Origin of the sequence: Enterococcus sp. DIV2385 (genome assembly GCF_051711925.1) — a bacterium.
In the GTDB taxonomy this organism is placed as follows: domain Bacteria; phylum Bacillota; class Bacilli; order Lactobacillales; family Enterococcaceae; genus Enterococcus; species Enterococcus faecalis.
In genome coordinates, this window is the sequence record NZ_JBIONV010000001.1 from 797707 (window position 1) to 855377 (window position 57671).

56 protein-coding genes, 1 tRNA gene and 1 rRNA gene (2 of these 58 only partly in view) are annotated in these 57671 nt (G+C 37.2%); 52 read left to right on the plus strand and 6 right to left on the minus strand.

The window, feature by feature from the left end; all coding sequences use genetic code 11:
* From terL to IGM04_RS04090, 30 genes are all read left to right on the plus strand, one after another.
* A protein-coding gene (gene terL / locus IGM04_RS03945) for a phage terminase large subunit (protein WP_179189104.1) crosses the window boundary here: on the plus strand, window positions 1-137 show its 3' portion. It extends 1252 nt beyond the left edge of the window; 137 of the gene's 1389 nt are visible here — the last part of the coding sequence; the start codon falls outside the window, past its left edge; the stop codon is at window positions 135-137.
* Window positions 138-149: 12 nt separating this feature from the next.
* Window positions 150-1625, plus strand: a complete 1476-nt coding sequence (locus tag IGM04_RS03950) for a phage portal protein (protein WP_086317739.1) — start codon at window positions 150-152, stop codon at window positions 1623-1625.
* Window positions 1600-2646 carry a phage head morphogenesis protein gene (locus IGM04_RS03955; RefSeq protein WP_086317740.1) on the plus strand — a complete coding sequence of 349 codons (1047 nt, stop codon included), beginning with the start codon at window positions 1600-1602 and terminating at the stop codon, window positions 2644-2646. The genes IGM04_RS03950 and IGM04_RS03955 overlap by 26 nt, the downstream gene beginning before the upstream one ends.
* Window positions 2647-2648: 2 nt before the next feature.
* On the plus strand, window positions 2649-2969 hold the full coding sequence (locus IGM04_RS03960; RefSeq protein ID WP_086317741.1) for a hypothetical protein: 321 nt from the start codon (window positions 2649-2651) through the stop codon (window positions 2967-2969).
* Window positions 2970-2973: 4 nt separating this feature from the next.
* The gene (locus IGM04_RS03965; protein ID WP_002407276.1) at window positions 2974-3198 is read left to right on the plus strand and encodes a hypothetical protein; all 225 of its coding nucleotides are present in this window, start codon (window positions 2974-2976) and stop codon (window positions 3196-3198) included.
* 66 nt (window positions 3199-3264) lie between these two features.
* Complete coding sequence (locus IGM04_RS03970) at window positions 3265-3402, plus strand: hypothetical protein (RefSeq protein WP_179189081.1); 138 nt, start codon at window positions 3265-3267, stop codon at window positions 3400-3402.
* Window positions 3403-3532: 130 nt separating this feature from the next.
* Complete coding sequence (locus tag IGM04_RS03975) at window positions 3533-4162, plus strand: capsid assembly scaffolding protein Gp46 family protein (protein ID WP_064687111.1); 630 nt, start codon at window positions 3533-3535, stop codon at window positions 4160-4162.
* Window positions 4163-4175: 13 nt separating this feature from the next.
* Window positions 4176-5078, plus strand: coding sequence for an SU10 major capsid protein (locus IGM04_RS03980; protein ID WP_016634610.1), 903 nt, complete (start codon window positions 4176-4178; stop codon window positions 5076-5078).
* A 23-nt stretch (window positions 5079-5101) separates the two neighbouring features.
* Entirely contained in the window at window positions 5102-5338 is a 237-nt protein-coding gene (locus tag IGM04_RS03985) for a hypothetical protein (RefSeq protein ID WP_016634611.1), read from the plus strand.
* Window positions 5339-5346: 8 nt separating this feature from the next.
* Window positions 5347-5691: a hypothetical protein gene (locus IGM04_RS03990; RefSeq protein ID WP_086317742.1), complete on the plus strand. Its 345-nt coding sequence runs from the start codon at window positions 5347-5349 to the stop codon at window positions 5689-5691.
* The gene (locus tag IGM04_RS03995; RefSeq protein ID WP_002404932.1) at window positions 5688-6065 is read left to right on the plus strand and encodes a hypothetical protein; all 378 of its coding nucleotides are present in this window, start codon (window positions 5688-5690) and stop codon (window positions 6063-6065) included. The genes IGM04_RS03990 and IGM04_RS03995 overlap by 4 nt, the downstream gene beginning before the upstream one ends.
* Window positions 6058-6456 carry an HK97 gp10 family phage protein gene (locus tag IGM04_RS04000; RefSeq protein WP_002402415.1) on the plus strand — a complete coding sequence of 133 codons (399 nt, stop codon included), beginning with the start codon at window positions 6058-6060 and terminating at the stop codon, window positions 6454-6456. The genes IGM04_RS03995 and IGM04_RS04000 overlap by 8 nt, the downstream gene beginning before the upstream one ends.
* A 3-nt stretch (window positions 6457-6459) precedes the next feature.
* Complete coding sequence (locus IGM04_RS04005; protein WP_086317743.1) at window positions 6460-6834, plus strand: phage tail terminator family protein; 375 nt, start codon at window positions 6460-6462, stop codon at window positions 6832-6834.
* Window positions 6835-7677, plus strand: a complete 843-nt coding sequence (locus tag IGM04_RS04010) for a major tail protein (RefSeq protein WP_086317744.1) — start codon at window positions 6835-6837, stop codon at window positions 7675-7677.
* 52 nt (window positions 7678-7729) lie between these two features.
* A complete protein-coding gene (gene gpG / locus IGM04_RS04015; RefSeq protein ID WP_002364485.1) occupies window positions 7730-8083 on the plus strand; it encodes a phage tail assembly chaperone G in 354 nt (117 codons plus the stop codon).
* 248 nt (window positions 8084-8331) lie between these two features.
* Window positions 8332-11229 (plus strand): tape measure protein, encoded by a 2898-nt coding sequence (locus IGM04_RS04020; RefSeq protein ID WP_162780804.1) that lies wholly within the window; start codon window positions 8332-8334, stop codon window positions 11227-11229.
* Entirely contained in the window at window positions 11219-11953 is a 735-nt protein-coding gene (locus tag IGM04_RS04025; protein ID WP_002402410.1) for a tail protein, read from the plus strand. Before IGM04_RS04020 ends, IGM04_RS04025 begins: the two co-directional genes overlap by 11 nt.
* Window positions 11935-14649 carry a phage tail spike protein gene (locus IGM04_RS04030; protein WP_162780802.1) on the plus strand — a complete coding sequence of 905 codons (2715 nt, stop codon included), beginning with the start codon at window positions 11935-11937 and terminating at the stop codon, window positions 14647-14649. The genes IGM04_RS04025 and IGM04_RS04030 overlap by 19 nt, the downstream gene beginning before the upstream one ends.
* Window positions 14650-14664: 15 nt before the next feature.
* The gene (locus IGM04_RS04035; RefSeq protein ID WP_086317747.1) at window positions 14665-15573 is read left to right on the plus strand and encodes a phage baseplate upper protein; all 909 of its coding nucleotides are present in this window, start codon (window positions 14665-14667) and stop codon (window positions 15571-15573) included.
* Window positions 15566-15883, plus strand: a complete 318-nt coding sequence (locus IGM04_RS04040; RefSeq protein WP_086317748.1) for a hypothetical protein — start codon at window positions 15566-15568, stop codon at window positions 15881-15883. Before IGM04_RS04035 ends, IGM04_RS04040 begins: the two co-directional genes overlap by 8 nt.
* On the plus strand, window positions 15876-16193 hold the full coding sequence (locus IGM04_RS04045; protein WP_086317749.1) for a hypothetical protein: 318 nt from the start codon (window positions 15876-15878) through the stop codon (window positions 16191-16193). Before IGM04_RS04040 ends, IGM04_RS04045 begins: the two co-directional genes overlap by 8 nt.
* On the plus strand, window positions 16193-16705 hold the full coding sequence (locus IGM04_RS04050) for a hypothetical protein (RefSeq protein WP_086317750.1): 513 nt from the start codon (window positions 16193-16195) through the stop codon (window positions 16703-16705). The genes IGM04_RS04045 and IGM04_RS04050 overlap by 1 nt, the downstream gene beginning before the upstream one ends.
* A 14-nt stretch (window positions 16706-16719) precedes the next feature.
* Window positions 16720-17094, plus strand: a complete 375-nt coding sequence (locus tag IGM04_RS04055) for a hypothetical protein (protein WP_010815471.1) — start codon at window positions 16720-16722, stop codon at window positions 17092-17094.
* Window positions 17094-17231, plus strand: coding sequence for an XkdX family protein (locus IGM04_RS04060; protein ID WP_086317751.1), 138 nt, complete (start codon window positions 17094-17096; stop codon window positions 17229-17231). The genes IGM04_RS04055 and IGM04_RS04060 overlap by 1 nt, the downstream gene beginning before the upstream one ends.
* 34 nt (window positions 17232-17265) lie before the next feature.
* Complete coding sequence (locus IGM04_RS04065; protein ID WP_002374005.1) at window positions 17266-17487, plus strand: hypothetical protein; 222 nt, start codon at window positions 17266-17268, stop codon at window positions 17485-17487.
* Window positions 17480-17713: a phage holin gene (locus IGM04_RS04070; protein WP_002417568.1), complete on the plus strand. Its 234-nt coding sequence runs from the start codon at window positions 17480-17482 to the stop codon at window positions 17711-17713. The genes IGM04_RS04065 and IGM04_RS04070 overlap by 8 nt, the downstream gene beginning before the upstream one ends.
* Entirely contained in the window at window positions 17714-18976 is a 1263-nt protein-coding gene (locus tag IGM04_RS04075) for a LysM peptidoglycan-binding domain-containing protein (protein WP_086317752.1), read from the plus strand.
* Window positions 18977-19049: 73 nt separating this feature from the next.
* A tRNA-Ile gene (locus IGM04_RS04080) sits at window positions 19050-19123 on the plus strand.
* A gap of 120 nt (window positions 19124-19243) precedes the next feature.
* Window positions 19244-19747 (plus strand): hypothetical protein, encoded by a 504-nt coding sequence (locus tag IGM04_RS04085; RefSeq protein WP_010783721.1) that lies wholly within the window; start codon window positions 19244-19246, stop codon window positions 19745-19747.
* A 173-nt stretch (window positions 19748-19920) separates the two neighbouring features.
* The gene (locus IGM04_RS04090) at window positions 19921-20253 is read left to right on the plus strand and encodes a putative quinol monooxygenase (protein ID WP_010823162.1); all 333 of its coding nucleotides are present in this window, start codon (window positions 19921-19923) and stop codon (window positions 20251-20253) included.
* Between the two features lie 113 nt (window positions 20254-20366).
* Here the strand turns inward: IGM04_RS04090 and ppdK are convergent, their stop codons facing one another.
* The gene (gene ppdK / locus IGM04_RS04095) at window positions 20367-23012 is read right to left on the minus strand and encodes a pyruvate, phosphate dikinase (protein ID WP_002361422.1); all 2646 of its coding nucleotides are present in this window, start codon (window positions 23010-23012) and stop codon (window positions 20367-20369) included.
* A 169-nt stretch (window positions 23013-23181) separates the two neighbouring features.
* Here ppdK and IGM04_RS04100 point away from each other — a divergent pair, with 169 nt between their 5' ends.
* A complete protein-coding gene (locus IGM04_RS04100; protein WP_002355926.1) occupies window positions 23182-23811 on the plus strand; it encodes a helix-turn-helix transcriptional regulator in 630 nt (209 codons plus the stop codon).
* Between the two features lie 12 nt (window positions 23812-23823).
* Window positions 23824-24636, plus strand: coding sequence for a pyruvate, water dikinase regulatory protein (locus tag IGM04_RS04105; protein WP_002355927.1), 813 nt, complete (start codon window positions 23824-23826; stop codon window positions 24634-24636).
* A 70-nt stretch (window positions 24637-24706) separates the two neighbouring features.
* Here the strand turns inward: IGM04_RS04105 and mprF are convergent, their stop codons facing one another.
* The gene (mprF, locus tag IGM04_RS04110; protein ID WP_002358907.1) at window positions 24707-27238 is read right to left on the minus strand and encodes a bifunctional lysylphosphatidylglycerol flippase/synthetase MprF; all 2532 of its coding nucleotides are present in this window, start codon (window positions 27236-27238) and stop codon (window positions 24707-24709) included.
* A complete protein-coding gene (locus IGM04_RS04115) occupies window positions 27235-27969 on the minus strand; it encodes an alpha/beta fold hydrolase (RefSeq protein WP_002358908.1) in 735 nt (244 codons plus the stop codon). Before IGM04_RS04115 ends, mprF begins: the two co-directional genes overlap by 4 nt.
* 176 nt (window positions 27970-28145) lie before the next feature.
* Here IGM04_RS04115 and IGM04_RS04120 point away from each other — a divergent pair, with 176 nt between their 5' ends.
* Together IGM04_RS04120 and IGM04_RS04125 are read left to right on the plus strand one after the other, a co-directional pair.
* On the plus strand, window positions 28146-28730 hold the full coding sequence (locus IGM04_RS04120; RefSeq protein WP_010823532.1) for a hypothetical protein: 585 nt from the start codon (window positions 28146-28148) through the stop codon (window positions 28728-28730).
* Window positions 28731-28752: 22 nt separating this feature from the next.
* A complete protein-coding gene (locus IGM04_RS04125; protein WP_086317753.1) occupies window positions 28753-29808 on the plus strand; it encodes an endonuclease in 1056 nt (351 codons plus the stop codon).
* 48 nt (window positions 29809-29856) lie between these two features.
* Here the strand turns inward: IGM04_RS04125 and IGM04_RS04130 are convergent, their stop codons facing one another.
* Window positions 29857-32094, minus strand: coding sequence for an ATP-binding cassette domain-containing protein (locus IGM04_RS04130; RefSeq protein ID WP_086317754.1), 2238 nt, complete (start codon window positions 32092-32094; stop codon window positions 29857-29859).
* A gap of 161 nt (window positions 32095-32255) precedes the next feature.
* Here IGM04_RS04130 and IGM04_RS04135 point away from each other — a divergent pair, with 161 nt between their 5' ends.
* From IGM04_RS04135 to IGM04_RS04160, 6 genes are all read left to right on the plus strand, one after another.
* Entirely contained in the window at window positions 32256-34490 is a 2235-nt protein-coding gene (locus IGM04_RS04135) for an amidase family protein (protein WP_179189105.1), read from the plus strand.
* A 76-nt stretch (window positions 34491-34566) separates the two neighbouring features.
* Window positions 34567-35511, plus strand: a complete 945-nt coding sequence (locus IGM04_RS04140) for an aminoglycoside phosphotransferase family protein (protein ID WP_025190437.1) — start codon at window positions 34567-34569, stop codon at window positions 35509-35511.
* A gap of 42 nt (window positions 35512-35553) precedes the next feature.
* Window positions 35554-36207 (plus strand): DUF4767 domain-containing protein, encoded by a 654-nt coding sequence (locus IGM04_RS04145; protein WP_010823156.1) that lies wholly within the window; start codon window positions 35554-35556, stop codon window positions 36205-36207.
* A gap of 118 nt (window positions 36208-36325) precedes the next feature.
* Window positions 36326-36727 (plus strand): nucleoside-diphosphate kinase, encoded by a 402-nt coding sequence (gene ndk, locus IGM04_RS04150; protein WP_010706871.1) that lies wholly within the window; start codon window positions 36326-36328, stop codon window positions 36725-36727.
* A gap of 159 nt (window positions 36728-36886) precedes the next feature.
* Window positions 36887-38497, plus strand: coding sequence for an aspartate 4-decarboxylase (aspD, locus tag IGM04_RS04155; RefSeq protein ID WP_010712264.1), 1611 nt, complete (start codon window positions 36887-36889; stop codon window positions 38495-38497).
* A gap of 142 nt (window positions 38498-38639) precedes the next feature.
* A complete protein-coding gene (locus IGM04_RS04160) occupies window positions 38640-39725 on the plus strand; it encodes a hypothetical protein (protein WP_086317755.1) in 1086 nt (361 codons plus the stop codon).
* A gap of 114 nt (window positions 39726-39839) precedes the next feature.
* On the opposite strand, the gene IGM04_RS04165 is transcribed toward IGM04_RS04160, so the two are convergent.
* On the minus strand, window positions 39840-40643 hold the full coding sequence (locus IGM04_RS04165; RefSeq protein ID WP_002355941.1) for a Cof-type HAD-IIB family hydrolase: 804 nt from the start codon (window positions 40641-40643) through the stop codon (window positions 39840-39842).
* Between the two features lie 205 nt (window positions 40644-40848).
* Between IGM04_RS04165 and IGM04_RS04170 the strand changes: the two genes are divergently transcribed.
* The 3 genes from IGM04_RS04170 (at window position 40849) to IGM04_RS04180 (ending at window position 44387) form a co-directional block, all read left to right on the plus strand.
* The gene (locus tag IGM04_RS04170) at window positions 40849-41424 is read left to right on the plus strand and encodes a DUF1361 domain-containing protein (protein WP_002386206.1); all 576 of its coding nucleotides are present in this window, start codon (window positions 40849-40851) and stop codon (window positions 41422-41424) included.
* Between the two features lie 151 nt (window positions 41425-41575).
* Window positions 41576-42982: an NCS2 family permease gene (locus IGM04_RS04175; protein ID WP_002355943.1), complete on the plus strand. Its 1407-nt coding sequence runs from the start codon at window positions 41576-41578 to the stop codon at window positions 42980-42982.
* Window positions 42983-43190: 208 nt separating this feature from the next.
* Window positions 43191-44387, plus strand: coding sequence for a multidrug efflux MFS transporter (locus tag IGM04_RS04180; protein ID WP_002381323.1), 1197 nt, complete (start codon window positions 43191-43193; stop codon window positions 44385-44387).
* Between the two features lie 54 nt (window positions 44388-44441).
* Here IGM04_RS04180 and IGM04_RS04185 read toward each other — a convergent pair whose 3' ends face one another.
* On the minus strand, window positions 44442-44627 hold the full coding sequence (locus IGM04_RS04185) for a YjzD family protein (RefSeq protein ID WP_002355945.1): 186 nt from the start codon (window positions 44625-44627) through the stop codon (window positions 44442-44444).
* Between the two features lie 117 nt (window positions 44628-44744).
* Here IGM04_RS04185 and dnaE point away from each other — a divergent pair, with 117 nt between their 5' ends.
* From dnaE to IGM04_RS04230, 9 genes are all read left to right on the plus strand, one after another.
* Window positions 44745-48074, plus strand: coding sequence for a DNA polymerase III subunit alpha (gene dnaE, locus IGM04_RS04190; protein ID WP_033626693.1), 3330 nt, complete (start codon window positions 44745-44747; stop codon window positions 48072-48074).
* Window positions 48075-48246: 172 nt separating this feature from the next.
* Entirely contained in the window at window positions 48247-49209 is a 963-nt protein-coding gene (gene pfkA, locus IGM04_RS04195) for a 6-phosphofructokinase (protein WP_002355947.1), read from the plus strand.
* A gap of 64 nt (window positions 49210-49273) precedes the next feature.
* Window positions 49274-51031, plus strand: a complete 1758-nt coding sequence (gene pyk, locus IGM04_RS04200; protein ID WP_002355949.1) for a pyruvate kinase — start codon at window positions 49274-49276, stop codon at window positions 51029-51031.
* A gap of 373 nt (window positions 51032-51404) precedes the next feature.
* Window positions 51405-51974, plus strand: coding sequence for a YceD family protein (locus IGM04_RS04205; RefSeq protein WP_086317756.1), 570 nt, complete (start codon window positions 51405-51407; stop codon window positions 51972-51974).
* 56 nt (window positions 51975-52030) lie between these two features.
* Window positions 52031-52210 (plus strand): 50S ribosomal protein L32, encoded by a 180-nt coding sequence (rpmF, locus tag IGM04_RS04210; protein WP_002355952.1) that lies wholly within the window; start codon window positions 52031-52033, stop codon window positions 52208-52210.
* 204 nt (window positions 52211-52414) lie between these two features.
* A complete protein-coding gene (gndA, locus tag IGM04_RS04215; protein WP_002355953.1) occupies window positions 52415-53836 on the plus strand; it encodes an NADP-dependent phosphogluconate dehydrogenase in 1422 nt (473 codons plus the stop codon).
* Window positions 53837-53993: 157 nt separating this feature from the next.
* Window positions 53994-54680 carry a response regulator transcription factor gene (locus IGM04_RS04220; protein WP_002355954.1) on the plus strand — a complete coding sequence of 229 codons (687 nt, stop codon included), beginning with the start codon at window positions 53994-53996 and terminating at the stop codon, window positions 54678-54680.
* A 10-nt stretch (window positions 54681-54690) separates the two neighbouring features.
* Window positions 54691-56199 (plus strand): HAMP domain-containing sensor histidine kinase, encoded by a 1509-nt coding sequence (locus tag IGM04_RS04225; RefSeq protein ID WP_002376241.1) that lies wholly within the window; start codon window positions 54691-54693, stop codon window positions 56197-56199.
* A gap of 646 nt (window positions 56200-56845) precedes the next feature.
* A 16S ribosomal RNA gene (locus IGM04_RS04230) occupies window positions 56846-57671 on the plus strand (it continues 735 nt past the right edge of the window).

Consider the following 57671-nt stretch of genomic DNA (forward strand, 5'->3'; position numbering starts at 1 on the left):
GATGGCCAGATTTTTATGAAGCTATGACGACCTACCAAAGAGAGGGAAAAAATAAACATGATGATGCACCAGATGCAGTTACAGGAATTGTAGAAACGTTAGCAAATGATAATAAAGTTCAATTTATTCAATTTTAGGAGGCGGAATGATTGTTTCAAAGTGATTTAACATTGAGTCGATATAAAAGATTACGAACGAAATATTCTACGCAAATAAACGAAGAGCTGTTTGATCCAAATGACTTCATAACAGAGATGAAGCCATTTTTTGATGACAGAGAGCGTAAATACAAAGCTTATACAAGTGAAGAAAATGAGATTGATAGCAGACCTAAACCAAACACGAAAATTATAAAAGTGAATAATAAACTTCACGCTGGCTTATACAACACCATTGTTGATCAAGCAGCTGATCATTTCACAGGTATCCCAGTTAAATGGGATTATGATATTACAGAACAAAGAAAGTCCTTAATTCAAAAAACAAAGGATTTATTTTTAGGTAACGTCAGCGCGAAAATTAAAACGCCTAAAGAATTCGATAGACTAGCAGAATTAGTTAAAGAAATGCGATTCGCAATGTTGGATTCGGACACGGCACGATATCAAGGCGCTTGTGGGGTGGCTTTTCGTTTGTTAGAACCCGTTAAAACTGAGGGCGAGTGGCAATTGTGGGCATGTAATGTTGAGCCGTGGAGAGCCGAAAAATATGAGAATGCAGATATTTTCATTCGAGAGAAATATGACACACACCAAAAGAAATTTTTCGAAGAAATGAAAGTTGTTACTAAGAAAAAAATCTTAACGTATGACAGATACGTGGAAACGAATTTAATGAATGCGGCTGAAACATTTAAATTGACAGCAGAAACTGATAACCCTTTAGAAACGTTCTACCTATCAGAATTTAAAAACAACACAAACCGTTATTGTGATTTTGAAGTAGCAGAGGAACTTTCTGATGCATTTGATAGAAGCCTGTCAGACCAGCAAAACGAGTTAGAGCAATTTAAATTAGCGTATATGATGATTAGCGGGTCTCGTTTAGGTGAAGAAGAAGCACAGAGGATGATGGAACAGCTAGGTATCATTAATTTGCCAGATCCACAAGCAAAGGTTGGCTATGTAACGAAAGATATTAACAAAGATTTCAACGAGTATCATCTTAATCAGTTGAAAAAGCTTTACTACACAGTCACTAAGTCAATCGACTTCAACGATGAAGTATTTAAATCCAATAGCTCTGGTGAAGCTCGCAAGTGGCAAATAATAGCACTAGAAGCCAAAACAAACACGAAAGAACAGTACTTCAAAGAAGGATTAAAAGAAGTTGCAGAGACGATGGCAGCTTTTATAAAATTTAACGATAAATTAGAAGTAGATGTTTCTAAAATTGTGTTTACATTTAGTCGTAGTTTACCAACCGATATTGGATATCTTGCTGAGGCGTTGCCTAAATTAGCACCTTATGTATCAAAACGTACTATCATTAATCAAATTCCATTCGTTAAAGATCCAGATTACGAGGCGGACATGATGAATTTAGAACAAGGGCAAAACTATCCAAGCGGGGAATACGGCAAGCTAGGCGGTGCGGATAATGACGAAGAAGAAAATAACGGCTAGTGAACGTTATTGGGAAAAACGCCGAGAATTAGAAGACAAAGCACGTTTGAAACTAGAGAAGAAAACTCTTAGTGAGCTAGAATCTGTTTTTGAACGTGCTTTAGTTAAAATTCAACGACAGCTATTGTCACAAGCGGATTTACATGACATCACACAAAGTGAAATGCTAGAAGACTTTAGCAAACGAGACCAAGAAAAGTACCGCAAGTATATCGAAAAAAACTATAAAAAGTTGATGGAATCAGATGAAGCTTATAAGCAATTCATTGATGAATATTTTCCGTCCTATGACTATGCGAAAGTTAATCGTTTGTTACAATTACGAGCAGATATCTTTTCAACGCTAGCTGATGAAGCAATCGCAAGCGACGTTAACGGTAAATTTAATAACGACTTAGAAAACATTACAAAACGAATCTACAATTCTAATTCTAATGCGTTGATGCAATTATTAGGCGGCTCTGCTTCTGGTTTATCAAAAAAAGAGCTGGAAAACATTCTGAATTATCCATGGAGCGGCAAAACTTTTTCATCTCGCTTGTGGGGCAATATTTCAAGTTTAGAGCAACGTCTAAGTAATTCTATTATTAATTCTTTAGCAAGCGGCGAAGGTGTTTTAGAAGCTCTTAGAACGATGAAAAACGATGGTGTTATTAGCGGTATGTTTAAATTGGAACAAGGAAAGTTTAATCGATCGATTGAAAATCTTGTTAGAACGGAATATTCACATTTTGCTGTAGAGGGTGTAAGAAAATCGCTAAAGGATGTAAGTGTTAAGCAAACACAAAGCTGGTCAGCAGAAGATGAGCGTGTTTGCTCTATTTGTGGTGGACGTCACGGAAAAGAGATTAAAGACGATTGGCATCCACCTTATCATGGACGTTGTCGTTGTACTGAAATACCAATTATCCCTGAAATTAGTGATGATATAGATAAATTGTATGAAGAAATGTTCGGTGATTTATTGGATGAATTCGCTAATAATAATTGGGGAATAAAATTAAATAGGAGAGGACGATAGCAATGAAAGGATTATTCGAAGCAGTATTAAATCTAGAAGTTACGAATGGTACAGAAAAAGCCTATAAAAAAGCTTTTGAACAAGAAAACGAACGATACTTAACCAAACACACTTTGAGAGACGGCAACGGTAATGTCATCAAAGATGAGCTTAAATCAGTTTGGGGCGGTAATTATTGTCACGTCGATATTTTGTATTCTTTACCAGGTAAAAAAAGTAAATTAACTATTTCGATTGTGTCTAGGACTGTGCAAAATGTAAAAGATGCTGTCATTGATTATCAAATGTTAGGTGCTGAATTGGTTCACAAGAATTGGGAGTGATTAGATGAATAACGGTTTTGATACAACAGAAAACGATGTTTCCATAGTTATTTATTTTAATGATGCTAAGACAGCGTTATTTCAAAGAGTAACTAATTTTAAAGTTGAAGAAGATAGTTATGGTAAAACAATGGTTATTTTTGACTATTTAGGGCAATCTACTCAGACTGCAAGACATGCAGTATTTAATTTAGGAAATATAGCAGGCTATGCGAGGTCGATTGATTAAATGGATGAAGATGAATTAGACGAGTTGTGGGAATTAGAAGATTTAGAAATCTTATGAGGTGATTAAATGGATCCCTATGATTATTTAGATAGTGATTATGAAGAATTTTTGAGGAAGGAGGATAAAAAGATGGATTCACAAAAATTTATTTTGATGCATACAAAAAATGGGAAAACAAGGCAATTAAAGTCTAGCGAAAGTTAGGCTTTTTCTTTTGTCCGAAATGACACTAAACTAGCGCAATGCTGGGCTTAATTGAATGGTGGGGCGCAATAAATAAATCTAAAGCAATGCGGGGCGTGCAAACGAATCGTGGGGCGAAAGGAGAAACAAAATGAAAACAAAAAAATTATTACCAATGAATTTGCAGATGTTTGCTGATGGTGGGGGAAATGAACCAGAGTTCACTATTGATGATTTTAAAGCATTTGTCGAGTCGAATGAAGATGCACAGAAATTCATTCAATCTCAATCACAAAGTGCTGCAGATAAGCAGTTGGAAGCGTGGAAACAGAACAATCTAGACAAGTTAAAACAGGAAGCTGTGAAGCAATATGAAGAAGCTAAAAAGAATAAAACACCAGAACAGCTAGAACTTGAGAAATTAAAAGCTGAGTTTGAAGCAGAGAAAGCTAAGAGCCGTTCGAATGAAAATAAAGCTTTTGTAGCTGAACAAATTGCAGGATTAGAGCTTGATAAAGAGTTGAAAGATTCAGTTTCCCAGTTCATGTTGAACACTTTAGTTAGTTCAGATACAGAATTCACACAGAAAGCTGTAGAAGCGTTCACAGGCGTTTTAGGAACAATCAACGAGAAGCATGCAGAAGCCATCAAAAACATGGAAATGGGTAAAGCTTTTGGTAATAAGCAGCAACAAACTAATGCGGCTAATGGTAATCAGTCAACGCAACCGATTGAAAATCCTAAAGAAGCATTAGGGCAAAAATTACAAGCATTCAATTAGGAGGAATTTATAAATGAAAAAAACTACACTTAATAACCTTGAATATTTAGACATTTCACAAGAAATCAATGCGTTACAACGTCCGTCAACACCTTTTTTAAGCTGGCTATTAGGAGCTGGTAAAACTAGTCCAGCAACTTCTACGGAGATCAAATGGCGTGAATCAGAACTTGATGGAGAAGATTCATCTGCACAATTAGAAGGCGGAGAATACAAAGATGCAGATTCAGGGCGTAAATGGTTCAATAATTACACTGAAATTTTCCGTAAATCTACTTCTGTTTCAGGTACATTAGATGCTATCAATGTAAATGGGGTAGGTAGTGAATTAGCTAATCAAGTATCTCAACGTGCATTAGAAATGAAGTTAGATTTGAACAAAAAGCTATTAATTGGTGTAAAAGCTAATGAAAATGGTACTAAAGGTCGTCAAATGGCTGGTGTAATTAACTTAATTAACTCTGATAACTTAGTTAAAACGTCTGCAGCTGATGCAGTAACACGTAAAGATGTAGATAAAATGTTTAAAACTATGTTTGACAAAGGTTATGCAGGCGAAAAGCTATGTCTAGTTTCGACTGATATGGTTGATTTAATGACCGATGAAGTTGATAAATCAGGTACTAAAGTGTTTAATTTTGGAGATCAAGTCGCTTTTGGATTGCAACTAGGGAAAATTGTTTCAAATTATGGATCGGGTACAGCTTTAATTGAGCCGTCATTACCAAGTGGAACAATGATTGCTTTAGATACAAACTATGTGGAGCTACGTCCGTTGCGCGAATGGCGCGCAGAGGAATTGGCTAAAACAACTGATTCAAAACGTATTGGTTTAGTTGGTGAGTACACGATTGAATACAACGCTTCGAATTCAGGGGCAATCTTAAACCTTGCAACTGCAGCACCAGGTGAATAATTAAAAAGTAAAGGAGAATAATTATGGTTAAAAAGTCAGAGGTCAAAGAAGAAGTAATCGAAGAGACAAAAGAAGTAACTGAAGAAGTGAAACCTGAAATAAAAACATTCAAAGTTTTAAAAAATAAAAATTTCGTTGGTTTTGTTCATCCTGAAACACGTAAATTTATTACAGCAGTTGACGGAAAAATCGAAGTGAGTGTTTCTGATAAAAAAGCTATTGCAATTTTAGAAGAAGCTGCAGATTTAACAGAAATTTAGGTGATTATATGACAGACGAACAAAAAAAAGTAATTATAGAAAAAGTTTCAAAAATGCTACCTAATGTTTCAAAAGAGCGTATTTCGTCTGTCTTAGACCTAGTTCTTTTGGAAATCGGATCTTACAATACATGTAAGATTGAAATTGATTGGGATTTACTTACCTCGCTTGTAATTGAAATTCTATATCAGTCACTTAAAAGTGAAACGGAACAAGCTGTAACTAGCATTAAGCGCGGTGATACATCTATTAGCTATGCAACTACGAAGCAGAGTATAACAGCGTTGCTTGGCAATTACAGCGACACTATTAAACGTTTAATTGGCTGTGATAGTGGGGTGTTTTTCTATTGAATGAAGCGGATATTTTGGCAATGACCTATCTTGACACTTGTGTCATTGAAAGAATGAACGATATTGAAAATTCTGAAACAGGCATCACTGAGCAAGGGTATTCACCGATCCACGGAGGTAAATTAAAGTGTGCTCTTTCCCAAAGTGGACTGGGTAGCGCTGGAAGCTTACCAGTTGTTGAAAACAAAGGTACCTTTAATATCACTTACGAAGATCAAAAATTGTTTTTAATGCCTGATGTAGATGTGAAAAAGGCCGACAGAATCACGGTCATTCAAAGTACAGGTCAAAAGCATATTTTATTTGCAAAGAAACCCTTTAACTATCCAAGTCACATCGAAGTGACATTGACAGGAAGTGCAATCGATGAGTAAAAGTGATTTTAGAATGACCTCGAATGCTGACAAAGTTATTGCTAATTTAAAGAAAATGACACCAATTGCCGAAAAAGAAGGTATTGCGATGGTCAATGATTCGTTAGCGAAGATTTATCAGTTAATTGTACCTATTACGCCGATTAAAACAGGTGATTTAAGACGTGGATACAGAATCATTAAAGCTAGAAAAACATCAAGTGGTAGAATTGTTGGCGCCTTAATTAACAATGAAAAATATTTTAAATATGTAAACGATGGGCACCGAACTAAGAATGGTGGATTTGTTAAAGGCCGATTCATGTTACAAAAGTCTTATAAATTAGCTCATGCAACTTATATTCCAAAACGGTTTAAACAAATGGCGATTGTCATTGCTAAGAAAGGATAGAGTATGTACGATAAAATTTTAAAAATGCTTACTAGCAAAATAAAACAGTTCTCGGATGCACCTATCTATCTTGATGATGTGATGCAATCGTCAGAACCGTTTTATTTTGTTTTAAGCGTAGAAGAAAGCATGACTGATAATGTTGGCCAAAACGTTCAGAATAAAGCATATAACGTTGATATTGCGTTAGTTGATAGCAAGAAAAATAAACAATTAGTAACAAGCCTAACAGAAAGCTGTGGGGCTTTTTTTAATGTCTTAAATCTAGATGGGAACGAATTGTTTTCGGAAGATTATCAGACATTTAAAACAGACGGAATTCAACATGTTAATTTTAATGTTGCTTTTCCTCAATTAATCGAATGGAGTGAAGAATAGATGGCAGTTAAAAAAAATGTAAGTGTCATTTCTGTGGAGAAACCAACCTGGTTCCCACTAACAGATGACACAGGTACTTTCCCAATCTACGGAGAGCCAACAACAATCGGGACTGCAGTAAGTATTAAACCAGATGTTACAACAGAAACAACGCCTGACTATGGCGATAGTGTAGTTCAAGATCAGTACGTTGCATTTGGCGGTGCAGAAGTTACTTTGGAAACAAATGGATACCAGAATGAAGTTTTAGCTGAAATTACGGGTGGTGAAAAATTGAAAGGCGGTGTTTTACGATCCGCAGATGATATTGCACCAGATGGAGCATTTGCTTATCGCCGTCGTAAATCAAATGGTAAATATCGCTATACAATTTTTTATAAAGGAAAATTTGCATTGACTTCTGATGAATCATCAACTCTAGAAGGTAGTTCAGTATCTTACACTCATCCAGAGTGGACAGGTTCATTTGTTGATGTTCCTGGTGTCGGATACATGTATTCAGTCGATGAAGACGATGAAGGTGTTGACTTAGATATGATCAAAAATTGGTTTACTACGGTTACTAATCCACATGAAGAGTCTACAAATCCTGTCAGTGGTGTAACTTTAGATAAAACGGAATTAGTTCTAACGGTTGGTGAAACTGCAACTCTAACGCCAACAATTGCACCTGAAAACGCAACAAACAAAAACTATTCATTCAAATCAAATGATACTTCAATTGCAACAGTAACACCTGTGCAAGGAAAAGTTACAGCAGTAACAGCAGGAACTACAACTGTTGTTGTCACTACTGAAGATGGCAACCATACAGCTGAATGCAGCGTAACAGTTAACGCATAATAAAATTTAAGGACGGCCAAGTGTCGTCCTATTTATATGGAGGAATAAAAAAATGGCAAGCAAATTACAAACGACAATTAAACTTTACTTGAAAGATGAAGAAGGCAATTTCACCACTAAACAATTCAAATCCGCTGAAATGTTACCAGGATCTGTTATGGAAGATGCAACAGAATTACAAGTAGAACTAGAAGAAATCGTCAAAACAAACGACATGGAGGAAATTCGGCCTGTCTTGCGTAAGTGTTATGACTTTATCGCAAAAGTTATTTTTGAAGGTCAATTTACGGGCCAAGAATTTCTTGACGGAATGGATGCACGTGAAATCTTAAAAATTACGGGGCAACTATTAGGGTCTGTTTCTAGCGGTTATGATGCAGTTTATTCTGATCAGAAAAAAAAGTAACAGATCTCCTTTATCATCCTCATTTTAAATTTAGCCCTCAGTACCGAGAAGCAGAATTAAAAATTGCGTTGCTTGAAAATGGGTGGACACTAAACGAAATTGAGAATACAGACTTGAACGAACTTATGAAGCTTTATGCGTTCAGAGATGCTGTTAAAGAATTTGAAGAGCTTAAATTCCTTGATGAACACACAATGTTCTAAGAAGGGAGGGGGTACTTATTGAACAATGAAGACTTAGTCTTAAAAATGATACTAGATGAATCAGGATTCTCCCAAGGTCTAAATTCGGCAGTAAAAAAGTTGCAAGGTTTTGATGGAGAGGTTGACAGAACAGGACAAAAAGGCGGCCGCTCTCTTGGATCTATTTGGACGTCATTTGTTGGTAACTTTTTAGCCAGCGGAGCAACTAAAATTATTTCAAAAGGAATTGGGCTGATTACCAGCAACATCGATGGGGCCATTAATCGCGTGGATACGTTAAATAACGCAAATCGTGTATTTGAAAATATGGGTTTTTCAGCTGGTGAAACATCAAAGACAATGGATAGCTTAAAGAAGAGTATCCAAGGGTTACCTACACCTTTAGACAGCGCAATTAAAGGTGTTCAATTAATTGCTTCGTCTACAAATGACTTAGGAAAATCAGAACAGATTTTCGCAGCTTTAAATAATGGTATCCTCGGCTTTGGTGGGTCTGCAGAGATGGTAGACAATGCTATTATCCAGCTGTCCCAATCGTTCTCAAATGGTAAAGTAGATGCGCAAACTTGGAACTCAATGATTAACAGTGGTTTGGGTCCAGCGTTGAATGCTTTAGCGAAACAAATGGGGTTAACTGCTGGTCAGATGAAAGAAGGTCTCTCTGATGGTTCAATTTCAGTTGAAGAATTTCAAGACTCTCTAATTAAATTGAATAAAGAGGGCGGTGGAGGCCTTAAATCATTGGAACAAATCGCTAAAGATTCTACCGCGGGTATTAAAACTGGTTTAGCTAACATGAAAACTGCGATCGTTCGTGGCGTAGCCAATGTTGTAACTAAAATTGACGAAGGCTTAAAAAGTGCGGGCTTTGGAAGTATTAGTGAAATCATCGCTGATAAAGGGGCAAAGATGGAAGCGGCTTTATCTAAATTTGCTGAAATGATACCGCCAATGATAAAAACAGTTAAAACATTGTATGATACGTTAAAGCCTTACGCACCGCTGCTTGCGGGTTTAGCGGGTAGCATCGGGACGTTAATGCTTGCTAAAAAAGTAAGTGCAGCATTTACAGCTTGGCAAAAAGCAACGGAAGGACTATCAATTGCGCAAGCGATACTTAATTCAACAATGTTAGCAAATCCTTTTGTCGCTATTCTAGCTGCGGTTGTAGGGTTAGTCACAGGATTTATTTATCTTTGGAAAACCAATGAAGGTTTTAGAGATGCTGTTAAAAACATTTGGAAAAATATCCAGGAGGTCATTTCAAGCGCTGCTGATGTAGTTGTAAAAGCTTGGGATTCGACAATGGAATTCTTCAGCAATATGTGGGATGGCACAAAAGAAGCTTTTTCAAATGCTGGTACATGGATGAAAGAAGCACCTGGAAATGCAGCCGACTGGGTTAAAAATAAATGGAATGGTACTAAAGAATTCTTTAGTGGACTTTGGGATTCAACAAAAGAAGGCTCAAAAAACACATGGGAAAATATCAAGCAGGGTGCTGCTGATAGTGCTAAAAGCGTTGGCGAAAGTTTTAAAAATGGCTTTGATAATGCAAAAGACTGGTTTAAGGGTGTTGGAAAATCAATATCAGATGTTTTCACAACAGCATTTGATTTTGTTTGGAAATATATTGGTCCGTATGCAACAGGAATCAAAAATGCGTTTAAAATGGTTGTTAACGCTATGAAAGCGAACATTGAAAATGTCAAAATGATCGCTGAAAATGTCGTTACCATTCTAAAAAATGTTCTGTTAGCTCCGATACTTTTCATTACATCAATGATTACCGGCGGATGGGAAGAAGCAAAAGAGAACATGATTGCCGTTTGGGATAATATTGCTGAAGCAGCTCAAACAATATGGTTTGGCATTAAAAATATCTTTTATAACACTGTCACAGCTATTTCCTATTCAGTCACTTCTATTTTTAATGGATTGATGTTGACAATTAAAAAGATTTGGATTGATGTGAAGTTATTTTTCACCTTACTTTGGATTGATATCAAGTATGGAGCAATCAATATCTGGATTGAAGTTAAGTATTCCATAATTGAAATTTGGATAAATATTAAATTTGAAGCAATTAGAATATGGGAAAGTTTGAAAACTTGGTTCTTCGAAACAGTAGAAAACATTAAAAATGGTATGATCGATGGCTGGAACAACCTAAAACAAGGAACCATTGATACATTTAATGCAACTGTTCAATGGTCAAAAGATACATGGTCCAATTTCAAACAGTGGATTGTTGATACGGCGGTTGGAATAAAAGATGGTGTTGTTCAAACCTGGTATAGAATTAGAAATGGCACAATAGATACCTTCAACAACATGGTGCAAGGTGCTAAAAACGCATGGAATAATCTCACAAGAAGTGTCAGTGATACAGTGTCAAATGTAAAACAAACTTTTGAAGATTTAAAACATGTTGATTTATTTGAAATTGGTCAGAATATTATTCAAGGGCTTATTAATGGCATAACAGACAAGTTTAATAAATTAAAAGAAACAATGTTTAATATGGCTGATAATATTAAAAAATGGACTCAAAAGCAATTAAGAATATTTTCTCCTTCGAGATGGATGCGGGATATGATTGGTAAAAATATCGTGTTGGGTGTCGTTGCTGGTATTGACCAAGAAAAAGGAACTTTGGATAAATCGGTTAAAAAAATGACTGATTTGCCAACGGAATTACCGGATTTTTCTGTCACAGGTAGATATATTAGTAAACAGGAATCTCAAGCATCTAAATCGGATAAGAACAACAGCAATGCAACGACTACCTTTGGTGGTGATACCTTTAACATTAATTTACAAGCAATGGGTGAATTAGATGATAAGCAATTAATGAGCATGGCTCAAAAATTAGTTAAATACATTCAAGTCGTCAAAAATAGAGATAGCGATGCAGTAGGAGGTGCTTTTGGTGGAATTTAAAAGAGGTCAGTTTTTTCTTAATGGAAAACATAGCTCTGAATTTAATGTGTTTATGAGAGAAAGACCTGAACGACTTTCTGCTGGACGTGTAGTAGAGCTTAGGGAGCGAATGGGTAATGATTCAATAGCTGTTGATTTTGAGTATTATAAAAATGTAGAACGCACTATTACATGCTATGCGAAAGCAAGAAATTTACAAGAAGTATCTTTCTTAGAAGATGAAATCACGTTCTGGCTCGATATGGGAAACTACTCAGACTTTATCGTCTATTTTGATGAACATTACATCTATCAAGCCATCGTAACAAGTCCACCAAAGTTTACAGGAACAAGAAAAACAGGGATTTTAATTCCTTTTGAGTTTACTGTAAGTATCCGACCTTTCAAAAAAAATCGTATTGGCCAATATTGGACAAGTAATCCTAAACAATTAATAAACACAGAAAAATATCCTTCAGAACCTACTATTCAGATTTTTGGTTCTGGGGATATTTCTTTTTTCATCAATAATCAGGAATACGCATTAAAAGCGATTGCTGGAGACATCATTATTGATTCAGAAAAACAAGAAGCTTATCGAAACTCAGGTGGAGCTTTTGAAATTTTGGATCATAAAACACTTTTCAAAGATTACCCAATTTTAAAAAGTGGAGAAAATAATTTTCGCTGGACTGGAAAAGTTACAGAGTTTAAGGTTCAGCCTAATTGGAGGCGGAAAGTTTGATTCCAGTTATTTTTAAACCTGGAGAAAAAGATTTTACAACAAACGGCTTAGGACGTCTTATTGATGCGACACGTTGCGAAATCACTGAAGAAGCAAACGGAAAATATGAACTAGAAATGGACTATCCAGCGATTAGCAGATTTAGTGATTATTTCGAAAATGGCTATCAAATTAAAGCAAAGCCAAATGACTTAGAAGAATACCACATTTTCGAGATCAAACAAACGTTTAAAGATACGTTTACTAATAGTATTGTCATTTATGCTCAATCTCGTACTTATAAACTAGGAAATAGACAAGTAAGGCTAGTGACAGTTGATAATCGTAATGGTGCAGAAGCTATGAGATTAATCGAACAGAACATGGACGAACCATGCGATATCAAACTTTATTCTGATATTAACACAGCTTCTAGTACGGTATTCGAAGCTAGAAACGTACTTAATTGTATTGCTGGTGAACAAGGTTCTTTGCTTCAATATTGGGGTGGAGAAATCAAACGAGAACCTTTTAAATTATCTTTGTTAAGACGTAGAGGGCGAGATAATGTTGGAACTGTTCGTTATGGTAAAGATTTAAAAGGATTAACCATTAAATTTGATTGGCAATCAATTGTTACTAAAGTTTTACCATTTGCAGAGCTTCAAAGTGGTGCAGACGGAACTTCTCAACGGATTTATGGAGATGCGGTTAAGAGTGAATATATCAACAAATATCCAGATGTTTACGCTCAATACGTTCAGTTCACTGAAGATCAAGGAGTAAAAGATTCATCAAGCTTAAATAAAGTGGCAGGTAAATACTTCACTACATTATATCCAGGAAGTGATAAGCCTAAAGTTTCTATTGAACTAGAAATTGAGAAACTCACAGATTCAGAAGAAGCAAAAGAATTTGCTAAAATGAGAAACTACAATTTATTCGATACGTTCACTGTGTATCACAAGTTTTATGATATTGACATTCAAACGAAAGTTACAGGGATTGTCTATGATGCTTTAGCAGAAAAAACAATAAAGATTACTGCTGGAGATATCCAAGTTGCTTTTTATAAACAGCAAAGTCATGATTTTCAAGAAGCGATTAAAACCTTAACTAAAAAAGATTACATGAGTAACTTTATTGATTACATCACCGATTTAATCAATGGCGTGAAAGGTGGTAGTATTCTTCAATATCCTAAAAACAGGCCGCATACGCTTTATTTTATGGATACAGATTCCACAGATACTGCAAAAAATGTCATCGCCATTAATAACCAAGGTATAGGCTTTTCAACTACTGGATGGAAAGGCCCCTTTAGAAATGCTTGGACCATTGATGGTATTTTAAATGCTGACTTTATCCGAGCAGGTAAAATTAGATCGGATATTTTTGAAACGTCATTCAATGCATATGGAGATATTTTGCGTTTAGTTAACGGCGCTCTGCAAGCTTGGAATGGGAAAACTAAAATAATGGAACTAACCCGAAAAGGCATGGGGTTTTGGGATGGTTCGAGCCATGTAGGCAACATGGGGACTAAAGGAAACCCATTTCCATTATTAAACGACGCGAATGGTAAACCCGTAGTAACAGATGGTAAATCGTTGTTACTTGTGGGTAACAGTCCCACTAACATCATCGGTCTTTCTAACGAAGAAAGTACAGGTTTGATCATTAGGGGAGCTACTCAGTGGAATCTTGCTAATAACTCTTATTTCATCGGAAAAGGCGGTAACAAATCAACTATTTATGTTGATAGATTGATTGTCGGCGGTAAAGAAGTAATACCTGGTGATGGATCAGGCGGCAATGATGGTGATGTACCACCAGAGCTAACAACCGAAAAAGAGAAAAATGCTTGGGCGGTTTGGCAGTTCTTGAAATCTAAAGGATACAGTGAACAAGCAGCCGCTGGAATATTAGGTAACATGGACCAAGAATCTGGTATCATGCCTGATATTGATGAAGGTGGGGGCGGTCCTGGTTACGGTCTAGTTCAATGGACATCGCCAATTGCTGGTGAAAGCGGACGTGCTTATGTGCAACGTTTGCTAGCTCAAGCTGGAATAAGTGGAGACTATCGAAATATTACCACACAGTTGAAGTTGCTTGATTGGCATATGCATAATGGCCAATACATTCCATCGGCAGCTTATCCATATTCCGTTGCAGAGTTCAAAGCATTAACAGATATCGGCACAGCCACGATGGCATTTGAAGCGAACTTTGAACGTCCAGCGGTCACACATCCAGAACGCATTCCATTGGCGCAATACTGGTATGATTTGCTACACAATTTAAAACCAGGAACTAACAAGTGGGTTAATCCTGTACGTTCTAGTTACACTATCACTCAAGAATGGGATGAGATTGGCTGGGGAACAAATGTGATTCATGGTGGTATTGATATTGCATCGATGCCTGCTGGAAGTATGCCGCCTGTTTATGTTGCCCGCTCGGGTACAGTAGAAACTGTCACTTATGATGGGACAGGCGGAAATTACGTAGTAATTAAGCACGATGATGGCTACTGGACCTATTATGGTCACTTGGATTCGGTCGATTTGTCAGTAGGCGACAAAGTAACAACTAATTCACGTGTGGGAATCATGGGAGCAACCGGATTAGCTTCTGGCGTTCATCTTCACTTTGAAGTATGGAAGGGCGCTCAATGGCAACGAATTAATCCACGAGACGTTATTAATTTTTAGAAAGGGTGTGAATAAATGAGTAAATGGCAAGCGACACTAAGTACCACAGAACCTTATAATTATGTCGGCATTATTAATGTCCGTCAGGGGAATAAGAATACAGAAAAATTAGAAGTAAATATCGTAGAAAATGCTTTGCCATTAGATCTAACTAATTGCAAGGTATTTTTTGAATCTGTAATCAGTAATAAATACCCTATTCAGCGGCCAGCAACGGTTGTAGATGCGCGTAGTGGGATCATTCAGTACACTTTTGATGAATATTCTATGCAGTCGCTACATCGCCAAGAAGCTTATTTTACGATTTATAACGGTGAAGAATTAATTGGTTCAACACAGAATTTTTCTTATTTCGTCATTAAAGCAGCTTCTAAAACAGAAGGTGAAATGGGGTCATACTGGCAGTCAATTGAAGATTTAATAGCGGATATGACCGCCTTTATCAATGAAAATAAAGGTGATTTCACAGCATGGATGAACGCTAGAAAAGAAGAGTTTGAAAAGTGGCGCAAAAATCAACAAGATACATTCGAAGCTTGGCGGAACGGCCAAGAAAAAGATTATCTAAAATGGTTCGAATCAATCAAAGATATTTTAAAAACTGTTGATCCAGGCGGAACAATGCTAGCCGAATTAATGGATGCACGTGTAGACATACAAGGAGTGCGCCATAATTCAATTTCTGAACGTTTATTGGCAGATATGGAATATTTGTATCATCGACTAGAGGAACGGCTATACACCATTAAATACGGCAATGTAAATACGTTAGAAATTTTAGAGGATGATTCATTTTCTAAGAATCATGAAGTTGAACTGGTGGGTACAGTCAATTTCCCAATCGAGGAAGGGGCGTTAATCATAGCGACAGTTGATGATCCAAAACAAAATGTTTTTACGATTGAAGGTGTAAACAATGGTTGATGCTAAGAGAATGATGGAAACTGATGAAAATGGTATTAAACGTCAGTTTTTTCCTATTACACATTTTTCAGCTATCCTTGGTTTATCAGAGATAATGAACGGACAGGCAAAAGTTTTATCTGTAAACGGAAAAACTGGAGCAGTGATTATTACACGTGCAGACTTAGATCTGCCAAGCGATGGCATTATGATATCACGACAAGAGTATGACAAAATGTTAAAAATTATAGCCGATTATGAAGCTGGAAAACTAGGTGGTTCTGGTGTTGAGTTTGAAAAAGTAAAAGGAGATGAAGAAATAAATGCCTGATTTATATGTAGTGAAAAAAGACGGCGTAGCTATTGATGTACAAACTAGTACAGCTGGTGTTGTTGGATTAAATGAATTTGTTGATGGAAAAATTAGTGGTGCTGAAGCAGGCACTGTCTCGTCTGTAAATGGTCATACAGGTGAAGTTGTTTTAACTGCTTCTGATGTAAAAGCACTGCCAGACACAACTATTATTCCAACACTTCCTGGCAATGCCACTTCTGAAAAAGACGGTTTAATGTCCAAATCGGATAAAGAAAAATTGGATGCATTACCAGTTTTTGCATTTGAAAAGGTAGGTGAAGCGTAATGTCAGATATCGTTCAGCTAAAAGAAAATGGTGTCAATAAGTACATGAAAACACACGCAGATGCCATTGATGGTATTGAAGGCAAATTAGTAAAGGCTGTTGGAAATGAAACTATTCTAGGTACTAAAAATTTTCAAGATGGAATTCAAGTAAAAGGAAAAGAGCCAGTCCTTACAAATGCTAAAGCAGATTATGCAATGGTAGATAAGGATAACAACGCTTCTGTGATGTCAGGTGGTTCTCTAAAATTATACCGACGGGGAGATCTGGTATATCTCACAGGATCATTCCAATTATCTGCTTTAAAAGATAACCAGGCGGTGTGGTTCAACATTCCAACATGGGCATATCCGATTGAAGCGGTTCGAATGTATGGCAAAACCAGCGATGACAAAATGTGCTTGTTATACATGAACACAGCAGATAACTCAAATATTGTATGTAAAGATAGTGTCGCAAAAGGAGCATGGATTACTATTTCAAGTTGTTGGATGGCTAAAAATCCATATTAAAGGAGGAGAATAAAATGAAAGTAGTATACAAAGTATTGTACCCAATGGGTTTTGAAAAAAACGAAGTAGAGGATAATTTTCCAACATCTTTACCTTTTGTTGAGATTAAACCGCTTGAAGCTTTGGACAATGAACAATCACAATTCTTTAATTTTTCAGAACAAAAATGGGAAGAAGCAGTCACACAAGATTATTCGAAGAAATTAAATCTGTTAGAAAACCTTTCAGCAGTATTAGAAGCGGATAACGCTGTTTTAAAACAAGCAAATGAAAAACTAGCTGCTAAAGCAGAATCACTTGCACAAATCAATTCAAAGACCATGCTTACTTCGCTTCAAAATACTAAAGAAATTGATGCGATTAAAGAACAAATCGGAGGTGCAAAATAATGTATTCATACGATGACATTAAGTTAATGTTTGACTGGGGGCTGTTTACTCCAGAGCAGGTCGCAGAATTTGTACCTAGTTGTATTACAGAAGATGAATTTACTAAAATGACAGGAGAACCGTTTAGCAAAAGCTAGGCGGTTTTTATTGTAAGTAGAAAGTAGGTGCAGGATGAATTTAACACTAGAACAATGGTTAGCGCTGATTACATTTTTAGGCGGAATTATCTTCGCATTAATGAAATTCTATCATGTCTTCTCTCAATTAGAGGATAGCATGAAAGAACTAAAACAAGCTGTTGACCGATTAAATAACCATGAGGTGCGCATTAGTCGATTGGAAGAACAAAATAAAACCCTCTTTCGAGGAATTGGAGGAAATAAAAATGATTGATTGGAAATCAAGAATAAAAAACAAACAATTCTGGTTGTCTCTTATTCCTGCAGTTTTGTTACTTATTCAAGTAGTTGCAGTTCCTTTTGGGTATAAATTTCAAATTGATGTGATTAATCAGCAATTGCTAGATGTTATCAATGCAGTGTTTGTTGTATTAACTATTTTAGGAATTGTGACAGACCATACAACGCCTGGATTATCAGATAGAAAAGGAGACAAATAGATGAAAAAGAAACTATTAGTAACATTATTGGTAGGCCTGTTTTTTTTAGCGCCAGTTAGTACATTTGCTGCAAAAGGCGATCAAGGTGTTGACTGGGCCATTTATCAAGGCGAACAAGGACGTTTTGGCTACGCTCATGATAAATTTACTATAGCGCAAATTGGCGGGTATAATGCTAGCGGTATCTATGAACAGTATACCTATAAAACGCAAGTAGCAAGTGCCATTGCTCAAGGAAAACGAGCGCACACTTATATCTGGTACGATACGTTCGGTAGCATGGATATTGCAAAAATAACAATGGATTACTTCTTGCCACGTATCCAAACGCCTAAAAATTCCATCGTTGCATTAGATTTTGAACATGGCGCTAGTCCTGATGTAAACGCAAATACAGAAACGATTTTATATGGTATGCGCCGAATTAAACAAGCAGGATATACACCAATGTATTATAGTTACAAGCCTTTTACATTGCAGTATGTGGATTATCAACGAATCATCAAAGAGTTTCCTAACTCTTTATGGATTGCTGCATATCCTAGCTATGATGTGACACCAGAACCATTGTATGCTTATTTCCCTAGTATGGATGGCATTGGCATTTGGCAATTTACGTCTACTTATATTGCAGGCGGTTTAGATGGTAACGTAGACTTAACAGGTATTACTGATAATGGATACACAGATACCAATAAACCAGAAACGGACACACCAGCAACAGATGCAGGGGAAGAAATCGAAAAAACACCCAATTCCGATGCTAAAGTCGGCGACACTGTTAAAGTGAAATTTAGTGTTGATGCTTGGGCAACAGGCGAAGCTATTCCAGATTGGGTAAAAGGAAACAGCTATAAAGTACAAGAAGTAACTGGAAGCAGAGTATTGTTAGAAGGTATCCTGTCATGGATTAGCAAAGGCGATATTGAATTATTGCCAGATGCAACAGTTGTTCCTGATAAGCAACCAGAAACAACACACATAGTACAATACGGCGAAACGTTATCCAGCATTGCTTATCAATATGGAACAGACTATCAAACGTTGGCGGCATTAAATGGATTGGCTAATCCAAATCTTATTTATCCTGGTCAAGCTTTGAAAGTAAATGGATCAGCAGTAAGCAACGTTTACACAGTTCAATACGGTGATAATTTATCAAGTATTGCAGCTAAACTCGGCACTACTTATCAAGCCTTAGCTGCATTAAACGGATTAGCAAATCCTAACTTGATTTATCCAGGACAAACGTTGAACTATTGATAGTTTTAATATAAAATAAGGATACGCTTATTAAATTTCTCTTGAGTCGTCTTCCCCAAGGCGGCTCTTTTTAGGACCATTAGCTCAGTTGGTTAGAGCCAATCGCTCATAACGGTTAGGCCACAGGTTCGAGTCCTGTATGGTCCATAGTTAAACACCTACCTCTTTTTTTTGTGAGAGATAGGTGTTTTTTTGTTATGTTAATATTTTTTTGTTGAAAAATAGAACAAACGTTCGTATAATGTTTCTGATAGGAGAGTGTATCAGATGGTGAGACGAACTAAAAAAGAGTTTAAACCTTACAATGATTATGTTGACCGTCCTTTTGAATTAAAGTGGCCCACAGCTTTTCCGTTGGGCGAATTGACTGAAGCAATAAAGAGTACTGATGAATATCATGCTCGCAATATTGATAGACTGCCGCAGCAATCACAGCGACAAATAGAATATTTTTTAGATCGCTCTATTAAGCAAAATAAGGTACTAGAAATCCAGTTGAACTCATTAGATGAATATGACCGAGTGAAGCCACATGTTTTTGGAGTTTTTCGTGGGATGGCAGAATTCGATGTTGTTCTTATTGGTGAACAAGAAATCGATTTTTACGATATAAGACATATTCAGATTCATAATTTCACCAAGTGGAGTGAAGAACATATACCTGAAGAAAATCCATTTGAAGAAGAAAATCCATTTGAAGAAGAAAAGGAACATTGCGAAACGATAGATGAATTCGTAGACGAATATTTCGAGGATGAATGGATAGAATAATATTATTCTTATTTGTGCCAAAAAATGTGCCAAAAATTTTAGAGTTCTATTTTTCTTTACAAAACAGAATTGCTATATTATAGTGATTTCGAACACAGAAGAACACAGTAAAATGATGAATAACCTTAGTCGGGAACGTAAAAAGGCAAGTAAATTTAGGGGGGGGAAGACAGATGGCGATTACTATAAATATTTATTATAGTGGGACAAATGGAGGTGCAAGAGAATTTGCCAAAGAAATGATTGCCAGCGGAATTGTAGAGGCGATTCGTGCAGAAAAAGGGAATAGTCGCTATGAATACTTTTTTCCAATGGACGATGAAGAAACAGTTCTGCTAATTGATAGTTGGACAGATCAGGAAGCATTAGACAACCACCACGCTTCTCCAATGATGACCCGTATTACGGAACTTAGAGAAAAATATGATTTGCATATGAAAGTAGAAAGATATGTATCAGACGTAACAGACCCCTTGACAAAAGATGCTGCGTTTATAAGAAAATAACCAGAGTGCAATCATTGATCTTAAAATTTAGTGCTAGGAACATCAGCCGTTTCGACTGATGTTCCTAGCACTTTTTATCTTGTAAGGATGAATCATTCGTTACACACGTTAAATTAAAGAAGGACCATTTGTTCTTCAGTCACAGCCGGTTCGGTTAAAATTTTGGCTTGGGCAGCTGCGAGTTTCGCAATAGGTACCCGATAAGGTGAGCAAGAGATGTAGTTTAGGCCAAGTGTTTGGAAAAATGTGATGGATTGCGGATCACCACCGACTTCTCCACATACGCCAATACTCATGTTTGGTTTAGTGCGACGCGCTTTCTCTACAGCTAATTGAATCAGTTGACCAACACCTGTTTGATCTAGTGATTGAAACGGATCTTGGGTAATGATTTTCTTTTCCCGATACGTATTAATGAATTTACCGATATCATCACGAGAAAAACCATAGGTCATTTGTGTTAAATCATTTGTTCCAAAGCTGAAAAAGTCTGCTTCTTCTGCTAACTGATCCGCAATCAGACAAGCTCTAGGTAGTTCAATCATTGTCCCGATTTCGTAAGGGAAAGGAGTCATTTTATGTTCTTCAAAGAGACCGTCAATCGTTTCTTTTAAAATGCGTTTGAGATAGAGAAGTTCTTCTTTTTCGGCGATTAGAGGAATCATCACTTCTGGATAAACAGTAATTCCTTCTTTGACTAATCGAATGGCACTAGTAAATAAGGCTGTAACTTGCATTTTGTATATTTGTGGTTGGGTCACACCTAAGCGACAACCACGATGGCCCAACATTGGATTGGTTTCTTGTAACCGTTCAATTTGTTTGGCGATGGTCACCGGGAACCGTTGTAGTTGCTTCGCCAATAATTGAATATCATTCTTTTCATGAGGTAAAAACTCATGCATCGGCGGATCTAACAAGCGGACCACCATGGGTTTGTCTTGAACTACTTTCAGCATTTGATAAAAGTCTTCCTGTTGAAAATGAAGAAGTTGCTCCAACGCATAGGTTGCTTCCTTTTCAGACTCTGCTAAAATCAGGCGACGCATTTCCAAGACACGCTCTTCACCGAAAAACATATGCTCTGTTCGCGCTAAACCAATCCCCGCTGCACCAAAACGGATAGCAGTCTCTAAATCTTGTGTAGTTTCTGCATTGGCACGAACAGTTAAATCAGCGTACGCATCTGCCCAAGACAAGAGCTCTTGAAGGTCATCGTTATTATCAGCAGAAATTGTAGGAATTTCGCCAAGATAAATTTCCCCCGTTGAGCCATCGACGGAAATGATTGTTCCTTCTAAGATGACTTGTGGCCCGCAGTGTAGTTGTTTGGTTTCTTCATTAACGGTTAAACTTTCACAACCAGTCACACAGCAAGTTCCCATTCCTCGTGCGACCACAGCGGCATGAGAAGTCATTCCGCCACGACTGGTCACAATTGCTTCGCTTACAACCATGCCTTCAATATCTTCTGGTGAAGTTTCTTGACGAACAAGAATGACTTTCTTTCCTAGATTGGTCAGTTCTTTGGCTTTTTCTGCTGTAAAAACAATTTGGCCACTTGCTGCACCAGGACTAGCAGGAAGTCCCATAGCTAAACGTTCCATGTGTTGTCGTTTCTCTTGATCAAACACGGGATGAATTAATTGATCAATCGTATCAGGTGTCACACGCAACAGTGCTTCTTGTTTAGTAATGCGATTTTCTTTGGCTAAGTCTAAAGCAATTTTAACCGTAGCTGCGGCGGTTCGTTTCCCGTTTCTTGTTTGTAAAATATATAATTTTTCATTTTCAATGGTAAATTCAATATCTTGCATGTCACGATAATGATATTCTAAAAGTTCTGCGTAATGGCGAAAATCTTGATAAACTTTTGGCATAGTCAAACGTAAACGACGAATGGGTTCTGGCGTCCGAATACCAGCCACTACATCTTCTCCTTGCGCGTTCAAAAGAAACTCTCCAAACAGTTGATTTTCCCCTGTGACCGGATTTCTAGTGAAAACAACGCCAGTGCCACTGTCTAGTCCACGATTGCCGAAAACCATTTCTTGAATGTTGACAGCTGTACCTAAATCATGTGCAATATGATGTAAGTTTCGATAAACCACCGCACGTTGATTATTCCATGAATCAAAAACAGCTTTGATTGCTTCAAAAAGTTGTGCGACAGGGTCTTGCGGGAAGACCACCTGATGTTGTTCAAAAACTTCTTGGTAGCGGACAATCAAGGCAAAATGATCTTCTTCTTGAAAAGCGGTAATTTTTTTGTTTAACTCTTGTTCCAAGCGCTCTTTTTGTTGGTCAAATAATTCTTTGGGAATGTGATAGACGACGTCTCCAAACATTTGAATAAGTCGGCGATAACAGTCAAAAGCAAAACCAGGAGAGGTTAAGGTCGCAAATTTTTTCACACGTTGATCATTTAAACCTAAATTTAAAATAGTATCCATCATACCAGGCATCGAGAAGGCAGCACCGCTGCGAACGGAAACTAAGAGAATCTCATTGTCCGCGGTAAAAGATTTGCCTGTTTCAGTTTCTAGATTTTTAACCGCTTTCAAAATTTCTGATTGTAAGTGTTCTTCAAAGAAAGTAGCATCTGCCAAATAGTCCATACAGCAACGGGTTGTAATCGTGAATCCTTGTGGAATCGGCAAACCTAAGCGTGTCATTTCTGCCAAGTTTGCCCCTTTACCACCAAGAGTCTCTTTACCTTCATTGTGTGTTTCGTTAAAAGAATAAATAAACTTTTTCATGCGTGACCTCCGTTTAATATGTGTCTTATATGTTCAATAAACATCATAATGGACGGAAATAAGTTTGTCAATAGAAAAAGTTTCTTGTCAATATGTTGAAAAAACAATAAATATGTGTATAATTGTAAGCGAATGCACAATTTGTTTAAGAGGAATTGAGGAGGAAATGATGAAATTAAGTAAACGACAAGAGCAAATTATCGCTGTTGTAAAAGAGCATCAGCCAGTTAGTGGTGAACGCATTTCGGACATACTAGCCGTTTCACGTGCGACATTGCGTTCTGATTTGTCTTTTTTAACACTTTCAGGAATTTTAAAAGCAAGTCCGAAAGTTGGTTATACTTACGAAAGTGATAATATGGAGGCTTTTTTCTTTTTTGATGTTTTTCAAACAAAAGTTCAGGAGATCATGAGTCCACCATTGATGGTTGCCCAAGACACCTCAATTCGAGATGCGATTACCAACTTGTTTATGTATGATGTCGGTTCTCTTTATGTCATGGATGAAGCAAAAGAATTATTAGGGGTTTTGTCACGAAAAGATTTATTACGGGCCTCTTTAAATACAAATATTGATGGCACACCTGTTGCTGTTTGTATGACAAGAGTGCCACATGTGAAAACCTGCACACCAGAATTTACTATTCTTGAAGCTGCTGACACTTTGCAAAAATACGAAGTGGATTCTTTGCCAGTCGTTGAAAAAGAAAATCCTAAAAAAGTTATTGGAAAAATTACGAAAACGAAAATTTTAACCTATATTACGCAACAAGCGAAAGAAGCCGCACAAAACAGATAAGGGAGCTTAATTATGAAAAAAGAGATCATTGTTTATACTATTTCCGATTCACTTGGAGAAACATCACAAAAATTGTTAGCTGCAGCAAGCGCACAATATCCAGATATTTCTTTTCTTAATCGATACAATTTTTCTTTTGTCACAACAGAAGAAGAATTATTAGAGATTTTAAAAGATGCCTTAAAAGATAAAGCCTTAGTTGTCAGTACATTAGTCAGTAAACAACTAATCACAGCGGCGAAAGAATTTAGTGAACGAACAGGGTTGTTATATTTAGATTTAATGGCGCCATTTTTTGAATTAATTCAAGCGAAAGCCGGAGTAGATCCTATTGAAGAGCCTGGACGACGCCACCAACTAGATCGTGCCTATTTTGATAAAATCTCAGCGATTGAATTTGCTGTAAAATATGATGATGGCAAAAATCCTCAAGGGTTTCTTGATTCTGATATATTGTTGTTAGGCGTTTCGCGGACCTCAAAGACGCCAGTCAGTATGTATTTAGCGAATCAAGGCTACCGCGTTTCTAACTTACCATTAATTCCAGAAGTTCCATTGCCGCCAATTTTGGAAGAAATGGATCCACAAAAAATGATTGGTTTAGTTTGTTCGCCAGAAACATTAGGACAGATTCGTAGCAGTCGGTTGGCTTCCTTAGGTTTAGGTAATGAGACCAGTTATACCAATGTTGAACGGATTGAACAAGAATTAGCTTATGCCGAAGAGATTTTTGCGAAGTATGGCATCCCAGTGATTGATGTAACCGCAAAATCTGTCGAAGAAACAGCCTTTTTAATTAAAGAAAAACTAGATGAAAGAAATTAAAAAGCTTGGCAACCTCACTAAATTTCAGTGAAGTTGCCAAGCTTTTTATACTTAATTGGGCTTCTTTTTGTTAGTCAATATTTTTTTGATCGACAATGAGTAAAGCGATCATCACGTAGACAATCCAACTACTTTTAGAATAAAGTGTATAGCGGGGTTGCCATTTGCTAGCAAATTTTTCCTTGTATTCGCGTAATCCTTGGAAGGAGTAAATTTCTGAACCAAATTCATAAATTAACGCAGCAATCCGTTCTTGAATAAAACTTTTTCTTGATTGACCAACGTTGGCTAACGGAGCCATACCTAAATTGAAATAATGAATATTTTCTGTTTTCATATATTCAAATAAATGAATAAATAGGAAATCCATACTTCCAGAAGGGGCTTTTTCTTTATGGTGACGCATCAAGTCGATGGTACCAACTTCATTTGTGTAACTAGGAATGATATTAGCGAAAGAGACCATTTCTCCTTCAGCATTTCGGACAACAGCAATTGGGTTTCTTTGAAGATACGCTTCATCGAAAAATCCTAGTGAAAAGCCTTTTTCTTTTCGATTGTCTAACCAACTATCCGAAATAGCTTTTAATTCGTGCATTTGTTCGGCACTAAAAGGAGGTTGGAGTACGTCAAATGAATAGCCGGCTTTGGTAATTTTATTAAACACTGCGCGGGTACCTTTGAATTTTTTCCCAGACATCGTAAATGTTTCTAGATTAACTAAGGCTTCTTCGCCCATTTTGATAAATTCGTAGCCATATTCGTGTAGTAACATCACGCTGTCCTCATTGGTTTCGTAAAAGACGGGTACATAGCCGAAACGATCTGTTTCTTTAAGGAATGCATCAATCGCCGCAGGAAAATCTTCTTTGTTCCCAGAAGGGTTGCCCATCACAACGCATTTATTATTAATGGTGTTGAATTGTAAAAAGACAGTCGGTTCTTCTTTGGGATATAAGAAAACCTGTTTATCATGAAGAAAGACAAGTTCACTGTCAATATTCCCGCCATAAGTTGTTAAGATATTATGCAAGATACTATCTTCTGGAAACTCACCAACTTGGTGTTTTTTCCCTTGGAGGTAGCGAACAAATAGAAAGTTAAAACTCATAACTAAGAGGATAGCGATAAATCCTGACAACCAGATCCGTTCGGAAGGGAACAAGAAAAATTCCACAAAATGATGACGATGGTGTGGGAAGTTCGGTAAATTATAAACACCAATTACCAGGTATAACAAAGTCAACAAGCCAAAGATAAAGCCATCAATCGTCATCCACTCCCAAGAGTAAACCAGTTGTTCACGGTACAATTCTGATTTTGAAAAAATAACGATAAATAATAAAATAGCTAAATAGAAAATGGAAAACATACTAAAGTCAACAACAAATGAATACAAGATAGCACCAATTAATAAAATAATCGTTGGATAATAGGCTCTTTTAACACGATCAGCAATCCCACGTCCCATAATTAATAATGCAAAGCCTAAAACAATACTCGGAATTTGAATAATAATATGTGAACGGAAGGGGTTAATATCTCTTAACCAATGCACTTGAGTGAAGGCTTCTGGAATAGTGGCTAGGAGCACCATCATAATTCCTGAAAAATAAAGTAAAACCACTTCCAGCTTGTGGGCAATTTCCAAAGTAATTTGTTTTAGCAGTTGACGATAATGAGTATCCAACTTTTGGCTTAAGTGTTTTGTAAAGAACAAACAGCCAATTAAGAAAGGAATAATATAATAGAATAAACGATAGAGCAATAACCACAAAACAATAATTTCACGATCGACACCTAAGTTGCTCAGTCCTAAAATCATCATGACATCAAAACTACCTAAAGCCCCTGGAATCATCGAAGCAATCCCAATAATCGAAGCTGCTACATATAAAGGAACAATATCAATTAAAGGAATCGGTACATCTAATAAGTAACCAATACTGATAAAGGTAATTAAAACACCTGTCCATTCTAAAAACGAAGAAACAACTAAAGATAAGCGATTTTTTGCATCGAGGTTACCAAAGGAACTATTTTTTTGGAAATGTAAAATAAGATAAAGTAATGGGAAATAAAGACCGCCACCTAATAACCAAATCCAATATTGCTGTAAATAAGCCATCTTTGGATCAAACTGAACAAGGAAAAAGCAAAGAATACTATAAATAGATAGACCGGATAACACAAAAAGTAAAATATGGGTTAACGCAGGTAAAATTTTCTTTTCCTCTGTTTTATTTCCATAAAATTCAGAACGAAGTCCCATGCTGACCAAACCACCGAATCCACCAATATTATTGATGGTATTGACAATCCAGCTAGATTCAAGGAGTTCCCGTTTTGAGACTTTCAAGTTTAAAATGCGATTTAATGTTAAGTCATAATTTAGCATCGGAGTAACGGAAACTAAACCGATAACCATCATCAATAACAATTTCCATAGCGGAATCTCATCAAAAATCTGTTTTAACTGTTCAAATGAGATCGTTTTACCAATTGATAAAAGTTGGGCAACAACAATAATTGAGACCGCAATAACAAACAGTGTTTTTAGTAATCCTGTATGCGTTTTGATCCAATGAATAATTTGTTTCATTTAGACACCTTCATTTCCTTTAAGAATTTTTCGATTGTTTTATTAAAAATATCTGGTGAGTTTTTGGCAAATAAATGACCCTGTTTATTTACCAAGACCAATTTGCCGGCAGGAATGGCATCAGCAATCGCCCGTGAATGGGAAAGCGCAATTAAATCTCGACTGCCAGTAATAACAAGAGTAGGACAGGGGATGTGTTCTAAATCTTGTTTTGTCAGTCCAGTATCTTCAAATAACAGAGCCACGATAGGGAGCCGTGCGCGCAATTTTTTTGAAAAAAAGGCGCCAATACGACAAAACCAATATTGAAAATAAGTGGCAATCGTTACATATTTTTTCAGACCAGACATGGTGACATTTCCAGAATTTAAGACGAGTTTGTTGACGAAATCAGGATATAAATGGGTAAAAACCATGGCAATATTTGCTCCGTCACTAAAGCCCAATAAATTAATTTTTGTTAAGTGTTCTTGTTGTATAATACCAGCTAAATCTTCTGCCAAAAGCGGAAAAGTTAATTGACTTTGTGTATTGGTGGAACGTCCATGTCCGCGGGTATCCACCGCAATAACTTGATACTCCTTGGAGAAATAAGAAATTTGATAATTAAAAAAAGTATGATCATTGCCATTACCATGAAGTAACACAAGGGGGTAATTTGTTTCTTTGCCAAAAATTTGATAAAAAATTTGACTGCCATCTATTGTTTGAAAATATTTTTCTATTGCCATTCTCCGTCACCTATCTCATCTATAATCAATCGAGTCCTCTCTCATTATAGAGTCTTTTGTCTTTTTTTTGTAATAAAAAACAGAAAATTTTCCGAACAGTTTTGTAAGGTGTTGTAATATAGTGTGATATAGTAGAAGATAGCCACCTAAAAATTAGACTAGAGGAGGGAAAGTTGATGTCTTTAATCGTTTTAATTGGTGCCCAAGCTGTCGGGAAAATGACCGTTGGCAAGGCTTTAGAAAAGCAGTTAGATGCTAAATTACTATTTAATCATCAAACCATTGACTTATTTGCAAACTATCTTGGGTATACGGAACGTGCATTTCAATTGTCTGATTCCGTTAGAAAGGAACTTTTTCATGCCTTTGTAGAAAATCCAGCCACAAATACAACAAAAAACATTATTTTTACAGTGGTGATTGCTTTTGATCAAGAACAGGATTTTCAATTTTTAGAAGAAATATCAGAAATTTTTCTTAATAAACATGAGGCCGTTTATTTCGTCGAACTCGTCTCTTCAACATCAATCCGCCTAGAACGAAATGTTCATCCAGAGCGGCTAGAGGCAAAACCTTCAAAACGCGATGTCGATTTTTCTCGAAAAGAATTACTCAATACCTTTAAAGAACATCGATTAGTAAGCCACGAAGGTGAACTAGAAAGTACATTTCCAAATGTAAAAATAACGAAAATAAATAATTCAAACATGACACCAGAAGAAGTAGCAACGAAGATAATTGCTACTTTTGGTTTGACATAATGTGAAAGGAACATCGGAATCAATGAAAAAGTTTTTTAAATATCTCGGTAGCTTGATGGTCCTTCTTCTAAGCATAGCTTTAATTTTGATAGGATATTTAACCTTCCGAGAGTTTCGACCACGAGCGGTTGAACCAGTTGCTATAAATAAACAATTTTCAGAGCAAACCATCGAAAAACAGCAATCCATTTCTTTAGTCACGTATAACATAGGCTATGCTGGCCTAGGACAAACAGAAGATTTTTTTATGGACGGTGGCAAAACTGTCCAACCAGTTAATAAGGCAATGGTCCAACAGAATTTAACAGGCATTGAAGGAACTTTAAAAGAATTACCAGCGATGATTTACTTATTCCAAGAAGTCGATCGTCGCTCGCAACGTTCTTATGAAGTCAATCAAGAGGAAGAATTACAAAAACAGATACAGCTGAACAGCGCATTTGCTTATAATTTTAAGGTAGATTATGTGCCCATTCCTTGGCCGCCGATTGGACGAGTAGAAAGTGGTTTATTAACATTATCAAATGAAAAAATAACAGAGGCTAAACGCATTGCTTTACCCAATCCCTTTCGTTGGCCCGTTAGCATTAGTAACTTAAAACGAGCGCTTCTAGAAACGCGCTTTCCAATTAAAGGCACAGACAAAGAATTAGTGGTTTTTAACTTACATTTGGAAGCCTATGACAATGGGGAAGGGAAGATTGCTCAAAGCAAAAAGTTAGCTGACGTATTATCCCAAGAATACGCTAAAGGAAACTATGTAATTGCTGGAGGTGACTTTAATCAAGTTTTCAAAGGCAGTCATCGATATCCTGACTTAGGGGAAGCTGGTTGGGTACCAGGAGAAATTGATCCAGCAGACTTACCTAAACATTTTTCACTTGCTTATGATGATCAACAACCGACTGTGCGGGTGCTTAATAAGCCTTACACTGGCTCTTATGAAACATCCCAAGTGTATGTAATTGATGGTTTTATTGTTTCTGATAATGTGGCTGTTCATAGCGTGAAAACAAAGGACGAACAATTTAAATATACAGATCACCAACCTGTGAAGATGGAAGTGGGGTTGAAATAGAAAAAGTACAAACGGTGCTTGTTGCTTGCACCGTTTGTACTTTTTATTTTACAGATAGCCTTTAGTAATAGAATGAGTGGAATTTAGCATATTTGCTGGGGTTCCTGTAAAAAGAAGCTGTCCGCCATTTTCTCCACCTTCGGGACCTAGTTCAATCAACCAGTCGGCACTTTTAATCACATCAATGTGATGTTCTAATAAAATCAAGCTGTTTCCTTCTTCTACCATTCGATTGAAAAGTTGAAGACTTTGTTGGATATCAATTAAGTGTAAACCATCTGTAGGTTCATCCATTAAATAGATAGCTTTTTTTTGGTGAAGTGTGTCTGCTAATTTTACCCTTTGCAATTCGCCACCAGATAATGTTGAGAGCGATTGATTGAGTTTAAGGTAGCCTAAGCCAACTTCCAGTAAATTTTTTAATGAAAGAGCAAAAGGCTGGTCTTTGAAAAAATCATAGCCATCTTTAACGCTTAAAGCTAGTACTTCAACGATATTTTTTCCGTTATACAGATAATGAAGCACCTCTTCTTTGTAACGCGTTCCGTGACAGGTTTCGCAAATACTAGTAACATCCTCCATAAAAGACATATCGGAGACAATTATGCCTTTCCCCTTGCAAGTAGGACAGGCGCCTTTGGAATTATAGCTAAATAAAGCTGGACTAACATGATTTTCTTCCGCAAACAGTTTGCGGACCTTATCAAAAATATTAAGATAGGTCATTGGTGTGGATCGTAAATTTGCGGTAATGCTTTTTTGTGAAAGATGAATAATTTCTTGGTTATCAGCTTGGGCTTTTTGATAAATTTCTTCCGCTAATGATGATTTACCTGAACCAGCGACCCCACAAATAACAGTCAAAACTCCTAACGGAACTTCGACAGATAGATTGTTTAAATTATGCAGTGTCGCATGTTCGATTGTTAAAGACTTCCTTGCTATTCTTGGTTGGTCGTTTAAAGTTAGCGGCTCTTGAAGGGCTTGACTAGTCAAGGTTTTGGAGGCTAAAAATGCGTCATACGTTCCTGAAAACTGGACATGGCCACCATTTTCGCCTGCGAAAGGTCCTATATCGATGATAAAATCAGCTTCTCTAATTAATTGTGGATTGTGTTCCACCAGAACCACGGTGTTTCCTTTATTTTTTAAATTGAGCAATGCACGACTGATCCGTTCGATGTCCTTTGGATGTAAGCCAGCACTTGGTTCATCTAAAATATACATAATATCGTTTAAGGCGCTGTTTACATACTTAGCAATTTTAATCCGCTGTGCTTCACCACCAGAAAGTGTTTCAGTTGCTCGTCCTAATGTGAGGTAGGAGAGACCGATATTAATTAATGCTTCTAGACGTACAAGTAGCTCTTCTTGAATAGTTTTTATTAAGGATAGGTCCATTGAACGAATAAAAGAATGTAATTCAGTGAGTGGCATGTCAACAGCATCAGCAATACTTTTCTGATTAATTTTGCAGCTACGAACACGTTCATTGACTCTACTTCCTAAACAATCAGGACATCTTTTTACGGTAACAAAGTGATTAAGGTATTTTTGATGACGTTTGCCTTCGTCTGTATGCAATATGCTACGTTGCATGCGCGGGACGATTCCTTCATACAAAGCTGTATGAGGCCACTCTTTGGGTGGATTAGCTAGTTTTTGTTGTGGAGCATATAAAAATAATGCTAACTCTTCAGGAGAATAGTCCTTGATTTTTTTATCCAAATCAAATAGACCACTATGGGCATAACGCTTCCACCGCCAGTTGCCAACTGTAAATGTGGGGAAATCGATAGGCCCTTCGTTTAATGATTTGTCATAATCAACTAGCTGATGAAGATTGATTTCGGTAATCTTTCCTAAGCCATCGCATGTTGGACATTTTCCATCCGGATGATTAAACGAAAAAGTATCTGAATAACCAACAAATGGAGAACCTGCTCGTGAAAACAGCAAACGTAAAAACGTATAAATATCTGTGTACGTTCCCACTGTCGAACGAGAATTACCTGCTACTTTTTTCTGGTCAATGACAATTGCAACAGGAAGATTCTCGATTTTTTCAACTTCTGGACGACCATATTTGGGTAAGTAATTTTGAACAAACGAACTAAATGTATCATTTAGTTCACGACGTGATTCAGCGGCTAATGTGTCAAATACTAAGGAGGACTTTCCTGAACCCGAAAGTCCAGTAACAACAGTTAGTTGCTTTTTAGGGATATTGACAGAGATATTCTTCAAATTATTTTGTGATGCGTGCTTAATTTCAATCCATTCCATTAAAAAACCTCCGTTTCTATTCTATTTTAGCATATAAAAAGAACCTAGCCTAAAAGTTGAACATGGGAATTTTCAAGAGAACTTTACTTTTTAATCGCTTTCATTTATGCTATAAGTAATACAGTTTTTTTAACTGTATTAATAGATAAAGGATGTGACTTATGAAGAAGTCGATTTTGTTCAAAAAGTTAGGGATTATTTTATTAATTAGCCAAACACTGGTAGGGGTACCAATGTTGGCACAAGAAAGTATACTAGAAACAACCGTTCAAACAGAGACGGAATCAGTAACAACAGAAACCAGTCAGACTGTAGCTAACTTGGAATCTGAAACTACTAGCCAAACGGTGATGCAGGAAAAAGAATCCTCTTCGGCAATCGCCGAAAGCAGTAGCGGAAATGCGGTTGCAGTAACTACTGAAACCACAAATGAGATACAAAATAGTGATACAGATGGAAAAGCTGTTTCTGCAGAGAGTGTTTTTTCAGAAGCAGATTATAAACAAGCAACTGCACTGGAGTTAGCAACTTTAGTAAGAGAAAAAAAGGTGACGAGCGAAGAATTAGTAAAAATTGCGTTGGCCATCACTAAACGTGAAAATCCTACATTAAATGCGGTCATTACTTTACGAGAAGAAGCGGCTTTGACAGAAGCAAAAGCTTTACAAGATACAGGTCAACCATTTCTAGGTGTGCCGCTCTTACTAAAAGGGTTAGGACAATCCTTGAAAGGTGAAAGCAACACGAACGGTTTTGGTTTTCTCCGAGATCAAGTAGCTGGTGGGACATCGACCTTTGTCAAAGCACTACAAAATGCCGGATTCATAATCATTGGTCAAACGAATTATCCAGAATTAGGTTGGAAGAATATTTCAGATTCAAAGTTATATGGCGTTTCCGTCAATCCATGGAATCCTAACCATTATTCAGGTGGTTCTTCAGGCGGAGCGGGTGCTAGTGTCGCCGCGGCATTTGTTCCCATTGCTTCTGGAAGTGATGCTGGTGGCTCTATCCGCATCCCTGCTTCTTGGACAGGCACCGTAGGTTTGAAACCTTCTAGAGGAGTAATCATTGGCAATTCTAATAGTGCAAAAGGTCAAACTGTTCACTTTGGTTTAAGTCGAACCGTGGCGGATACAAATGCATTATTTGAAACCTTATTAACCAAAAAAGATCTTCCTGCGGGACATTTAAGTCAAGCGCAACCCATTGCTTATACAACAGAATCTCCTGCTGGAACGCCTGTAAGTGCCGAAGCAAAAGAGGCGGTCGCTGAAGCTGTTGCTTTTTTAAAAGACCAAGGGTACACATTGGTTGAAGTGAAGCACCCTGTTGATGGGGAACGTCTAATGAAAAATTATTATACTGTAGCTGCTGGCTCAGCAGGAATTGCCGATTTTATGGCGCGGCAGAAATTAAAAAGACCGCTTGAACGAAATGATGTAGAACTGTTAACATGGGCGCTTTTTCAAACAGGAAAAAATATAACGAGTGAAGAGACAACTGCGGCTTGGACAGATGTTGCTTTACAAGCACAAGCGATGGACGAATTTTATCAACAGTATCCTATCTTATTAACACCAACGACAGCTGCCACGGCACCTAGTATTGATAATCCGTTACTAAAACCAGAACATGCAGCACAGATGGAAAAAATTGATCAATTGTCACCAGCAGAACAAAAACAATTGATTTATGACCAATGGCTGACGGCGTTCACATATACACCGTTTACACAACAAGCAAATTTATTTGGACATCCAGCATTAAGTGTACCAACTTACGTTTCAAAAGAAGGACTGCCTTTGGGGATTCAATTTAATAGTGCATTAAATGAAGACCGAACATTGCTACAATTAGGTGCTTTATTTGAAAATAACCACAAGATAAATCAACCACATGTAGAAGAACCAGACAAAGACAAAGAACCAGATGCAAGTGGCGAACCAGAAAAAGACAAAGAGCCAAATGCAAGTGGCGAACCAGAAAAAGACAAAGAGCCAGATGCAAGCGGCGAACTAGATAAAGATAAAGAACCAGATGCAAGTGGCGAACCAGAAAAAGACAAAGAAACAAAAACAAGTGAAGGACCAATCGAAGGAAAAGATCAAAACCAAAACCAAAACCAAAACCAAAACCCAGACAAAGCTGGAAAAACTACTAGTGAGTCATCCTTAGATAATTCGCTGAAATCATCAGCAAATCAGGGAACCAAATCAACAGGAAGTACGCATGCTTTTTCTGATAAAAATATGATTGGGAAAAAAGAACAGCTTCCCAAAAAAGTATTACCAAAAGCAGGTGCAGAAGTACCTAGTACTTTCTGGATTGTTTTAGGAGGAGCTTTCTTAGTAACGAGTGGAACGATTTATATAAGGAAAACTAGAAAACGATAACCAGTGAAGGTTGGAGACAATTTATCCCCAATTGTCTCCAGCCTTTTTTCTTTGGTATACTAAAACCAATAGGGAAATGGAGGCGAAAGTAATGAGGGCGTTTGAGAAGATTCCAGCGTTTCAGCAATGGAAAAAATTTGAAGCTATTCACCGTGGTTGGTCAACTGATTTAAAGTTTAAAGTTACTAAAAATCAAGAAACCTTTTTATTGCGAATTTTTCAACAAGAAGAGTTATTAGCCAAACAACAAGAATATCAATTTATCAAAAAAGTAGCGGCGTTAGGATTTCCCAGTTCTAAACCTTTTTTATGTGCACCTATTCCTGAAAGTGAACAAGGATACATGTTATTAACGTATCTAGAAGGTGAAGACTTAAGCGATGTTTTACCCGCTCTTTCTCCCAAAAGACAACTGAACTTAGGCGTAGAGGCGGGCCGCTATTTAAACAAAATCCATAAGCTTTTGTTGCCTGAAAGGATTAGTCAAAGAGAGATTGCGCGAAATTTATACGAAAAAAAGCAGAGCCAACTAAATAAGTATAAGGAATCTCAATTTTGTATGCCGTACCAGCAGCCAATAATTTCATATTTAGAAAAACAATTACCGTTATTGCAACAACGGCCTGTGGTTTATCAGCATGGAGATTTCCATGTGGGAAATTTTATTTACTTGCCAACTAAGCAGGTCGGTGTGATTGATTTTAATCGATGGGATTTTGGGGATCCTTATGAAGAATTTTACAAGTTACAATTTTTTTCAAGAAATGTTTCGCCATTGTTTGCTTATGGTCAATTACAAGGTTATTTTGCTGGGAAAGTTCCTACCTTATTTTGGCAGTTTCAAAAGCTTTATACTTTTCACGCAGGACTCTATTCTTTAGTTTGGGCACTTAGCTTTGGTGAAAAAGAAATCAGGACTATGGAACAGCAATACCAACAATTACTAGAGGACTATAATTGTGGAGAATTACTAGTTCCCAAATGGTTTTCAACTATCCAAAGAAAGGGATTGAGATTTTAGGTTTATTTCGATAGAATAAAAATAAAAACAGGAGTTTAAGGAATGAAACTAAACGGGATTATTATGATAGCGGTTGTTGGAAGCGTTTTATCTAGCTGTGGTTGGCAAAAATCGAAAGAGGAATCACAGAAAGTACAAACCGTACAAACAAACAATGTAAATACTGAAGAAACAAGAGCAATTTCAGCAACCGAAGTTAGTCAAACTACGGCGTTGGAATTAGAGCAAACAACGCAAACACAAGAATTAACTGAATTAGTTACAGAAGAAGGGATGATTTGGAATCAGCAAAAAGCAAAACAGTTAGGACAATACATGGAAATCTGGGGTCAAGAACGCAATCAGAACTATCAAGCGTACCAACCAGGTCACTCTGTAGCTTTTTACACGATTCAAGTGCCTGATGATTTATTGAGTTATGAACCTAAAATACAACCAGCTATTGGGAACAATCCCATTTGGTTAAATTGGTCAGAAACAGGCAGCGAAGGGGGTTATTGTCTGGTGGCAGTATACTCTGACAGTGCGACACAAGTTGCCCAGAAGCATGTCTATTTATTTACTTTAGTGAATGGTGAAGCCAAAGTCTATGTGAGTAAAGAACAGCCAGTAGAAGAGCAACCTTATTTGTTTTTAAAAGAAACAAGCAATACAGAACTGAAAGAACAATTCACAAACCTTGTGAATAATCTTTAATTTTTTATTTAATCAAAAGGAAAAGAAAATTTATCATTGACAAAGTATCCGCTTTCATTTTATTCTGTAGCTACCCCTTGGGAAAGGGCAAAAGGAAGTTTTGAAAGGGGTGGAAAAAATGAAGGAAACAAGTTTAGTAATTATTAAGCCAGATGGCGTTGAACGGAAGTTAGTTGGCAAAATCATTCAACGTTTTGAAGATAAAGGTATTGACTTATTGCACCTTAAATTCGAACGACTAACAGTAGAAACAGTGAAGGAACACTATGAGCATTTAAAAGATGAACTATTTTTCCCTGAATTATTAGCCTATATGACAAGTGGCCCAGTGGTTGTGATGGTCGTTGTAGGGGACAATGTGGTTAAAAAAGTGCGTAAATTAGTTGGAGCAACGAATCCGTTAGATGCTGAAAGTGGCACCTTACGAGCGGATTATGGGTTGTCTGTCACCAAAAATTTAATCCATGCTTCTGATTCTGTCCAATCAGCAAAAATTGAGATGCAACGGTTCTTTGGTTAATCATCAAAAAAGAAGCAATCCTTTATTTTTTATAAAGGATTGCTTCTTTTTTATTAATTGTCAGAATATTCCGCTTAAATGGTTGACATCTGGAGGTAGAAGAGTAGTATAGACTACATACTAAATACTAAATGACTGCGTGTGCTTCAGGAGGATAAAATGATAACAAGTGATGAATTGACAGAAAACCTTAGTCCGTTTGAATTAAGTCTATTTTTAGAGAAGAAATTACATGAAGAAAATCATAATTTAGAAACATTGTTAAATGCAGGGCGAGGCAATCCTAATTGGACGGCGCCAACACCAAGGGAAGCCTTTTTTTTATTAGGTCAATTTGCTACAAAAGAAACGTTAAGAGAGGGGAGCGAACAAACGGCTGGTATGATTCAGCCAAGTTTTGGTAGAACGCAACGCTTCTTAAACTTTTTAGCAGAAAATCCTAGCAAAGGGGCAACTTTCTTACAAGAAATTTGGACAGCAGAGCATAACTATTTTGGGATGGATAAGGAAATGTGGTTAGATGCCATGTTAGACTATGTGATTGGGGATAATTATCCGAATCCTGTTCGTTGCTTGAAGGCGTGTGAACAACCGATTAAAGCATATTTAAATCAAGAATTATTTTCCAGCGAAGCACAACCGTTTGATATTTTTGCCGTTGAAGGTGGTACAGCAGGGATTTGTTACTTGTTTGATACGTTGGCAAATAATTATTTACTAGAAAAAGGTGATCGTATTGCGTTGTTATTACCAACGTTTGCTCCTTATCTAGAAATTCCAGAACTACCACGTTATGATTTTGACGTGGTTAAAATCAAAGCAGAGCAAATGATCATTGATGGAAAAACGACGTATCAATACTCAAACAAGGAAATTGATAAACTAAAAGACCCGTCCATCAAAGCGGTTTTTGTCGTAAATCCCAGCAATCCAACTGCCAATGCTATGGGAAAACCTACCATTGAACAAATCAAACAAATCGTTGCAGTGGATAACCCTAAGTTAATGATTTTAACAGATGACGTTTACGGAACCTTTGTGCCAGCTTTCCGTTCACTATTTACGGAGTTACCTTACAATACAGCTTGTATCTATTCTTATTCTAAATACTTTGGCGCTACCGGTTGGCGTGTGGGGACCATTGCGGTCAGCCAAGAGAACATCTTTGACCAATTATTAAAAGAATTGCCAGTGGCTCAAAAAATGGAATTACAGGCACGTTATGCTACATTGAATGCAGACACAAGCCAAATTAACTTTATCAGCCGCTTAGTCGCAGACAGCCGCGATATTGCGTTGAACCATGCAGCGGGACTTTCTTCTATTCAGCAAGCAATGATGGCTTTATTTAGTTTGTATGCTTTGTTAAAAGACGGTCAAGCATATAAAGACGAAGTGATGGATATCTGTCATACGCGTGAAAAGCTCTTGTTCCGCACCTTAGGCATTGAAGAGCCTTTAGCAAGTTTAAATACAGCATATTATTGTGAAATTAACTTTAGAGATTGGACAGAAAAACGTTATGGCCCAGAATTTTCAAGTTATTTAACGAAATCGTGGACGATCACAAAAGTATTAACCTCTTTAGCAGAAAAAGAAAAATTAATGCTTTTAAAAGCGGATGCTTTCGGGAGTGACAAATGGTCAGTTCGAATTTCTTTAGCCAATTTAGCTACTAACCAATATAGTGAAGTTGGTAAACGAATGATTCGCCTATCTGAACACATTAAAGAAGAGTGGTTGCGCCAAAAGCGCCAAGCAATTAAATAAAAAAACGCTAAGTCTCTTAAGCTGCAGGAGACTTAGCGTTTTTGTTTATTATTTATTCATTTTTCCGTCAGTTTTGGTTTATAAATGTTTGCTACACTGGAGATAAGAGGAAATTAAGCGTTTATAAAAAGGAGAGAAGTGAATGAAACATATTAAAGGAATGTTGGTTTTTATCGGATTATTTATTTTGGTCGGTTGTACGCCAGATCAAGAGCCAACGAAACAAACAACAAGTGGTCCGCAAGAGACAAAGCAAGTGAAGCAAGTTACCGTCACCAATCAAACGACTTCTGCGGTGGAAAAACAAGCGCCGACTAAAAATGACGAACTGATTGCTAATCAATTGACTTTTGATTCTCATGAATACACGTACGAAGTGGTTACAGGGGCCACACAAACGACATTTGGGACAACCCCACCAGCAAAATATACACCAGAAGAAAAAAAGAAAAAAATGTTTTGGTCCAATCAACCGCCTTTGGGATTAATGACGGGTAACTATTATAAAAATGAAGGTGTATTTACTGGGGGAAATTACGGCATTGTAGAGATTATTACGGAACCTGAAACGCAAAGGATTCTGAATGTTGAGTTTACAGAGTTTGCTAGTGACCCTTATTATGATACACGCTATTCGGGTGTCAACAAACGCCTGTCGGATTATCCTGAATTTCAAGCAAGCAACACGCGCACAGACGATACGTTAGTCACCGTTGTTAATGGTATTACTTATGTAGAAAAACAAATGCGTGACGAAAATCGTGTCACAGGTAATTTTTATACGGTACGCGGTTCATCAACTTCTGCGCGTGAAGGTTTAATGCCTTTAGCAGCAGAGATGGACACTTGGCTAAAAGAGCCATCGAAAGAAACGTATATCGGTTACGCAGAAGATTTAGGCAATGGCCTAATCGCTCGACTTCAAGTGATAACAGAAGAGCAGAAAATAAAACATGTCAGCTATGATGAATACTTTTCAGATGAACAGGAAAAAATCACAGAAACAGCCCTGCGGCCTTTTTATCGTCAATCGAAATATTATTCACCAGGATATAATAAACAAACCAACAATTCTTTTATTCATTTTGTAGATGCACTAACAAAGGCCATTACGACACAACAAACTTTATCCGTTAACGAAGAACAAGAGCTACAGCATCCGTCTTTTACGACTTATCAAAGATTGGCTGAAAAAATCAGCACGTTTCAAAATTCATTGAAGGAATAAAAAAACGGAAGTGGGGCATAAGTCGTTTCGACTTATGCCCCACTTTCGTAATCTTAAGATTATCAGCTAAACCAAAGTGAGTTCTTTTTAAAGAAATACTTTTATTTTAGCCTTTTATAGATCTAAATAATTTTCTAAGTAATCTGCTAAACCATCTTGATCATTTGTTTTTTCAGTGACATCGTTGGCTACGGATTTAATTTTATCCGTGGCATTGTTCATAGCAACACCCCAACCAGCATAACTTAGCATTTCTTCGTCATTATGTTCATCGCCAAAAGCAATGATATCAGCTGGTTTGACAGATAAAAAGTTCGCCACTTGATCAACGCCATGGGCTTTTTGAATTCCTTTTGCGACCATTTCTAAAATAGGCATTGGACCGCCCCAAGTGCGGACATCAATATAATCACCATATTGTTTTGTCAATGTATCAGCAACTTTTTCAGCTTGGTTTGGTGTGGTCCGAACCATCATTGAGGTAGGATTTGTTCGTAAATTTTTAGCAGTAAGTAAATTATCTAAGGTTGCTTTGGAAGCAAAAAATTTCGGATCGAACCCATCTAACGTATCGATATAAAATGTTTCTTTGTTTTCAGCAGCAACAAAATCTAATTGTAATTCTTTTTTCTGTGCCAAAATGTCAAAGACTAGGTCACGCTCAATATTGGCTTCGCTTTCCAAGTCCCATTTTTTCTCTGGAATGTGGACTAAAGCGCCGTTAAAGTTAACCATAGGGGTCGTTAGGCCAAGTTGTTGGTAAAATTGATGACTCATTCTATAGGGACGTCCAGTGGCAATACTGACGTAATGACCGTTGTCAATCGCTTTTTTTAGTGTTTGTTCGGTTTTTGGACTGATTAAAGACTGTGCATTTAATGTTGTGCCGTCTAAATCAATAGCAATTAATTTTTTCAAGTAAAAATTCCTCCTAAATGCCTTTTACTCAGTCTAGCATAAAACCGAAGATTATCAAGGGGAGAAGCATGTTCATTTATAAGGTTTAAAAAAAAGCTTAAGAAGTATGCTACACTAAAATAAACCGTTTGAAAAAGGAGCGCAGAGCATCTTGAAAAATTCTAGAAATTATTTACGAGTGATCACCTTAATCTATTGTATCTATATGTGGTTATTTGCTACGCATTTTCATTTTATGGCGTTGAACGTGTTGTTAGCCTATATTCCAATTGAACTTAGTTATCTTTTAAACGCAGAAAAACGTAAAAGGGATTGGTTGATAGGTTTTGCTTGGTTAATTTTTTATCCTAATGCGCCGTACCTATTTACGGATTTTTTTCATTTAGAAACGCTATCTATTTATCGAGGCTTTAATACGATTTTTGCAAACCAAATTGGTGATTGGTGGGCGTTTGTTTGCTTAACTAGCGGGATTGTTATATATGGACTTTTAGGGATGAAAACAGTAACAACTGTTAGTCAGAAATTGCAAAGTTATTGTGACTATAGAACAATTGTAGTCTTTCAAGCCAGCCTTCATTTCTTGTCTGCTTTGGCGATTTATGTTGGACGTTTTGATCGATTACACAGTGTCTATCTTTTTATGAGTCCAATTGAAACAGTGAAAATTATCTTTTTTGACTGGTCCCTTCAAAAATTAATGTTTATTTTATTAATGATGTTTCTACAGATGCTGTTGTTTGGGCTAATCCAATTATTAGGAAAAGAAGAAGCAATGTAAAGCTTTTTCTTTTTTTATATCCACAAAACACGAACGTTATATAGAAAAATATATATAATAGTTAATATTTTGTTGTAAAAAGATAGCGATTCTCTTATAATCAAAGAGTAATTATTCGAAAACATGGATTTTAAGGGAGAGAAGTGCAATTATGAATACGTTTTTCAAATTAAAGGAAAACAAGACAACGGTATCAACTGAAATAATGGCGGGGGTCACGACCTTTTTTGCAATGAGTTATATTTTATTTGTTAATCCGTCCATTCTTTCAGAAACAGGGATGCCTTTTCAGGCTGTTTTTTTAGCGACCATTATTGCTTCAATCATCGGTACATTAATTATGGGGCTGTTTGCTAATGTACCTTACGCTCAAGCACCGGGGATGGGACTCAATGCTTTCTTCACGTTTACGGTCGTTTTTGGGATGGGGTATACATGGCAACAAGCATTAGCAATGGTTTTTATTTGTGGTTTGATTAACATTTTGATTACAGTGACAAAAATTCGCAAAATGATTATTAAAGCAATTCCAGAGAGTTTACAACATGCTATTGGTGGTGGGATTGGAATTTTTGTCGCTTATGTAGGGTTGAAAAATGCTGGCTTACTAAGTTTCACAGTACAAGCAGAACCTCAAAATGGTGTTGTGAATGGTTCGAGTATCGTGCCCGCTTTAGGAAATTTTGATAATCCAGCCATTATTTTGGCGGTAATTGGGTTAGTTTTAACAACGATTTTAGTTGTCACCAATGTTCGTGGGGCTATTTTAATTGGCATTGTGGTTACTACGTTAGTCGCAATTCCAATGGGGGTGGTAGACACTGCTTCGGTTGATTGGCATGCTAATTCGTTGGGCAATTCATTTAAAGAATTAGGTACAACTTTTGGCGCTGCTTTTGGTGCTGAGGGCTTACAGTCATTGTTTAGTGATTCTTCAAAAATTCCTCAAGTCTTAATGACCATTATTGCCTTCAGTTTATCAGATACGTTTGATACAATTGGAACATTTATCGGTACGGGACGTCGAACAGGGATTTTCTCTAAAGAAGATGAATTAGCTTTAGAAGATAGTAAGGGCTTCAGCACTAAAATGGACAAAGCTCTATTTGCAGATGCTATTGCAACATCTATCGGTGCGATTTTTGGTACATCGAATACGACAACTTATGTAGAAAGTGCAGCAGGAATCGGTGCGGGTGGTCGAACAGGTTTGACATCGGTAGTGGTAGCAATTCTATTTGCCCTAAGTAGTCTTTTTTCACCACTTATTGCTATTGTACCAGCACAAGCTACGGCTCCAGCGTTAATTTTAGTGGGAATTATGATGTTAGCTTCTTTCAAAGACATCAATTGGACGGATTTAGAAGATGCGATTCCAGCATTTTTCGCTTCAATTTTCATGGGATTATGTTATAGCATCTCTTATGGGATTGCTGCTGGGTTCATCTTTTATGCAGTGGTGAAAGTAGTCAAAGGAAAAGCCAAAGAAGTTTCACCAATTATTTGGGTCATTGATGCGTTGTTTATCTTAAACTTTGTAATCTTAGCTATTTTATAGTAAACAGAAGTGAGGCTAAGATAACAGCGGTTAGCTTTGAAGGTGTTGTATTTATTCAGCTGTTTATCTTAAGCCCAAGTGTTAAGAAGTCTGGCAGATTGGTCGTTTTGACCGGTCTGTCAGACTTTTTTTTAAAGAATTTTCTTTTGAGAGATTCACTCTTTTAGAGTATAGTGGTAGGTGAAGAGGTGATAAGGTGGATAAAAGTATGAAAATAAAATGGAAGCAGAATTTATTAGTCGCATGGATTGGTTGCTTTTTTACAGGGGCGAGTATTAGCTTAGTTATGCCGTTTATTCCAGTATACGTTGAACAATTAGGGACGCCTAAGAGTCAAGTAGAGTTGTTTTCTGGATTGGCAATTTCCGTCACGGCGTTTGCTGCTGCGATTGTTGCACCGATTTGGGGAAATTTAGCTGATCGAAAAGGTCGGAAAATTATGATGATTCGGGCTGCAGCAGGAATGACGATCACGATGGGGGCGTTAGCATTTGTCCCTAATGTATACTGGCTGTTGATTATGCGGTTTATGAACGGGATTTTATCTGGCTATATTCCTAACGCAACAGCGATGATTGCGTCGCAAGCGCCAAAAGAGAAAAATGGCTGGGCTCTAGGGACATTATCAACAGGTGCAATTGCTGGGACGTTAATTGCGCCATCGATTGGCGGTGCGTTGGCACAGTGGTTTGGAATGGAAAATGTCTTTATTATTACCGGCGTTATTTTATTCATTACAACGTTGTTGACTATCTTTTTAGTTAAAGAAGATTTTCAACCAGTTGAGAAAAAGGATTTATTAACGACGAAAGAAATTTTTAGTAAGATGGATCATGTTTCAGTATTGATTGGTTTGTTTGTGACTACGTTAATTTTACAATTAGGAATTACAAGTATCAGCCCAATCTTAACGCTATATATTCGATCTTTAAGTGGCGATACAGAGAATGTATTATTTGTTAGTGGTTTGATTGTTTCGATTGCCGGCGTTTCAGCAATTATTTCTTCTCCAACTTTGGGAAAAATTGGGGACCGCATTGGGAACCAAAAAGTTTTATTAGGCGGATTAATTCTTTCTTTTATTTGTTACATTCCCATGGCGTTTGTGCAAACACCTTTTCAGTTAGGTGTTTTACGATTCCTTTTAGGTTTTTCAACAGGTGCTTTAATGCCATCAATTAATACGTTAATTAGTAAAATAACGCCAACAGAGGGCGTAAGTAGAGTTTATAGTTACAATCAGATGTGTAGTAATTTCGGTCAAGTTTTAGGACCGATGGTAGGGTCGACAGTTGCCCATGGTTTTGGCTATTCTTCTGTTTTTCTGGTAACCGCTTGTTTCGTTTTAGGAAACATTGGGCTGTCCTTCTTTAATTTCCGAAAAGTTTTAAATAAAAAGCTCTAAACAGTTGAAAAGATAAAAAAACCAGTTACAATAACTTTAGTAACTGGTTTTTTCTTATTTAACAGGTTTGGTTTCTTTCGGTACTGCAAAGTGTGCAATTAATAAAATAATAACGGCTGTTGCCAACGATAGAATCGTTGTCATTTTAAAGTCGTATGAACCACCAGATAATGCACCGCCGATATATCCAACGACTTGGCCTAATGCGAAGGTCCAGAAAAATACAACAAGATAACGCATATGAGCACCTCTTTTCTAGCTCTTAGTTTAGCATATTTTCTTTAAAAGTAAAGAATCCGCGATAGGAAAATAAGAGAAGAGGAAAAAAATAGCAAGGATTCAAAAAGGAGCTGTCCAATGTCATTTCCACAATTACATACCGTTACTTCCTATTCGCTTTTATCTAGTACGGTTAGGATTCGTTCCTATGTAAAACAAGCGAAAGCGTTAGGTTATCAAACATTAGCGATTACCGATATCAATGTCTTGCATGGGGCGGTTGAATTTTATGAAGCATGTCAAGAAGCGGGAATTCAACCAATTATCGGTTTAAGATTAGAATATACCCCAGCAGAAAAAGAAGGGCATTCCGAGTTGCTTTTATTTGCCAAAAATTTAAAAGGGTATCAGCAATTAATGCAACTATCTAGCAGCAAAATGACGACAGAGGGTCCCTTTTACTTAGCAGAACATCAATCCTTATTAAGTGATTTATTTGCCGTGACTTTGTCAGCCAAAGGAGAAGTCGCCCAAACTTTTTTTGAAGATGAACAACAAGCGGTTCACGCTTTCCAACAACTTGCTTCATATTTTGATCCTCAGTCGTTATTTGTTGAACATTCTTTTTCAATGAATCAACAACGCAATCCAGCGCTCTTTTCTTTTTACCAAAGAGAACAATTACCTGGCGTGGCTTTGCAAGAGGTACGTCATTTAACAAGGGAAGAAGGCTTTGCCGTTACTGTTCTTGAGAGCATCAAAGAAAATAATCAATTGAATATTACAAGCCAAACACCGGAAATAGAAGGTCTGAATTACTTGCGTGAAGCAGAGACGACGATGGAACAAATGCTTCAAATAGCTGGTGCAGAAGTGGTCCAGAATACGATTCAGCTAGCTGAAAATTGCCGAGTTGACATTCCTTTACATCAAAAATTATTACCGCATTTTCCTGTGCCTGATAATCAAACGGCTGGTTCTTATTTACGCACATTGTGTTTAGAAAAATTACCAGAAAGAGTGCCTCATCTAAATGAAGTTTACCAAAAACGATTAGAAAAAGAGTTAACCATCATTCACAATATGGGTTTTGATGATTACTTTTTAATCGTTTGGGATGTGATGGATTTCTGTCATAACAATCAAATTGTTACAGGCGCTGGCCGAGGTTCAGCTGCAGGCTCTTTAGTGTCCTATGTGCTATCAATTACAGATGTAGATCCAATCAAATATGATTTGCTTTTTGAACGTTTTTTGAATCCAGAACGCTACACGATGCCCGATATTGATTTAGATATTCCTGATAATCGGCGGGAGGAAGTTTTAGCTTATGTCAGTCAAAAATATGGTCATTATCACATGGCGCAAATTGCCACGTTTGGTACGATGGCTGCGAAAATGGTTTTACGGGACGTTGCACGTGTTTTCGGGTTGTCCCAGAGTGAAGCGAATCGTTGGTCGGCAGCTGTCCCAAACAAGCTGAAAATTACGTTAGAAGAAGCGTACCAAGAGTCGAAACGGATGCAAGAATTGGTCAATTTTTCGCCAAATAATCAATTGCTCTATAAAACAGCTGTTCAGCTAGAAGGATTGCCTCGTCATGTTTCTACGCACGCAGCAGGTGTGGTAATTAGTGATGAAAATCTTTTGAATTTGGTTCCGTTACAACCAGGATCGAATGAAATTTTATTGACCCAATTTACTATGAATGATGTTGAAAAAATTGGTCTTCTGAAAATGGATTTCTTGGGCTTAAGAAATTTATCCATCATTGATGATACCCTCACAGCTGTTAAACGCGTCTATAATCAAACCATTCGTTTGAATCAGATTCCATTAGATGACGAAACAACGCTGGCTTTATTTAGAAAAGGGGAAACAAGTGGCGTTTTCCAGTTTGAATCTGCTGGAATTCGGAATGTATTAAGAAAATTAGGGCCAACTAGCATTGAAGATATTGCTGCTGTCAACGCCTTGTATCGTCCTGGTCCGATGCAAAATATTGATGTTTTCATCCGCCGGAAAAAAGGCTTGGAACAAATTAGTTATCCAGAGCCTAGTCTCGCCCCCATTTTGGAAAATACGTACGGAATTATTGTTTACCAAGAGCAGATTATGCAAGTTGCTGCGAAAATGGCTGGCTTCTCTTTAGGGCAAGCTGACATTTTACGTCGGGCCATTAGTAAAAAGAAAAAAGATGTGCTAGATGAAGAACGGAATCATTTTGTTAATGGTGCGTTACAACAAGGCTATCCCCAAGAAACAGCTAACCAAGTGTACGATTATATTGAGCGCTTTGCTAATTATGGCTTTAACCGCTCGCATGCATTTGCCTATTCCTTTATTGGTTTTCAAATGGCTTACTTGAAGGTTCATTATCCAAGTGCTTTTTATGTCGCATTGTTGCACTCTGTTCGTCATAATCCAACAAAAATTAAAGAATATATTGGCGAAGCTAGAAAAAACAAGCAGACGATTTTGCAGCCGTCAATTAACCAAAGTCACTACAGCTTTTACCTAAATCAGCAACAGCAAATTTTATTTGGTTTTAGTTCTTTAAAAGGAATCCGCCGAGACTTCATTCAAAATATTTTAAATGAACGCCGAGAAAATGGACCGTACAAAACGTTCGATGAGTTTCTTTTGCGAATTGACCGTAAGTGGTTGAAAGTTGAAAATATCGAACCATTGATTGCCATCGGTGCATTTGACGAAATTGCGCCTAATCGCCGTCAATTAGCAGTAGGTTTAGAGAGTAATATCCAAAGTATTCTTCTCAGCGGTGGTAGTATGGATTTGTTAGAAACATTGAAGCCAAAGGAAGAAGAAATTGCCGATTATCCGCTAGAAGAGCGACTAGAACAAGAAGAACAATATTTAGGGGTCTATTTATCAGGACATCCGACAGAAGAGTTCAAAAAAACACGCTTAGCCAAGCAAACGCAACTTGTTCATGAACTTGTTGAAAATCAGCCCACGAAATTATTGATTTATGTCAAAAACATTCGGACGATTCGGACCAAAAAGGGAGAACAAATGGCCTTTGTTGATGGGGATGATACAACAGGAAGTATTTCACTAACGTTGTTCCCAACTGTTTTTCGCCAGTTAAGACAGAGTGTCGAGAAAGGGCAAGTTTATTATGTGGAAGGAAAAGTGGAACGCAGTACGTACAATCAAGAATTGCAAATATTGGTTCAACGAATAGAAAAAGCGCAACAAGTAGAAACATCAATTAGTGACGAAACGTGTTTTATCAGAATTACAAAAGATGTCGAACAAACGGACGTTTTTCAGAAAATGAAAGAGGTACTCAGTCGTCATGCTGGACACATTCCAGTGATTGTCTATTTTGAAAAAACAGGAAAGAAAATAGTATTAAATGAAGAAAATTGGGTCGCTCATACAAGCGCTAGTCAGCAACAATTAGCTTACGTTTTAGGCGAGCAAAACGTCATTTTCAAATGATTTACGGTAAAAAATACTAGTTGTTTTCAACTTTTTTCATTTTTTTCTTCTTAACTCAAGACATTTTGGTTCTTTAATGGTAAAATGAATGACGTAATATTTTTGTATATCAATTTTTGCGAAAAGGTTTCTTTTGGCAGTTGAAAGTATATTATATGAGGTGAAATAGCGAATGAAACGCATTGGTATTTTAACCAGCGGGGGAGATGCCCCTGGAATGAACGCTGCAATTCGTGCAGTCGTACGCAAAAGTATTTTTGATGGAATCGAAGTTTACGGTATTAACTATGGATTTGCCGGTTTAGTCGCAGGCGACATCCGTCGTTTAGATGTTGCTGACGTTGGCGATAAGATTCAACGTGGTGGAACATTCTTGTACTCTGCTCGTTATCCTGAATTTGCTACTGAAGAAGGGCAATTAAAAGGAATCGAACAATTGAAAAAATTCGGTATTGAAGGCTTAGTTGTTATTGGTGGAGACGGTTCTTATCATGGCGCAATGGCTTTGACAAAACGTGGTTTCCCCGCTGTTGGAATTCCTGGAACGATTGATAATGATATTCCTGGAACAGATTTCACAATCGGTTTTGATACAGCGATTAACACTGTTTTGGAATCAATTGACCGAATTCGTGATACAGCGACTTCTCATGTTCGTACATTCGTTATCGAAGTAATGGGACGTAACGCTGGTGATATCGCATTGTGGTCAGGCGTGGCTGGTGGAGCAGATGAAATCATTATTCCTGAACATGATTTTGATATGAAAAACGTTGCCAAACGTATTCAAGAAGGCCGCGACCGCGGGAAAAAACATTGCTTAATCATTTTAGCAGAAGGCGTAATGGGCGGAAATGAATTTGCTGATAAACTTTCTGAATACGGTGATTTCCATACGCGTGTATCAATTTTAGGACACGTGGTTCGTGGGGGCTCGCCAAGTGCTCGTGACCGTGTATTAGCAAGTAAATTTGGGTCATATGCTGTTGAACTTCTAAAAGAAGGCAAAGGCGGTTTATGTATCGGTATGTTAGATAACCAAGTAGTTGCAGCTGATATTATTGACACGTTAGAAAACAATAAACACAAACCAGATTTATCTCTTTATGAGTTAAATCATGAAATTTCTTTTTAATCTTGTATATTAGCTAATCTTATTAGCTTTGTATAAACAAATTTGGAATAGGAGCGTTTTAGTAATGAAAAAAACGAAAATCGTATGTACGATTGGACCAGCTAGTGAATCCGTTGATATGCTAGTAAACTTAATTAATGCAGGTATGAATGTTTGCCGTTTGAACTTTTCACATGGTGACTACGAAGAGCATGGTGCTCGTATTAAAAACATTCGTGAAGCTGTAAAAATTACAGGGAAACGCGTAGCGATCTTACTAGATACAAAAGGTCCTGAAATCCGCACAAATGACATGGAAAATGGCGCAATCACAATGAAAATTGGTGACTCAGTACGTATTTCTATGACAGAAGTTTTAGGAACAAATGAAAAATTCTCAATCACTTATCCAGAATTAATCAATGATGTAAACGTAGGTTCACACATTCTTTTAGATGATGGTTTAATCGATTTAGAAGTAACTGATATCGACCGTGATGCAAACGAAATCGTAACAGTTGTTAAAAACGAAGGCGTCTTGAAAAACAAAAAAGGCGTTAACGTACCAGGCGTTTCTGTAAACTTACCAGGGATCACTGAAAAAGATGCTAACGATATCCGTTTCGGAATTGGTCAAGGAATTGACTTTATCGCAGCTAGCTTCGTTCGTCGTGCTTCTGACGTTTTAGAAATCACTAAAATTTTAGAAGAAGAAAACGCAACACACATCCAAATCATTCCTAAAATCGAAAACCAAGAAGGTATCGATAATATCGATGAAATCTTAAAAGTTTCTGATGGTTTAATGGTTGCTCGTGGTGACATGGGTGTTGAAATTCCAACAGAAGATGTTCCAGTTGTCCAAAAAGCTTTAATTAAAAAATGTAATGCTTTAGGTAAACCAGTTATCACTGCAACACAAATGTTAGATTCAATGCAACGTAACCCACGTCCAACACGTGCGGAAGCAAATGACGTAGCAAACGCAATCTACGATGGAACAGATGCAGTAATGTTATCAGGCGAAACTGCAGCAGGGGATTACCCATTAGAAGCTGTTCAAACAATGGCTCGTATTGCAGTTCGTACAGAAGAAACATTAGTTAACCAAGATTCATTCGCATTGAAATTATATAGCAAAACAGATATGACTGAAGCAATCGGACAATCTGTTGGCCATACAGCACGTAACTTGGGTATCCAAACAATCGTTGCGGCAACAGAATCAGGCCATACAGCACGTATGATCTCTAAATACCGTCCAAAAGCACATATCGTTGCAATTACGTTCTCAGAACAAAAAGCACGTAGCTTATCATTATCATGGGGTGTTTACGCAACAGTTGCTGACAAACCATCAAGCACAGATGAAATGTTTAATTTAGCTTCAAAAGTATCACAAGAAGAAGGTTATGCTTCAGAAGGTGATTTAATCATTATCACTGCTGGTGTTCCAGTTGGCGAAAAAGGCACAACAAACTTAATGAAAATTCAAATGATCGGTTCTAAATTAGTTCAAGGTCAAGGTGTCGGCGAAGAGGCAATTATTGCAAAAGCCGTTGTTGCAGGAACTGCTGAAGAAGCAGTTGCTAAAGCGACTGAAGGAGCTATTTTAGTTACAAAAACAACAGATAAAGAATACATGCCTGCAATTGAAAAAGCATCAGCATTAGTTGTTGAAGAAGGTGGTTTAACTTCTCATGCAGCTGTTGTAGCGATTGCGCAAAATATTCCAGTTATCGTAGGTGCTGCAGATGCAACATCATTAATTAATAATGACGAAGTGATTACTGTTGATCCTCGTCGTGGTATTGTTTACCGCGGAGCAACAACAGCTATCTAAGTCTAATTAATCCAATCATTTGATTTTAAGCAATATGTACTCGGACGCAAAGCTGGGACAAACCGATTCGTCAGTTTGTCTCAGCTTTTTTTACAAGGAAGACAGTAGTATGAAATGTTCAGAAAACACGTATTCAGTAAATAAAGAGTTGGGCGCAAATAGTAAAATTATGTCTGAGTTTTAAATTATTTATGTTATTTCACACAAAAATTTTGTTATTTAATTAAATAAGCGCTAAGTTATCTTCAACAGAAAAACAATTATAAAAAAAACGAAAGAAAAACAGGAAATAAGAAAGGGCTGTCAAGAAAATTTCATTGACAAAGCTTTCATACCCCTGTATAATAGCTTTTGTTGCTTAGGAGTGATAATTATGAAGTGGTCTTTGTTAGAATTAAATAAATACAAAGAAGAGCCGCTAGTGTTTTCAGAAACATTGCATCTTAAAGAAGAGCTTCTTCAACGAGATGATACCTTGTTGGATGTTAGTCCAATCAAAGTAGAAGGCTTATTAGCAGTCAATAAATCAGAATATTTACTTCATTACACTATTCAGGTAACTGTAACCGTTCCTTCATCCCGTTCTTTAGAACCTGTGGCTTTGCCAATGCAAATCACGGTCGATGAAGTCTTTATGACAAAAGAACAAATGGGTACAAGAGATGAACGATTTGCAGCTGAAGAGATTATTTTATTGGACAAGCCAACAATTGATTTAGATGAATCTGTCGAAGACAACATTCTATTGTCCATTCCAATTCAAGTGCTTACAGAAGAAGAACAAAACAGTCAAGAAATGCCAAGTGGCAATGACTGGGAAGTGATTTCAGAAGAAGCATATTTGGAAAGTAAGCAGAAAGCAGCAGAACAAACAGTGGATCCTCGTCTGGCTAAACTATCAGAATTACTCAGCGATAATGCTGAAGAGGAAGATAACAGCTAGGTTGGAATATATTGTGTATGTAAATACACGCATCTTTACAAGGAGGTGGAACAACAATGGCAGTACCAGCTAGAAGAACTTCTAAAGCGAAAAAAGCAAAACGTCGCACACACTACAAATTAACAATCAAAGGCTTAAATGCATGCTCAAACTGTGGTGAAATGAAAAAAAGCCATCACGTATGTCCAGCATGTGGTCACTACGATGGAAAAGACGTAATGTCTAAAGAAGCATAAGCATAAAAACATTTTTTGAAATGTTGAATCCCCTAGGCTAACCATGGAGCCTAGGGGATTTGTATTTTTTTAAGAAAATATGAAGAAATTGGAAATTTATTGGCACTATATTGTTTTCATATGAAAGATAGTGCGTTATAATAGTGAGGATTATAAGAGAATGCTCATAGAATTTTCGTTGATTATAATATAGGAGGTCATAAAATGACAAAACAACAATTTGGCGTAGTCGGCATGGCTGTCATGGGAAAAAATCTTGCTTTAAACATTGAAAGCAGAGGCTATACAGTTGCGCTGTATAACCGTACAGGATCAAAAACAACAGAAGTGGTTGAAGAACATCCTGACAAAAACTTTCAAGCAACATACTCAATTGAGGAATTTGTGAATGCAATTGAAAAACCTCGTCGAATTATGTTGATGGTTAAAGCTGGACCTGCAACAGATGCGACAATCCAAGAATTGTTACCACACCTTGATAAAGGCGACATCTTAATTGATGGCGGTAATACGTTCTTCAAAGACACAATGCGACGTAATGAAGAACTAGCAAACTCAGGAATTAACTTTATTGGTACTGGCGTTTCTGGCGGAGAAGAAGGAGCCTTGAAAGGACCATCTATCATGCCTGGCGGACAAAAAGAAGCGTATGAGTTAGTTGCGCCAATTCTTGAAAAAATTTCAGCTAAAGCAGAAGACGGTGAACCATGTGTGACTTACATTGGCCCAAATGGTGCTGGACATTATGTAAAAATGGTTCATAATGGGATTGAATATGGGGACATGCAATTAATTGCTGAATCCTACGATTTAATGAAACAAATCTTAGGCTTATCTGTTGATGAAATGGCAGAGATTTTCAAAGAATGGAACGAAGGCGAATTAGACAGTTACCTTATTGAGATCACGGCTGACATTTTGACACGTAAAGATGATGAAGGAACCGACCAACCAATCGTTGATGTTATTCTTGATGCAGCAGGCAACAAAGGAACAGGTAAATGGACAAGCCAAAGTGCGTTAGATCTTGGCGTACCATTACCATTAATTACAGAATCAGTATTTGCACGTTTTATTTCGGCTTACAAAGAAGAACGCGTAAAAGCAAGTGGCATTTTATCAAAACCTGCAGCCTTTAACTTTGCAGGTGATAAAAAAGAATTGATTGAAAAAATTCGCGAAGCATTATACTTTAGTAAATTAATGAGTTATGCGCAAGGTTTTGCACAACTCCGTGCAGCTTCTGAAGAATACGGATGGGATTTACCATTTGGTGAAATTGCAAAAATCTGGCGAGCAGGTTGTATTATCCGTGCACAATTCTTACAAAAAATTACCGATGCATATGAAAAAAATCCAGCACTTGAAAACTTGTTGTTAGATGAATACTTCGTAGAAATTACGAAAAAATATCAACAAGCCGTTCGTGAAGTTGTTGCGATTGCTGTTCAAGCAGGTGTTCCTGTACCAACATTCTCATCTGCAATTGCTTATTACGATTCTTATCGTTCAGATCGCTTACCAGCGAATTTAATTCAAGCACAACGTGATTACTTCGGTGCTCATACGTACGAACGCACAGACAAAGAAGGAATCTACCATTACAGCTGGTACAACGAAGAATAAACACGCTGGAGACCATGAGTGTGGCTCACCATGCTCATGGTTTTACTGTGGCTTAAAAAAGAACCAGATAGATTGAGTAGTAATTCTCTAATAAGTAGTAAGGAATAAAAAGGTTGAGCTTGAGTATAGCTTTTAAAGAGAAAGGACAATTAATCAAATGAGCAACATTTTAATTATTGAAGATGAAAAGAACTTAGCGAGATTCGTTGAGCTTGAATTAAAACATGAGGGGTATACGACAGAAGTACACTACAATGGTCGTACAGGATTGGAAGCCGCTCTTAACAACGAATGGGATGCTATCCTTCTTGATTTGATGTTACCAGAATTAAATGGATTAGAAGTATGTCGCCGTGTTCGCCAAGTGAAAAATACACCAATTATTATGATGACTGCGCGTGATTCAGTAATTGACCGTGTTTCTGGCTTAGACCATGGAGCGGATGATTATATTGTTAAACCATTTGCAATTGAAGAATTGTTAGCTCGTTTACGTGCGTTACTTCGTCGTATTGATATTGAGGGCGATAAAAACGTTGCAAAACAAACAACGATTACATATCGTGACTTAACAATTGAAAAAGAAAATCGTGTCGTTCGTCGTAATTCTGAAATGATTGAATTAACAAAACGCGAATACGAATTACTATTAACGCTAATGGAAAACGTGAATGTTGTCTTGGCACGTGATGTGTTACTAAATAAAGTTTGGGGCTATGAAACAGAAGTAGAAACAAACGTTGTGGATGTGTATATCCGCTACTTACGAAATAAAATTGACGTACCTGGAGAAGAAAGCTACATCCAAACTGTCCGTGGAACTGGCTACGTTATGCGTTCGTGAGAACTAATTAATGAAAAGAACGATTAAAAAAGAACTGGAAGGCCCATCTTTAACTATAAAGTGGGCTTTCGCAAGTTCTTTCTTTATATTTGTAGTTTTTACCATTTTTGCGGTGATTACCTATAAGTCTTCTGTCAGTCTTATTGTTGCCAAAGAAAAGGAAAATGTCGAAGCAACGATTGCAGAAGTAACAAATCGATTAGCTAATGCCAATGAAAATTTAACGGTAACAGACGTTTTTGACTATTTAAAAACGCCGAGTGAAAGAGATGAAAACTACTATAATAAGCATACAGCAGTAGAAGGTTCGTTTATGGAAATGGACAGTTTCATATCTGAACTAGGACAACCAGAACTTTATTTATCTGTGTATGACACAAACCAAAAGCTAGTTTTTAAAACACAAAATGAATATGATAAGTTATTACAATTGGATCGACAATTACCTGTTGTTCGAACCGTTTTTGATAAAACCGGTTTTTATTCCGTGGAACCTATTTTTTCAAAAGAAACACGAGAAAAAATTGGCTATATTCAAGCGTTTTATGAACTTTCTTCTTTTTATGAAATTCGTAATCATTTATTATTAACACTTGTAGTTTTAGAAGTGATTTCTCTGATTGTAAGTAGTGTCTTAGGCTTTATCCTCTCTTCTTATTTCTTAAAACCATTAAAAGTATTGAGAGACACGATGGATACAATCCGCAAAGACCCGCAATCAGATGTCCACATGCCGGAGATTAATACGAGAGATGAGTTAGCAGATATCTCGGAAATCTTTAATGAAATGTTAGATCGTATGAGACGCTATATCGAACAACAAGAGCAGTTTGTTGAAGATGTTTCCCATGAATTAAGAACGCCCGTTGCGATTATGGAAGGCCATTTAAACCTTTTAAATCGTTGGGGAAAAGACGATCCTGAAATTTTAGATGAATCATTAAAGGCCAGTTTACAAGAAATTAGTCGCATGAAGAGTTTGGTCCAAGAAATGCTTGACCTTTCACGCGCTGAACAAGTGGACACCCAATATGCAAATGAACGAACAGATGCTAAACAAGTAGTCTACCAAGTATTCAATAACTTCCAATTGGTTTATCCTGAGTTTCATATCACATTAGATGACGATTTACCAACCGAAGTTGAGCTGAAAATCTATCGTAATCACTTTGAACAATTGCTAATTATTCTATTAGATAATGCGATTAAATATTCAACCGATCGAAAAGAAGTGCATATTTCCATTTCTCGAACGATGAATGAATTTGAAATAGCTGTGCAAGATTTTGGTGAAGGAATCACTGAAGAAGACTTGGAGAAAATATTTGATCGATTCTACCGAGTAGATAAAGCCCGTGCAAGAAATAAAGGCGGTAATGGCTTAGGTCTATCGATTGCAAAACAATTAGTCGAAAACTATAAAGGACGTATTGATGCAGAAAGCGTATTACATCAAGGAACGATCTTTAGAATTTTTATTCCAATCGCTGGAATAAAAGACGAGAGCAACGTACAATAAAGTACGTTGCTTTTTTTTACGAATGATTAACGAACATTTCAGTAAGAGAAAAGGGATTATAAGATAAAGAAACGAATGTTTTCTTTGCAGAAAATATTCATCGTTCGAAATTGAAAAAAATGTTATTTTTCTGCAAAATAATAGTTGCGTTTTAGAAAAATCCTTGGTATATTAATATCTGTTCTGACAAACAGTTCGTTAAGAAAAAAGTTTTAAAAAGTTAAAAATTTTTCTTGACGAAAAGATAAATAACATGTTAGAATAACAAAGTCGTTAAAGAGATTGCTTTTAAATCAATCATTTGATCAAAAAAACTTGTTATAAAATAACAAAAAAGTTTTAAAAAGTTGTTGACAAACAACTGAGATAATGATAAGATATAGAAGTTGTCACAACAGACAACGACAACCGAGCAAAACAACTTAAAAAAACTTTTTCAAAAAAAGTTCTTGACATTCAAACGAAAGTTTGTTATGATATAAAAGTTGCTGCGAGGTAACGTAGACCTTTGAAAACTGAACAAAGAATAGACGAACCAAATGTGTAGGGCGTCTTGATTCAATTCAAGACAACAAACATTTTTAACAAGCAAGCAATATGCTAGCAAACAAATTGAGCTTAACAATCGCAAGATTGTTCTAACTTTTATTATGAGAGTTTGATCCTGGCTCAGGACGAACGCTGGCGGCGTGCCTAATACATGCAAGTCGAACGCTTCTTTCCTCCCGAGTGCTTGCACTCAATTGGAAAGAGGAGTGGCGGACGGGTGAGTAACACGTGGGTAACCTACCCATCAGAGGGGGATAACACTTGGAAACAGGTGCTAATACCGCATAACAGTTTATGCCGCATGGCATAAGAGTGAAAGGCGCTTTCGGGTGTCGCTGATGGATGGACCCGCGGTGCATTAGCTAGTTGGTGAGGTAACGGCTCACCAAGGCCACGATGCATAGCCGACCTGAGAGGGTGATCGGCCACACTGGGACTGAGACACGGCCCAGACTCCTACGGGAGGCAGCAGTAGGGAATCTTCGGCAATGGACGAAAGTCTGACCGAGCAACGCCGCGTGAGTGAAGAAGGTTTTCGGATCGTAAAACTCTGTTGTTAGAGAAGAACAAGGACGTTAGTAACTGAACGTCCCCTGACGGTATCTAACCAGAAAGCCACGGCTAACTACGTGCCAGCAGCCGCGGTAATACGTAGGTGGCAAGCGTTGTCCGGATTTATTGGGCGTAAAGCGAGCGCAGGCGGTTTCTTAAGTCTGATGTGAAAGCCCCCGGCTCAACCGGGGAGGGTCATTGGAAACTGGGAGACTTGAGTGCAGAAGAGGAGAGTGGAATTCCATGTGTAGCGGTGAAATGCGTAGATATATGGAGGAACACCAGTGGCGAAGGCGGCTCTCTGGTCTGTAACTGACGCTGAGGCTCGAAAGCGTGGGGAGCAAACAGGATTAGATACCCTGGTAGTCCAC

What these genes read in the sequence shown, in the direction of transcription:
- IGM04_RS04175 (WP_002355943.1), top strand. Translation starts at nt 41,576, where the DNA reads ATGAATACGTTTTTCAAATTAAAGGAAAACAAGACAACGGTATCAACT.
- rpmF (WP_002355952.1), top strand. Translation starts at nt 52,031, where the DNA reads ATGGCAGTACCAGCTAGAAGAACTTCTAAAGCGAAAAAAGCAAAACGT.
- IGM04_RS03980 (WP_016634610.1), top strand. Translation starts at nt 4,176, where the DNA reads ATGAAAAAAACTACACTTAATAACCTTGAATATTTAGACATTTCACAA.
- IGM04_RS04140 (WP_025190437.1), top strand. Translation starts at nt 34,567, where the DNA reads ATGGAGGCGAAAGTAATGAGGGCGTTTGAGAAGATTCCAGCGTTTCAG.
- IGM04_RS04060 (WP_086317751.1), top strand. Translation starts at nt 17,094, where the DNA reads ATGTATTCATACGATGACATTAAGTTAATGTTTGACTGGGGGCTGTTT.
- IGM04_RS04000 (WP_002402415.1), top strand. Translation starts at nt 6,058, where the DNA reads ATGAGTAAAAGTGATTTTAGAATGACCTCGAATGCTGACAAAGTTATT.
- IGM04_RS04005 (WP_086317743.1), top strand. Translation starts at nt 6,460, where the DNA reads ATGTACGATAAAATTTTAAAAATGCTTACTAGCAAAATAAAACAGTTC.
- IGM04_RS04180 (WP_002381323.1), top strand. Translation starts at nt 43,191, where the DNA reads ATGAAAATAAAATGGAAGCAGAATTTATTAGTCGCATGGATTGGTTGC.
- IGM04_RS04170 (WP_002386206.1), top strand. Translation starts at nt 40,849, where the DNA reads ATGTGGTTATTTGCTACGCATTTTCATTTTATGGCGTTGAACGTGTTG.
- IGM04_RS03990 (WP_086317742.1), top strand. Translation starts at nt 5,347, where the DNA reads ATGACAGACGAACAAAAAAAAGTAATTATAGAAAAAGTTTCAAAAATG.
- IGM04_RS03985 (WP_016634611.1), top strand. Translation starts at nt 5,102, where the DNA reads ATGGTTAAAAAGTCAGAGGTCAAAGAAGAAGTAATCGAAGAGACAAAA.
- IGM04_RS04050 (WP_086317750.1), top strand. Translation starts at nt 16,193, where the DNA reads ATGTCAGATATCGTTCAGCTAAAAGAAAATGGTGTCAATAAGTACATG.
- gndA (WP_002355953.1), top strand. Translation starts at nt 52,415, where the DNA reads ATGACAAAACAACAATTTGGCGTAGTCGGCATGGCTGTCATGGGAAAA.
- IGM04_RS04225 (WP_002376241.1), top strand. Translation starts at nt 54,691, where the DNA reads ATGAAAAGAACGATTAAAAAAGAACTGGAAGGCCCATCTTTAACTATA.
- IGM04_RS04035 (WP_086317747.1), top strand. Translation starts at nt 14,665, where the DNA reads ATGAGTAAATGGCAAGCGACACTAAGTACCACAGAACCTTATAATTAT.
- IGM04_RS03955 (WP_086317740.1), top strand. Translation starts at nt 1,600, where the DNA reads ATGACGAAGAAGAAAATAACGGCTAGTGAACGTTATTGGGAAAAACGC.
- IGM04_RS03965 (WP_002407276.1), top strand. Translation starts at nt 2,974, where the DNA reads ATGAATAACGGTTTTGATACAACAGAAAACGATGTTTCCATAGTTATT.
- IGM04_RS03970 (WP_179189081.1), top strand. Translation starts at nt 3,265, where the DNA reads ATGGATCCCTATGATTATTTAGATAGTGATTATGAAGAATTTTTGAGG.
- pfkA (WP_002355947.1), top strand. Translation starts at nt 48,247, where the DNA reads ATGAAACGCATTGGTATTTTAACCAGCGGGGGAGATGCCCCTGGAATG.
- IGM04_RS04115 (WP_002358908.1), bottom strand. Translation starts at nt 27,969, where the DNA reads ATGGCAATAGAAAAATATTTTCAAACAATAGATGGCAGTCAAATTTTT.
- mprF (WP_002358907.1), bottom strand. Translation starts at nt 27,238, where the DNA reads ATGAAACAAATTATTCATTGGATCAAAACGCATACAGGATTACTAAAA.
- IGM04_RS04075 (WP_086317752.1), top strand. Translation starts at nt 17,714, where the DNA reads ATGAAAAAGAAACTATTAGTAACATTATTGGTAGGCCTGTTTTTTTTA.
- dnaE (WP_033626693.1), top strand. Translation starts at nt 44,745, where the DNA reads ATGTCATTTCCACAATTACATACCGTTACTTCCTATTCGCTTTTATCT.
- IGM04_RS04135 (WP_179189105.1), top strand. Translation starts at nt 32,256, where the DNA reads ATGAAGAAGTCGATTTTGTTCAAAAAGTTAGGGATTATTTTATTAATT.
- IGM04_RS04085 (WP_010783721.1), top strand. Translation starts at nt 19,244, where the DNA reads ATGGTGAGACGAACTAAAAAAGAGTTTAAACCTTACAATGATTATGTT.
- pyk (WP_002355949.1), top strand. Translation starts at nt 49,274, where the DNA reads ATGAAAAAAACGAAAATCGTATGTACGATTGGACCAGCTAGTGAATCC.
- IGM04_RS04125 (WP_086317753.1), top strand. Translation starts at nt 28,753, where the DNA reads ATGAAAAAGTTTTTTAAATATCTCGGTAGCTTGATGGTCCTTCTTCTA.
- IGM04_RS04120 (WP_010823532.1), top strand. Translation starts at nt 28,146, where the DNA reads ATGTCTTTAATCGTTTTAATTGGTGCCCAAGCTGTCGGGAAAATGACC.
- IGM04_RS04185 (WP_002355945.1), bottom strand. Translation starts at nt 44,627, where the DNA reads ATGCGTTATCTTGTTGTATTTTTCTGGACCTTCGCATTAGGCCAAGTC.
- IGM04_RS04090 (WP_010823162.1), top strand. Translation starts at nt 19,921, where the DNA reads ATGGCGATTACTATAAATATTTATTATAGTGGGACAAATGGAGGTGCA.
- IGM04_RS04105 (WP_002355927.1), top strand. Translation starts at nt 23,824, where the DNA reads ATGAAAAAAGAGATCATTGTTTATACTATTTCCGATTCACTTGGAGAA.
- IGM04_RS04020 (WP_162780804.1), top strand. Translation starts at nt 8,332, where the DNA reads ATGATACTAGATGAATCAGGATTCTCCCAAGGTCTAAATTCGGCAGTA.
- IGM04_RS04145 (WP_010823156.1), top strand. Translation starts at nt 35,554, where the DNA reads ATGAAACTAAACGGGATTATTATGATAGCGGTTGTTGGAAGCGTTTTA.
- IGM04_RS04045 (WP_086317749.1), top strand. Translation starts at nt 15,876, where the DNA reads ATGCCTGATTTATATGTAGTGAAAAAAGACGGCGTAGCTATTGATGTA.
- IGM04_RS04070 (WP_002417568.1), top strand. Translation starts at nt 17,480, where the DNA reads ATGATTGATTGGAAATCAAGAATAAAAAACAAACAATTCTGGTTGTCT.
- IGM04_RS04160 (WP_086317755.1), top strand. Translation starts at nt 38,640, where the DNA reads ATGAAACATATTAAAGGAATGTTGGTTTTTATCGGATTATTTATTTTG.
- IGM04_RS03960 (WP_086317741.1), top strand. Translation starts at nt 2,649, where the DNA reads ATGAAAGGATTATTCGAAGCAGTATTAAATCTAGAAGTTACGAATGGT.
- IGM04_RS03975 (WP_064687111.1), top strand. Translation starts at nt 3,533, where the DNA reads ATGAAAACAAAAAAATTATTACCAATGAATTTGCAGATGTTTGCTGAT.
- IGM04_RS04130 (WP_086317754.1), bottom strand. Translation starts at nt 32,094, where the DNA reads ATGGAATGGATTGAAATTAAGCACGCATCACAAAATAATTTGAAGAAT.
- IGM04_RS04205 (WP_086317756.1), top strand. Translation starts at nt 51,405, where the DNA reads ATGAAGTGGTCTTTGTTAGAATTAAATAAATACAAAGAAGAGCCGCTA.
- IGM04_RS04100 (WP_002355926.1), top strand. Translation starts at nt 23,182, where the DNA reads ATGAAATTAAGTAAACGACAAGAGCAAATTATCGCTGTTGTAAAAGAG.
- gpG (WP_002364485.1), top strand. Translation starts at nt 7,730, where the DNA reads ATGGCAAGCAAATTACAAACGACAATTAAACTTTACTTGAAAGATGAA.
- IGM04_RS04040 (WP_086317748.1), top strand. Translation starts at nt 15,566, where the DNA reads ATGGTTGATGCTAAGAGAATGATGGAAACTGATGAAAATGGTATTAAA.
- IGM04_RS04055 (WP_010815471.1), top strand. Translation starts at nt 16,720, where the DNA reads ATGAAAGTAGTATACAAAGTATTGTACCCAATGGGTTTTGAAAAAAAC.
- IGM04_RS04065 (WP_002374005.1), top strand. Translation starts at nt 17,266, where the DNA reads ATGAATTTAACACTAGAACAATGGTTAGCGCTGATTACATTTTTAGGC.
- ndk (WP_010706871.1), top strand. Translation starts at nt 36,326, where the DNA reads ATGAAGGAAACAAGTTTAGTAATTATTAAGCCAGATGGCGTTGAACGG.
- IGM04_RS04220 (WP_002355954.1), top strand. Translation starts at nt 53,994, where the DNA reads ATGAGCAACATTTTAATTATTGAAGATGAAAAGAACTTAGCGAGATTC.
- IGM04_RS04010 (WP_086317744.1), top strand. Translation starts at nt 6,835, where the DNA reads ATGGCAGTTAAAAAAAATGTAAGTGTCATTTCTGTGGAGAAACCAACC.
- ppdK (WP_002361422.1), bottom strand. Translation starts at nt 23,012, where the DNA reads ATGAAAAAGTTTATTTATTCTTTTAACGAAACACACAATGAAGGTAAA.
- aspD (WP_010712264.1), top strand. Translation starts at nt 36,887, where the DNA reads ATGATAACAAGTGATGAATTGACAGAAAACCTTAGTCCGTTTGAATTA.